Here is a 54,901-nt window from a genome sequence, read left to right on the forward strand (position 1 = left end):
CCGGGCAAAACCATTCCTCCCGGCTGTCTTGCGTTCGGCCGGCCCGCAAAGGTTATCCGCCGGCTGACAGAAGAAGACATACGGGACATGGAAAGAATCAGAACGGAATATGTTGAAAAAGGCCGATACTATAAAACACTGCAAGAGAAATAAAAATAGATCAGCTTTGTTTTACTACTGTACCATTTTTCAAAATATTATTTAAGTAAAAACCATTTGCATTCTCCCGATTGTCAGGAAACAGAAGCAAAATGTTCAGGAATTTGTTTTATTCTTCCCCCGCCGGCCCGATCCTATGAAAAAAAGAGCCCATGTCCCGGGCTCTTTTTTTACGCTTTTTCGGCGAATGTCTGTCCGTTTTCCAGACCTATGTCTTTTCTTTTATGGAAACCTTTCCCGTAATAGGCGGCTAATAATATGCCGAACCAGACAGGCCCGATGATGACGGCCACCCGGGTCTCTGCATTAAAAGCCATCAGCACAACGACAAAAGCGAGAAATGCCAGCGAGATATATGAGGAAAAGGGGTATAAAGGCATTTTATATTTGAGTTTTTTCCGTTGTTCCGGCTGTAAGCTTTTCCGGTATTTCATTTGGGAAAGCAAAATAATCGACCATGTCCAAATCGCTCCGAACGTCGCAATGCTCGTCACCCACGTAAACACTTTCGCCGGCACCACGTAGTTCAGCAGAACGCCGATGCATAACGCGCCCGCTGAAACCAATACCGCTTTTCCTGGCACACCGCCTTTTGTGACCGTACCGTATGCTTTAGGCGCTTCATTTTGCTCCGCCAGATTGAACAGCATACGCCCCGTGCTGAAGATCCCGCTGTTGCAGGAAGAAAGAGCCGCCGTCAATACGACAAAATTAATGATTCCGGCTGCAGCGGGTATTCCGATTTTTTCAAATGTCAAAACAAACGGGCTTCCGCCTGAACCGATTTCCTGCCACGGATAAATTGACATAATGACAAACAAAGCTCCGACGTAAAAAATGAGAATGCGCCAAAAAACAGTATCTATGGCCCGCGCCAGTGATTTTTCCGGATTTTTGACCTCACCGGCTGTGACACCGATCAGCTCAATCCCGAGATAGGCAAACATGACCATTTGCAGCGACAGCAGCACCCCTTTAATCCCATTCGGGAAAAAGCCGCCGTGGCTCCATAAATTGCTGATTCCGAGCGCAACGCCTCCGTTTCCGAGACCGAATACGATCATCACCAGACCGATCGCGATCATTGACAGAATCGCCAAGACTTTAATGAGCGCAAACCAGAATTCAAGCTCACCGTACGCTTTGACCGCCAGAAAGTTGACAGCCGTCATAATGACGAGTGCACAAAGCGCCCAGATCCATGACGGCACGTCAGGGAACCAGTAGCCCATATAAATGCCGACCGCGGTGATTTCCGCCATGCAGGTAACAACCCATAAAAACCAATAATTCCAGCCTGTTAAAAACCCGGCAAGCGGACCGAGATAATCTCTGGCATACCGGCTGAATGAGCCGGCTACAGGCTTTTGAATCGCCATTTCCCCTAATGCCCGCATAATAAAAAACATAATCAGTCCGCTGCAGGCGTAAGCGGCTAAAATCCCCGGCCCGGCAAGCTTTATGGCAGAAGCCGACCCGAGAAACAGCCCGACTCCTATCGCGGCGCCCAACGACATAAGCGAGATATGCCGCTCTTCCAAGCCGCGGTGAAGCGTTTTTTCTTTGTTTTGCATAACTCTCCCTCCCCCTGATTTTGACAAAGAAACAACAAACCGAGACGAAATAGCCAGAAAACTCTTTCCGGAATCTACCCGATTAGTCCTATTATAACCTTTTTCTGAATATTGCGTAATACTTTGTCGAAAACAGAGCGGAATAGACGGTTTACAAAAAACAATAGAAAAAAGGCTTTCGATAACTCGAAAGCCTTTTGGATTAAACGAAAATGACTTCTTTCGGCTGATGATTCAGCTCTTCCGGCACCAGTCTTTTTTCGACATTGATGCTGTGCCAGATCATGAAGATCAGCACGGTCCAGATTTTGCGGCTGTTGTCCGCTCTGTCGGCACAATGATCTTCCAGAAGCTGAAGGACATAATCCTTTTCAATATAAGCGTCTGTTTCACTTTCGCGAATGATGTTGCGAACCCATTCGTTCATTTCATTTTTCAGCCAGTGGCGGATCGGCACAGGGAAGCCGAGTTTTTTGCGGTTAAGCACATGATCAGGCACTACCCCTTCAGCAGCTTTGCGCAGAAGGTATTTCGTCGTGCCGTTTTTCGTTTTCAATTCATCCGGAATTTTTGAAGCTACGTCAAACACGACTTTATCAAGGAATGGCACGCGCAGTTCCAATGAGTTGGCCATCGTCATTTTGTCAGCCTTTAACAGGATGTCGCCGCGCATCCACGTATGGATGTCAACATACTGCATTTTATTAATGTCGCTGTATGAACGGCTTTCCGTAAAGTACGGCTTCGTGACATCACGGTATGAAAGCTCTGGATTGTAATGTTTGAGCAGCTGTTTTTTCACGGGCTCTTCAAAAATCTTCGCATTACCGATATAGCGCTCCTCAAGCGGTGTGCAGCCGCGGACTAAGAGGCTTTTCCCTCTCATTCCTTCAGGCATGACGGACGCCACATGAAGAAGCATTTTTTTCAGACCGGACGGAATGCGTTCAAACGGTTTAAGCGAAAGCGGTTCGCGGTAAATATTGTACCCGCCGAACAGCTCGTCCGCGCCTTCCCCGGATAACGCGACCGTTACATGTTTTTTCGCTTCTTTCGCGACAAAGTACAAAGGAATCGCCGCCGGATCTGCAAGCGGGTCATCAAAGTGCCAGACGATTTTCGGAAGCTCGTTCATATACTCCTCGGGAGAAATGACTTTGCTGATGTTTTCAATCCCGAGCGCGGCAGCCGTTTCCTTCGCTACGTCAACCTCACTGAAGCCCTGCTGCTCAAAACCGACGGAAAATGTTTTAAGGCTCGGGTGAAATTCTTTCGCAACTGAGACGATAAAAGAAGAGTCGATACCGCCGGATAGAAACGAACCGACAGGCACGTCACTTCTCATGTGAACTTTGACAGAGTCAAAGATTGCGTCTCTGACTTCTTTCACCAATTTATCTTCATCAGACTGAACAGGCTTAAAGTTCGCTTTGAAATATGTTTTAAACGCGATGTCGCCTTCCGGACGGATCGTAAACTGGCTGCCCGGCTCGACTTTTTTCACTTCAGCGTCAAGCGTGCTCGGTTCAGGAACGAATTGGAAAGACATATATTGCTGTAAAGAAGCTGTATCAAGATCAATGCCGTTTTGAGCGGCCATTAAACTTTTTCTTTCAGATGCAAAATATACTTTGTCCCCGATGGTTGTGTAATACAGCGGTTTAATGCCGAACGGGTCTCTCGCGCCGTACATGACGCGGTCAGCTTTGTTCCAGATTAAAAACGCAAACATTCCGCGAAGCTTTGAAGCAGCTTCTTCTTTATAATGACGGTATGTCGCAAGGAGCACTTCGGTATCGGAATCTGTATTGAAAGTGTAGCCTTTCGCTTCAAGCTCTTCTCTCAATTCAATGTAATTATAGATTTCGCCGTTAAAAATGATCCAATATTTTTCGTCTTCATATGATAAAGGCTGTCCGCCGTTTTCTACGTCAATAATACTGAGCCGTCTGAAGCCGAATCCGACGTGCTCGTCATGATAATACCCATCGCTGTCAGGACCGCGGTGAACGATCATTTGGTTCATTTGTTTGATTAGCTCTTCTTGATCTGCGGTTTGAGTTAATGGATGCTTATTAAAAACACCGACAAATCCACACATAGTATAGCCTCCATAAGTGTAATTTTCTAATTGGACCCCCTTTTTATAGACGCTTTGTTACGCCATTGGTTTCACGCTATGTAAAAAATAAGCATGGCAGCATCTACAAAAAGGGAAAGCCGCTTAAGTAAGCGGCTATAAAATTATTCTCCTAGTGCTTCTTTGCGAAGCGCATCCGCCTTGTCAGTACGCTCCCAAGGAAGATCCACATCATGACGTCCGAAGTGGCCGTAAGCAGCTGTCTGCTTATAGATCGGGCGGCGCAGATCAAGCATTTTAATAATGCCGGCAGGTCTCAGGTCGAAGTTATTCCGTACGACTTCGATCAGTTTTTCTTCAGAAGCTTTTCCTGTATCAAATGTATTGATGGAAATAGAAACAGGCTGTGCCACGCCGATTGCGTATGCAAGCTGCACTTCACAAGAATCAGCAAGACCTGCTGCCACGATGTTTTTCGCTACGTATCTCGCAGCGTATGCCGCAGAACGGTCTACCTTCGTCGCATCCTTACCAGAGAATGCGCCGCCGCCGTGGCGTGCATATCCGCCGTATGTGTCAACGATGATTTTACGGCCGGTCAGACCCGCATCACCTTGAGGTCCGCCGATTACGAAACGTCCCGTAGGGTTGATGAAGTATTTTGTCTCTTCATCGATCAGTTCCTCAGGCACGACTGGGTTAATGACATGCTCTTTCAGATTGCGCTGAATCTGCTCAAGCGTAATTTCCGGGTGGTGCTGAGTCGAAATGACGATCGCGTCGATGCGGACCGGCTTGTTGTTTTCATCATATTCAACGGTAACTTGCGTTTTGCCGTCAGGGCGAAGGTACGGAAGAATGTCTTCTTTGCGGACTTCGCTCAAACGGCGGGCTAATTTATGCGCCAAAGAGATCGGAAGCGGCATAAGCTCTTTCGTTTCGTTACACGCATAACCGAACATCAGGCCTTGGTCTCCCGCTCCGATTGCTTCGATTTCAGCATCGCTCATTGTGCCTTCACGCGCTTCAAGAGCCTGATCGACACCCATTGCGATATCCGCAGACTGTTCATCAATTGATGTTAAAACAGCGCAAGTCTCCGCATCAAATCCATATTTGGCGCGTGTGTAGCCGATTTCTTTAATCGTTTCACGGACTGTTTTCGGAATGTCAACGTATGTTGATGTAGTAATCTCTCCGCTTACCAGCACAAGTCCTGTCGTTACAGATGTTTCGCAGGCCACGCGCGCGTTCGGGTCATTTTTTAAAATCTCATCTAAGATACTGTCAGAAATTTGGTCACAGATTTTGTCCGGATGACCCTCAGTAACAGATTCAGATGTAAATAGTCGACGGTTTTTACTCATTCACTTTTCCTCCTGAAAAAAGATCTTTTGCAAGACCTTCTCATATGATACGGAACTCGCTCCCTCTTAATACAATGTCATACTATATCAGAGAATGTTAATTGGCATATTTTATGAAATAAAAAAACCTTTTCCACTCGAGGAAAGGGTTTGGTCTGTGTGCCTTTCACTCTTATCGCTCAAGGAAAATATTAAACCTTGCATCAGGTTAGCACCTTGGTTTCCCACAGTGTTTTCACCTGCTTTTTTACAGAGAAACCGGTTGCTGGGCTTCATCGGGCCTGTCCCTCCGCCAGCTCGGGATAAGAGTATCCGCTCAATGAAATATCTTATCGTAAAAGGGCGGAAAGTGTCAATATGAATTAAAGCGATTACGCGCCTTTATTTCGGGAAGCAATGGAAAAACACAAACAAAAAACCTCAAATAGTATAGACTATTTTCAGATATATGTTATACTAATTCCACATTCAGCGAAATACAAATAAACCGGCAAAGGAAGGTTTTTATGAAATTAGTTGATTTAACCGCAGATCTTCAAGCATTACTTGCAAGTCCGAATGTGCATCATAATTTATCGGCTCCAAAACTTACCGAAAAAGTGATCAGCCGAAATGAAGGAACGCTGACATCAACGGGCGCCGTACGCGCCACCACCGGCGCATATACAGGCCGGTCACCTAAAGATAAATTTATCGTCCGTGAACAAAGCACAGAAAATCAAATTGATTGGGGCGCGGTGAATCAGCCCATTTCTGAAGAGGCGTTTGAAAAGTTGTACGCCAAAGTCGTCAGCTACTTAAAACAGCGGGATGAACTGTTTGTTTTTGAAGGGTTCGCGGGAGCGGATGAAAAATACAGACTGCCGATTACGGTCGTAAATGAATTTGCGTGGCACAATTTATTCGCGCGCCAGCTGTTTATCAGACCGGAGACGGATGAAAGAGATCCGCAAGCGCAGCCTTTCACCATTCTCTCGGCTCCGCATTTTAAAGCAGATCCGGAGACGGACGGCACGCATTCGGAAACATTTATCATTGTCTCTTTCGAAAAGCGCGTCATTTTAATCGGCGGCACCGAATACGCCGGAGAAATGAAAAAATCAATATTCTCCATTATGAACTTCCTGCTTCCGCAGCAGGATATACTGCCGATGCACTGCTCAGCCAATGTCGGTGAAAAAGGCGATGTCGCCCTGTTTTTCGGCCTTTCCGGCACAGGGAAAACGACGCTTTCAGCCGATGCGGACCGCAAACTGATCGGCGATGACGAGCACGGCTGGTCAGATTCCGGCGTTTTCAACATTGAAGGCGGATGTTACGCTAAATGTATCAATCTGAGCGAGGAAAAAGAACCGCAGATTTTTCGTGCGATCCGCTTCGGGTCTGTTCTTGAGAATGTCGTGCTTGATGAAAAAACGGGTGAAGCGGATTACGACAATTCCTTCTACACGGAAAACACAAGAGCCGCATATCCGATTGAGATGATCGGCAATATCGTGCAGCCGAGCATTGCCGGCCATCCGCAGGCGATCGTCTTTTTAACGGCGGACGCATTCGGCGTGCTTCCTCCGATCAGCAAACTGACGAAGGAACAGGCGATGTATCATTTCTTAAGCGGGTACACCAGTAAACTCGCGGGAACCGAACGCGGCGTGACATCTCCGCAAACGACTTTCTCGACGTGCTTCGGTTCACCGTTCCTTCCGCTTCCGGCGCATGTATATGCCGAAATGCTCGGGCATAAAATCGACGAACACGGCGTTCAAGTCTTCCTGGTCAACACAGGCTGGACCGGCGGAGGGTACGGAGTCGGAGAAAGGATGAAACTTTCGTATACAAGAGCGATGGTCAAGGCTGCTATTGAAGGCAGACTGAACCAGACTGACATGACGGCAGACAGCATTTTCGGCCTGCGCAGTCCCGTTCATGTTCCGGGCGTTCCGGATGAAGTTCTTCAGCCTGAAAACACGTGGAGCGATAAACAAGCATACAACGAAAAAGCGCTGTTTTTAGCCAATGAGTTTAAAGAAAACTTTAAAAAGTTTTCCCATGCAGACTCGATTGCCAAAGCCGGCGGACCTCTCGTGTAATCAAAAAAGCCAAGGGCGTTTATGCCCTCGGCTTTTGTTTTTTCAGTTTGTCGAATGAAGCGACGTGAGTCTGTATGTAATGCTTGTCCGGCCGTTCGCCCATTCGAGCTTTTGGACCTCGCCGGTGCCGGATTTCTCGCCGGTTTTCGTTTTGCGCACGTCCATCGGAATATCAAGAGGATAGACGCGGTAGCCCTCTTTCTCCAATAAAAAGATATTTTCCTCTATCCGTTTTTCATTGCCTTTTGTCACAATCATGGTATTAAATTCAACAGGCATTCCCAAAATGAAAATCCCCTTTCATTCTCTTATTCTTTATTATCATATCATAAATCAGGCATCTTACCGTGTCTTCATCCATTCCGCCAGCCGCCGGACAATGCGTCTGTTTTCCTGCGGCGGAAAATAATGCGTAAAACCGCTGTAATACCAAGTTTCCACCGGTTTCCCCGCCTCTTTCAGCTTGTCCTCGATCATTCGGGCGTGTTCGATCGAAACATTCTCATCATTCTCTCCATGGATGAGCAGCACAGGGGCCTGAATGCGGTCTGCTTTTTCAAACGGCGAACGCCAGCTGTATTCATCCGGCACCTTTTTCGGCGTGCCTCCGATCACCCGCTTCATCATCCGCCGCATATCCTTCCGCTCTTCATAAGTAAGCACCATATCGCTCACACCGCCCCATGATACGAGCGAAGCCGCTTGATGCCCCATTTCAATCGCGGTCAAAAGCCCCATGATTCCGCCCCGGGAAAATCCGAAAATATGCACCCGCCCTTCTCTGACGTTCGGATGCTCCCGAAGCAGGCGGAAAGCGGAAAACGCGTCCTCTCTGTCCTCTCCCGCAAAATCTTCATTTCCCTCGCCGCCCTGGTTGCCTCTGTAATAGGGCGCAAACACGACAAAGCCTTGGGAAGCGAATTGAACGATTCTTCCGGGGCGTACCATGCCGACATTTTTTATGCCGCCGCGCAAATATAAAAAACCGTCATATGTTCCCGGCGCCGCAGGCTCGGCAAGAAGCCCCTTTACCTTCAGCCCTTCTGACTCATAGCATACCTCAAAGAGGCGGATATGCGGACTCGGAGACGGGAACCTTTTCTTTTCTACCAGCAAAACAATGGCCTCCTTATATCATCAGTTTTTTTATTCTTTCCCAACGTGAATATGGGCACTCACACATTTTTTATACCCATCATACGATATGTAAAGCAGAAAAGGTTATTTAACGCTTAAAACAAGGAGGTTACACCGTGAACAAATGGCTCAAAACGGGCTGCGTTTTTGTCATATGCGCCTTTTTCCTGCTCATTCTTCCGGCTTGCAGACAGGAAGAAAGTCTGACAAAGGTAAAGGTGGCGGAAGTCACACACTCCATCTTCTATACGCCTCTGTATGTCGCTGAAGCAAAAGGTTTCTTTAAAAAAGAAGGGCTCCAAGTGTCACTTCAAACAACATGGGGCGGAGACAAAACAATGACATCGCTTTTGTCAAACGGGTCAGACATCGCGCTGATCGGTTCTGAAACATCCATTTACGTGGAGGCGCAGGGAGCAAAAGATCCGGTCATCAACTTCGCGCAGCTGACACAGACGGACGGCACATTTCTCGTGTCACGGAAGGATGAGAAATCATTCAAATGGAGCGATTTAAAAGGAAAAACATTTCTCGGCCAGCGAAAAGGCGGCATGCCCCAAATGGCCGGTGAGTACGTCCTGAAAAAGAATCACATAGAGCCGAAAAAAGACATTAACCTCGTTCAAAACATTGATTTCGCCAATATTTCCAACGCATTCGCATCCGGAACGGGTGATTATGTGCAGCTGTTTGAACCGACGGCATCCCAATTTGAAAAAGAAGGCATCGGCCATATCGTCGCATCCTTCGGAGAAGCTTCCGGCCAAATGCCATACACAACCTTTATGGCAAAAGAAAGTTATTTGAAAACCAATGAAAAGACGGCGGAAAAATTCACCCGCGCCATCTATCGCGCCCAGCAATGGGTGGAAAGCCATCCGGCCAAAGACATCGCAAAAACGATTCAGAAGGAATTTGCCGATACCGATCCGGCCATTATCGAAACATCAATAGAGCGATATAAAAAACAAAAGTCATTCTCTGCAGACCCAGTTCTGCAAAAGGATGAATGGGAACAGCTTCAATCTATTATGGATGAAGCCGGAGAGCTCCCGAAACACATTCCGTACAGCAAACTCGTCAACACAAAAATCGCCAAAAAAGTCACCTCAGAACAATAGGAGGAACATGAATGTCTTTTTTACATGTGGATCATGTAACACATACTTATTTCTCGCTGAAAGAAAAGACAACCGCCGTGAAAGATATACATTTTCAGATTGAAAAAGGGGATTTCATCTCCTTTCTCGGACCGAGCGGATGCGGAAAAACAACACTCCTGTCCATTCTGGCCGGCCTTATTACTCCTGCGCAAGGCCGGGTGCTGATTGAAGGAAGCGTGCCGAACCATAAAGAACACCAAATCGGTTATATGCTTCAGCAGGATTATTTATTTCCTTGGAAATCAATTGAGGAAAACGTGCTGCTCGGTTTACACATTTCAAAAACATTAACAGAAGAAAAAAGAGCTGAAGTTCTCAGCCTTCTGCCTAAGCTCGGATTAATCGGCGTTGAAAAGAAATACCCGAAAGAGCTGTCAGGCGGGATGCGGCAGCGGGCGGCACTTGCCAGAACTCTTGCACCGGACCCGGGACTGCTGCTCCTTGATGAACCGTTTTCCGCGCTGGACTTTCAAACGAAGCTTTCTTTGGAAAACCTTGTCTTCAGAACATTAAAGGATTTTCAAAAAACCGCCGTGCTCGTCACCCACGATATCGGTGAAGCCATCGCCATGAGCGATACGATCTATTTATTTTCGAATCAGCCGGGCACCATCCACCAAATATTCACCGTGCCTAAGGAGCTCGCGGCTTTAGATCCGTTTGACGCGCGTCAGGATCCAGCCTTTCAGCCGCTGTTTCAAACCATATGGAAGGAGCTGAATTCCCTTGAAAAACAGCAGCGGCACGATTGAACAGCTTCATCAGCAGTTTAAGAAAAGACACCAAAAAGAAAAGCTCCGGATCCGTGCGTATCAGGCCGCCATTTTTATCGTATTTTTTGCCGGATGGGAAATATCGAGCAGGGCGGGCTGGATCGATCCGTTAATCTTCAGCTCACCCTCCGCCGTTTGCAGGCTTTTAGTTGAAAAGATTGCGGACGGATCCCTTGCGGCGCACATCGGCGTAACCTTAGGAGAAACCGTTCTCGGCTTTTTGTTCGGCACGCTCCTCGGCACATGCCTCGCCGCTCTGTTATGGTGGTCAAACAGGCTCGCCCGGGTTTTAGACCCGTACCTCGTCATTTTAAACGCGATGCCGAAGGTCGCACTCGGACCGATTCTCATCGTGGCACTCGGACCGAATTTCACAAGCATTGTCGCCATGGGAGCAGTCATCAGTGTCATTATCACGACAATCGTCGTCTTTACGGCTTTTCAGGAAGTGGATGAAAACTATATTAAGGTGATGAAAACCTTCGGAGCGAAAAGAAGCATCATGTTTAAAGAAGTCATTCTGCCGGCGTGCGCCCCCGCGATTATTTCCGCGCTTAAAGTGAACGTCGGTTTATCCTGGGTCGGTGTGATCGTCGGCGAGTTTCTCGTTTCCGAAAAAGGTCTGGGCTACATGATCATTTACGGATTCCAGGTCTTCAATTTCACTCTTGTATTCTTAAGCCTTCTGATCATCGCGATTTTTGCGACATTGATGTATCAGGGAGTCGAACTGTTAGAAAGAAAATGGACGAAAGGAAAAATTTAAAAAAGACCCGTGCGTAAACGCCGGGTCTCCGTTTTTTATGATTGAAATACGCCGTCCTCTTTCAGCTTTTTCAGACTGATCGGAAGCACCGAATCTTTCATAATGAAACTGAATTTTTTATTTCGGGGGAGATTCTCCGGCAGTTCGCTGAACAGCACCGGCCCCTTTGTTTCAAAATAGTCAGCCTGTTTTTCAAGCTTTTCAATATCGGCAAAATAAATATTCTTCACGATTACCTTTTCCCTGCCGAGAACTTTATACTGTCCGACGTACTTCAGATGTCTTACCGCGGCGCCGGTTTCTTCTTTCACCTCGCGCAAGGCCGCTTCCTCCGCACATTCCATCGGCTCCACTTTTCCGCCCGGAAATTCAAACCCCCGGTCTTCGTGCTCAGTCAAAAGCCACTTATCTCCATATCGGCATATGACCCACACGTGCTTCGGGCTGTCTGAAAAAGGCTGGTGTTCAAAGGAGAGCTGAACAGTGTTCTGATAATAGTCTTTAAACTCGTACATGTTTATCCCTCTAATCCGTTCCTTCATATCTTCCATACATCATACCACAGTTGCGTTTGTTCGGAAGCCCTTTATCAAAAATTCAGAGGAAAACCATCATACCCGCTAGTATAGCCTCCTTTGAAGCAAATGTTACGGTTTGCGCTTGAATTTATTTTTCAAAGTATCCAATAGGTCGACAAGCACCTGCGGAACCGGTATGCCCAGCGAGCTTGCCGTAATCACGATCTGAACCGATTCGTATAAGATATAAAACATGATAGCCAAATTACGGATGGCGCCTTCGGTATGAAGCAGCTGGTCAAAAAAATGGCAAACTGAGACTAATGCCAGGGTCACGATTTTTTTGACCAGCCGCGCAAAAAGCTTTCTTGCGCTCAGCTGCTGCAAAAGAGATTCTTTTAAGCTTGTACTGATAAACTCAATCGCCATGACCGATAGCAAAATCAGAAACGAATACTGAAAACCTCCGAAGAAAAACCCCGCTGCCGACACGATCACTGCAAAAAACGAAAAGATGCCAAAGTCTTTGCCCACTTGATCCAACATCCTTTCACAGAAACGGCCTTACATTATTCTATGAAAAGTGAATGGAACGGACTGGATTTTTCAGAAAAATGGACAACACCTCTCTTCGGCAGCCAAATAAAAGACCGAGTGCTTTATAGCCCCGGTCCTCCCTTGTTGATTATCCCAAATACGCTTTCAGCATCCAGTTATGTTTTTCGATATTCTGGTGAATGGCAAGCAGCATATCACCGGTCGTTTCGTCTCCTACCTCATCTGCGAGATCCATGCCGCTTTTCAGCTCTTCCGCAATGACAGTGAAATCATCATAAATGTTCTGTACCATTTGTTCTGCGCTCTCATTGCCTTCCGCTTCTTTTACAGACGCTGTCTTCAATGATTCCGTCATTGTGCCGATCGGCTTGCCGTTTAATGCCAGCAGACGTTCTGCCAGATCATCAATATATGTAGCCGTTTCGTTATACAGCTCCTCGAACTTTTCATGCAATGTGAAAAAGTCCTTCCCTTTGACGTACCAATGATAGTTATGTAATTTCACATACATGACCGTCCAGTTTGCAACTTGCTTATTGACTGCGTCCAATAGTTTTTCTGACATGCCTATCTTCCTCCTTTGGTTTACTATTGATATACCCTATATATCGTGTGTTAAAACATAAATTTTTAGCCCTTGGTTTTACGGATGGAAAATATGTTATGATTTGTTAAAAAGGAGGGGTTTCATGGTGCTTCTTCTGAGCTTCGGCTTTCTTATCGTGCTCGCCGTGCTGCTTTTATCCATCTGGTCGACTGTAAGAGCTTATAATGTAAAACATACGATTGACCCGCCGGAGGACGCATCAAAAGGCTTGACGAATAAAAAAAATCCTTAATGATGATGCGTCTGTTCCTCATGGCCGGAGGAATCATCGGCAGCTTCAGCATCCCCGACACGCACTTTTACAGTCGGCATATTATGCTGCTGATTTGCCGTTACGTGGGATTGAACGGTATACACACCCTCTTCATCAAATTCAGTCCGCAGGTGATACGCCCCTTTTTCCTCCTTGGCCTTGCTTGTTTTGCTGCTGCCTTTTTTTCCTTCTTTCCATACTTCAAACATGACTTCATCCGCATCCGTGACACGCTTGCCGCCGTAAAAAACCTCCGCCTTGTATTCCGTTTTTTCATGCGGTGCTGCCGTTTCCGGTCCTGTAAGCTTGACCTCAAGCGCTTTAGGCTCTTCATCCGCGGAGGTTTTGTCCGAATTGCCCCCGCAGGAAGATAATAGAAATACCATACCGCACATACCTGCCAATACAGCCCGTTTCATCCCATCACTCCTTCATGTTTGCTTCTATTTTAACAAACGCTTACACATAAGGTGTGACATTTTTTAGAAATATGTAAAAAAGCCTTTTTGCATGTCAGCAAAAAGGCCTGTTTTTTATCCGAACACTTTCAGCAAATCTTCTTTATCCTGTGACAGCCAGAAACGCATCAGACGTTTCGCGCCTTCTAAATCATGAAGTTTCGCCTGGCCGCACTGTTTTTCGTTGGCCGCCGGAATCTCCGTAATATCGATGGCCTCTTTCAGCGTAGCGTCAAGCAGGTCTACAATTTCTTCCGCTGTCGGCTCGCCGCTGACAACAAGATAATAGCCTGTCTGGCAGCCCATCGGTGAGATATCTATGATGTCGAAGTGATCGTATTTCTCAGAATGTGTGCGAATCGTAAACGCAAGCAAGTGCTCAAGCGTATGAATCGTATCCGGCTTCATCGCCTGTTTGTTCGGCTGGCAGAAGCGAATGTCAAACTTATTCACGACGCCGTCTGTTCCGACTTTATGCACTCCGCAATGTCTTACATACGGAGCCACAACCGCATTATGGTCAAGCTCAAAACTTTCTACTGAAGGCATAATGGCACTCCCTTTTTTTCAGAATATGCATCCATTATAACACAGTTTTCCGATAAGAATTGTGGCGGAAGCTTTTCAATCTGAAATTTTTTTTCTATACTAGCATCAGAAAGGTGGTTTTTTGATGAAAACCATAATGATTGCGTTCATCCGCGGATACCAGAAGTTCATCTCTCCGCTGACGCCGCCGTCATGCCGCTTTTATCCGACCTGTTCGCAGTACGGAATCGAAGCCGTCAAGACTCACGGCGCATTAAAAGGCGGATGGCTGACACTGAAGCGGATTTTAAAGTGCCACCCTTTTCATCCGGGCGGTGTTGATCCCGTACCGGACAAGAAAGAAAAACATTAGTCCATATGCTGGTAACCGTCGATCACCAGATCAAGTTTACCGGTTTCAGGATCAATCACCAGACCGTGCACCGGCACATTGTCAGGGAATAGCGGATGGTGTTTAATGACGTTTACGCTGTCTGTAACACTCGCTTCTACTGAATCAAAGCTTTTCAGCCATTGATCAAGATCAACTCCTGAGTGCTTCAGCATGTCAATCCGCTCTTTCGGAATACCGCGGTCGATAATTTTATCGAGCATATCCTCGCTGTTGATTTTGCTCATGCCGCAATCATGGTGGCCGATAACGCAGACTTCATCGGCGTTTAATTCGTATACGGCCACTAAAAGGCTGCGCATGATACTTCCGAACGGGTGGGCGACAAGCGCGCCGGCACTTTTAATAATTTTCACATCGCCGTTTCGCATATTCATCGCATGCGGAAGCAATTCTACAAGACGTGTGTCCATACAAGACAAAATCGCCATTTTTTTATCCGGGAATTTAGATGTTTGGTATTTTTCATAATCTTTGTTTTTAGTGAACTGCTCATTAAATTGCATGATATCGTTTAGAAGACTCATCTTGGTGTTTCCTTTCTGCTTTTTTATTCACAATATAACATAAGACGGGTCATTTCGTCACTCCCCGCACGAGATGACAAAGTGCTCAATAAATAAGACAAACCCCATTGGGCTTGTCTTATTTTCCCATATTGTATTTTTTGTTGAACTGTTCGACTCTCCCGCCTTTTTCGTTGAACTTTTGGCGGCCTGTATAAAACGGATGCGTATCTGAGCTGACTTCCACTTTAATCAGCGGGTATGTTTTTCCGTCTTCCCACTCTGCCGTTTCCGCTGACGTTTTCGTAGAATGGCTTAAAAAGCGATAGCCGCTGTTCACATCTTGAAAAATCACTTGATGGTTATCCGGATGAATATCTTTTTTCATGCTGATCTCCCTTTCTCAAATCGTAATAATTACGTTTTATTTTAAACCTTAAATAACCGCTTGTCAATCATATATGCCCTGATCCCTTGATTTCTAAACCCTGCACATATATGGAATCGGAAGAATAATCTAATCGCTTCAGCAAATAATATAACCACATTACATAAAACGGTAATTTAGAAAGGCGGTTTATGATCGTGGATGATTTAGTATTAGCCAGAAGCCTGTTCGGGACAACCATGGGCTTTCATATTATTTTTGCGACGCTTGGTGTCGGCTTGCCTCTGATGATTTTAATGGCTGAATTGATTTATCAAAAAACAAAAGATCCGCATTATGCCATTATGGCGAAAAGGTGGACGAAGGCGCAGGCTGTTCTGCTCGGCGTGGCGATACCGACCGGAACGATCGCGGGTACACAGCTTGCCCTTTTGTGGCCCGGATTTATGGAAGTCATCGGCAGGGTGATGTCCCTCCCGTTTCAGATTGAAATTTATGCATTCTTTATCGAAGCGCTGTTTATGTCCATTTATGTCTACGCCGCTGACCGGCTGACTCCGGCGATGCGCATCATTGCCGTAATTTTCGTTTTGATCGGCGCCGCGGCATCCGCCGTCTTAATCACAAATGTTCACGCATTTGAAGGAACGCCGGCCGGCTTTAAAATTTTAAACGGCAAAATCACTGACGTCGAACCTTGGGCAGCGTTTTTTAATCCAAGCTTTTTCACCACCGCGGGCCATGTCGTACTGACGGCTTTCATGACCGGGGCATTTATCGTTGCGTCAGTTGCGGCTTATAAAATGCTGAGAACGAGAAAACAGGAGCAGGTATACCGCTTTCACCGAAAAGCGCTGCTGCTCGCCTTAACGATCGGCGGAATCTTTTCCATTCTTGCCTCTTTAAACGGTCACGAGTCAGCCCAGCTTCTTTACGAATACCAGCCTGAGAAGCTTGCGGGCGCAGAAGGGCTCTTTGAAACTAGATCACACGCTCCGCTTGCGATCGGGGGTTTTACTGATGCAAAAGAAGAAAAAGTAAAATGGGCGATAGAGGTGCCGTGGGCTTTAAGCTTTTTGGCCGCAAACAGCTTTGATACCGTCGTCAAAGGATTGAACGCGTTTCCGAAAGACGAGTGGCCGCCTTTATTCATCCATACACTGTTTAACGGAATGGTCGGCATCGGAATGCTGCTCATTTTGTACTCAATCATCGGCATCGTGTGGAGAAAAATTTTAAAGAAAGACAGCTTTCCGACTTGGCTTTTGATTTTATTTTTAACCGCAGGACCGCTCAGTCTGATCGGAATTGAATTCGGGTGGATATTCGCTTGTACGGGGCGGCAGCCATGGGTGATTTACCATCTCTTGAAAACGTCAGATGTCGTCACGACAACCGGTTCAATCGGTTTGCTGTTCATCCTGTTTACGGTCGTTTACGCCATTTTGGCAGCCGCAGTCATTTATGTGCTGCTTTATTATTTCCGCAAACATCCCGTTGAGGAGGATGTAAAAGCGGCGGAATCCTAACAATAGAAAGGGCTGAATTGAAATGGACATTACCATGGATGCTCTCATTGCGATATCAATCGTATGGGGCTTCGTGTTTATCTACGCGGTCATGGCAACGATGGACTTCGGAGCCGGCTTTTGGTCTATGATTTATTTAAATAAAGAACAAACAAAGGCGACAAACATCGCCAACCGTTATTTGTCCCCGACATGGGAAGTGACCAACGTCTTTATCGTCGCAATCGTTGTCGCCCTATTCAGCTTCTTTCCAGGGGCAACCTTCGTGCTGGGAACCGTTTTATTGATCCCGGGGAGTATTATTTTGCTGCTTTTAGCCATCCGCAGCGGCTTTCTCGTCTTCTCCAATACGGCGAAGGAAAGAAAAATCATGAGATATATCTCCGGAATTTCGGGCTTCATTATTCCCGCTGTGCTGATTTTGGTCCTTCCGGTCACACACGGAGGATTTATTGATAAGACGGGCGGCGTGTATCACCTGAATTTGGCAAATGTCTTTACAAGCCTTAATGCGTATGCGTTTATCGGCTTTGCCATTTTAAGCACTTTATTTTTATCTTCACTGCTTCTGGCCGATTTTTCAAATGTTGCGGAAGAGGAGCATGCGTACCGCATCTACAGACGGAGCTCTTTACTAACAGGGCCGCTGTCGCTTCTTTTTGCCTTCTTCATTATGCTGACATTACGCTCTGAAGCCGGCTGGCTGTATACGGGGATGATGAAAGACAAGACATGGCTCATTCTGTCTGTCATTACATTCATCATTGCCGGCGTGGCTCTGTTTTTGCCGAATAAACGCTTCGGCCGCAACCTCGGCAAACCAAGAATCGCCATGATCGCCATTGCGCTTCAATACTTTCTGGCAAGCTATGCATACGGACGGGCGCATCTTCCTTATATGATTTATCCGGATATTACGGTCATGTCAGGATTTACGGAGCCGGCAACCTTCAGGGCGCTGTTTATGACGTATATCGTCGCTTTCATCATTTTGTTTCCCGGGTTTTATTTCTTCTGGAAGCTCTTTATGAAAGACAGACGTTATATCCGCCAGGAGGAATAACAGAAATCAGGGCGGCTCATACTAATGGCGTACCTTTTATCTTGGAGGGGAGCCAGCATGGACCAAAAAATTCTGTGTGAAGTCAATAACTGTTCATATTGGGGCAGAGGAAACAAATGCACGGCCGACGCTATTTATGTGGTCAGCCATACAGGCGAAACCGCTGAAAAAAGTGAAGAAACGGATTGCAAAACCTTTAAACCGCATGATTTATAAAAGAAAAGAGCTGTTTTATACAGCTCTTTTTCATTTCCGCGCCGCAAGCCTTTTTGAAATCAGCCCCTGAGCCGGAGAAAATCGCGCGGATGAGAAGCATGGCAGAAAGGCGGTTCGTCGGCAAATATAGGCTGCAGGCGGTACAATCAGTATCGCATTCATGACAAGCACAGAATTTTTTTCAAGATGTACATCTTGGCCCAAGCCAGAAAGCAACACCTGCGCGCTGTTTGAAGAATAAAAAAATCATCGCATTCGCCTATTAAAAAAACCGGCTGATACAGCCGGTTCAAACTGGGGAAGGGGTGATGATGAACAGTTTCAATATAACAGCAGCATACAGGCAGCTCAACTCGCTGAAATGTCTTTTTATCAGTTGTTTGTCGTAAAAACGTCCATTTGGGTGACGTATTTTCTCATTATTTCCTGATTGACTTCGACACCCAGTCCGGGACCGTCCGGAACAGAGATGAATCCCTCTTCGATACGGATATCAGGAGTGACAATATCCTCCTCCCAGTATCGGTCTGATGAGGAAATGTCACCCGGTATCGTAAATTGCGGCAGCGAAGCGAGCGCGACTGTCTGCGCTCTCGAAATGCCGGTTTCAAACATTCCGCCGCACCAAACCGGCATGTGATGCTCTCTGCATAAGTCATGTATTTTTAAAGCCTCTGTCAGGCCTCCTACACGCGCCGGTTTTATGTTAATGATTTTACAGCTCCCAAGCTCAATCGCCCGCCTCGCGTCATCATATGAGCATATGCTTTCATCGAGGCATACCGCGGTTCTCAAGTGTTTCTGCAGGTGGCGGTGATCGACAATATCATCTGCCTGAAGCGGCTGTTCTATCATCATGAGCTGGAATTCATCCAACTCTTTCAGCCTGCTGATGTCTTTCAGTTCATATGCCGAGTTGGCATCCGCCATCAGCGGTACGTTCGGAAAACGGCTGCGGATGGCTCTGACCAGATCAACGTCATGGCCGGGCTGAATTTTTATTTTTATACGTTGATAACCTTCTTTTACGTATTGCTCAATTTCCCGAAGCATCTCATCAGCCGAAGCCAGCCCCACCGCCACGCCGGCGGGCACTTTATCTCTTTTGCCCCCTAAGGCTTCTGCGAGAGATATCCCCTTTTTCTTGGCATATAGATCCCACACGGCTGATTCAAGCCCCGCTTTTGCCATGCGGTTTCCTTTGAAACGCGCGAGACTGTCAGGCACTTCTGACGGATGGAAAAACTCGCGGCCTACGATATTCGGGATAAAAAAATCTCTCAGCATATGCGCGCATGTCTGAATCGTTTCTTCTGTATACCACGGAGAAGAAAACGCCGATACCTCCCCCCAGCCGGTTCTCCCGGTTTCATCGATCGCTTCCACGATCAAAAATTTACGGTCCTGCAGCGTTTCAATACTTGTTTTAAACGGTTTTTTCAGCCTCATACTTACATGATAAAGGGTGATTTTTTCAATCTTAATCATGACAATTCTCCTTTACGAAGCTCATTCAGCCGATGCCTCATCAGTTTATTGGACGCGTTCCGCGGGAGCCCGTCAACCTCGAAAAAAGCAGCCGGTATTTTATATTTTGCAAGCCGCTCACGGCAAAAGGCGGTCAGCTCCTCAGAACTGACAGAAGAAGTCAGCACGAGAAAAGCATGCGGCACTTTCCCCCACTTCGGATCTTCGGCTCCCGAAACACCGGCCTCCGCTACAGCCGGATGGGCAAGCAGCGCCGCTTCCACTTCTGCCGGGTAGATGTTTTCTCCGCCTGAAATAATGAGGTCCGACCGCCTGTCCAGCACGTATAAAAACCCTTCATCATCCAAATAGCCAAGATCGCCCGTTTTAAACCATCCATTATGAAAAGCGGCCTGGTTTGCGTCATCACGATGGTAATACCCTTTCATTACATTCGGGCCTTTCACCGTAATTTCACCGTGTTCAAACGGCGCACAAGGGTTTCCGTCTTTTTCAATTCTAATTTCGCATGAAAACAGCGGTTTACCGGCCGAGCCGAGCTTGTCCATACTGAATTCCGGAGAAAGCGTGACAATCTGTGAGCAGGTTTCAGTCAAGCCGTAAGATTGGAATACCGGAAATTGTTTCCTGCGGCATTCTTCAAGGAGCGGCAGCGGTGCCGGACCCCCGCCAAGCAAAATGCAGCGCAGTGATTCAGGACATTGTTCAGTTTCCGCAAGCAGGCCCGAAAGCATGGTCTGCACCGCTGAAATGATCGTGACCTGATGGGAGCTGATGCTGTCAAGCACATCGGTGACAGAAAATTTTTGATGAAGCACGACAGGCATGCCGTAAATGACCGACTTAAACAACGCAGACAGACCGCTGATATGAAACAGCGGCAGCGCAATAAGCCAGCGGTCCCGCTCCGTGACCCCCAGATTCAGCGCAGACGATACAGCGCTGGAATAATGATTACCGAAAGTCTGCTGCACCCCCTTCGGCCTTCCCGTTGTTCCTGATGTATACATAAGAGTCGCCGTATCATCAAGCGTTACATAAGCTTCAGGTTCCATGTCTTCAGCGGCTTTGGCCTGCAGCTCGTCCACATCCGCGGTGGCGACCGCAGATTCATATTCTTCGCGGCAAAAACCGTCCTCCGTCAATAAAAGCTTAGCCTGTGAATCTTCGAGCTGAAACATCCGTTCCTGTTTTGAGAGCTTCGTATTCAACAGCACAGCTTCCGCCCCTAATAAGAAGCAGGCGTGAACGGCATAAACCATTTCCGGTCTGTTAGAAAGCAAAATCGCAGCGCGGTCTCCTTTTTTAAGCGAGCAGTATTTGGACAGCCGCGCGGCCATTTGCCTAGAAGCATGATATAATTCTCTGAATGTCATCTGTTTGTTTTCAAATATGAGAGCGATTCTCTCTGGTGTCAGCTGAGCCCTTTGAATGAGCCAATTCGGCTGTTCTGTCAGCATGTTATCATCTCCGAGGTAAAAGTACTTTTTTTGAAAAGAAAACAGCTTGGACCAGAGCGGCTCAAGCTGTTTCGTAGTGTCATCTGATCACGGAAAACGAGGGAACTGACCGAAATCGGGACTGCGTTTCTCTTTAAAGGAATCGCGGCCTTCTTTCGCTTCGTCAGTCGTGTAATAAAGAAGCGTTGCATCTCCTGCAAATTGCTGAATTCCGGCGAGGCCGTCTGTATCTGCGTTAAATGCCGCTTTAAGGAAACGAAGGGCTGTAGGGCTTTTCTCAAGCATTTCTTCACACCATTTAATTGTTTCCTCTTCAAGTTTCTCTAATGGGACAACCGTATTGACAAGCCCCATGTCGAGCGCTTCCTGCGCGTTGTATTGACGGCACAGGTACCAGATTTCACGGGCTTTCTTATGTCCGACGATACGCGCCAGGTAACCTGAGCCGTAACCGGCATCAAAGCTTCCCACTTTCGGTCCGGTTTGGCCGAAAATCGCGTTATCGGCCGCAATCGTTAAATCACAGACGATATGAAGCACATGGCCTCCGCCGATGGCATAGCCTGATACCATCGCTACGACCGGTTTAGGAATAACGCGGATCAAACGCTGAAGATCAAGCACATTCAGACGCGGGATCTGATCGTCTCCGACATATCCGCCGTGACCGCGGACTTTTTGGTCTCCGCCTGAACAGAATGCTTTATCTCCCGCTCCCGCAAGAACGATGACACCAATATTGGAATCATCACGCGCACGAGCAAACGCGTCAATCATTTCTGATACCGTCTTAGGAGTAAATGCGTTATGTACCTCCGGGCGGTTAATTGTTATTTTTGCAATACCGTTATACGTCTCGTACAGGATTTCATCGTACTGACGTTCACTTTTCCATTCTGCAGCCATTGATATGACCTCCTTCATTTTTGCCTGAGTCCGGCCGAAAAGCTATTTTCTTTATGCTTTACAAGCCGTATAAAAACTCACTTACTATCTTACCAAAAATTCGCGGCTGTTCCACATGTACCGTGTGCCCCGCCTGTTTGACAACCTCTATTTTACTTGATGGGAGCAGGTTATGCACCTTTTGATTAATAGCGCAAAACTTTTCATCCCATTCACCGCATATGAGCAGGACGGGCGCTTTGATGCGGTGTAATGCCTCCCACCAGGAAGGCTGTGAGCCCGTCCCCATTCCGAGCAGGCTGCCTGCAAGTCCGGACGGATTATTTTTCAGCCTGCCGGCACGGATGGACGCCTTTACGCTGTCCGGCAGAGAAAGCTGCGTGGCAAACAACGGAATGCCCTCCCAATAATCGACAAACGATGTTATACCTTCCCGCAATATAAAATCAGCAAGCTTCCGGTCTGACTGAATCCGCTTTTTGCGTTCCTGAAGCGTGCTGAGGCCCGGGGTTGTACTTTCCAAAACAAGCGCTGACACCCGATGCGGAAATGCCTGTGCAAAGGAATACGCAAGTCTTCCCCCCATAGAATAACCAATAAGTTTCACTTTGTGAAGTTTTAATTGATCAAAAACGGCGGCAAGGTCCGCAACCTGCCGGCTCGCACTGTACCTTGCCGCTTGCACAGGCGCGTCTGTCTCCCCGTGACCCAGGCAGTCAATCATCACCATTCGTTCGCCGGGAAACATGCCGCGTAAAAACATCCATGATTCTTTTCTGCCCGTAAATCCATGCAGACAAACAATAGCTTCAGATGATTCGTGTCCGCTATCAGCAGCACGATAGCATACGCCATCGGCCGTTTTAACTGTTACAGTTTCCATTCTTTTTTCACTTCCCGCACTGCGGCCTGCAGCAGATCGCGATGGAATTGAACTCTTGATGTCCGATCTGTTTTCAGCTCGATTATATGAAGTCCGGGCTTGTCCGCCTGCGGCTGATACGCATCCTTAAATGCCTCCCATGTCTCAGGGCAAGTATACGTCCCGCCGTACAGTGCGGCGGCATGCCGGAAATCAAGACCCGTCGGCGTACCGAACAGTTCTTCAAAATGAGTCTTATCAGATGCCTGCGGCAAAAACGAGAAAATCCCGCCGCCATCATTGTTTATTAAAATAACCGTAAGCGGAATTCCAAGTTTTTTAGCCGCTAACAGCCCGTTTAAATCATGGTAAAACGATAAATCTCCAATGACAAGCGTGACAGGAGCTTTTGTACCCTCACACAGTCCCATAGCCGAGGAGACAACTCCGTCAATTCCGTTAGCGCCGCGGTTGGCATAGACACGGAAGGAGCGATCTTGTTTTTCAAAGAACGTATCCACGTCGCGAATCGGCATGCTGTTTCCGACAAAAATCGAACTGCCTTCAGGGACAAGGTGCTGAAGCTGACGATATACATTTCCTTCAAATGATAAATCATCCATGCTTGCGTCCTGTAAATGACTCCGGAACCGGTCATTGACAAACTGCCATTTCTCAAACCATCCGGACGGCCGCTTTCCGGTTTCAGCTGAACGGACCGCTTCCAAAAACACAGACGGATGGCAATGAATCATATGCGCGCCGGCCTGGGTGGGATCTCTCCATCCTCCGTCTTCATCGACGATAAACTGCTCAATGGCAGGATCATCTCTGAGCCATAAAAAGAGCGGTTTGGAAACCGGCATCGGGCCGAAGCGGATCACAGCGTCCGGGCGAAGCGCCTCTTTTATTTCTTCATCTTTTAAAAACGAGTCATAAGCATCAATAATCAGCGTCTTATCATGCTCCCCGTTTCGGAGGTTTGAAAGCGGGTCAGCTAAAATCGGAAACTGAAGCATCTCGGCAAGCGCGATGATTTGCTGCTTTTCTGCTTCACCGTGAATTTCGCCGCAGACGATCATACCTCTTTCGGTCCCCGCAAGACGCTCTGTAATATGACAGAGAGAACCTTGATCAGCTGACTGAATCCCTGTTGTGACTGAGACGTGCCGCCCCTTTCTCATTCTTTCAAAAGGTCCGGCTGATAAATCCGGCATCAAAGGCTCTCTGAGCGGCACATTGATATGGACTGGCCCCATCGGGCGCTTCCCGGCTTCACTCACGGCTCTGCCGGCCAATGTTCTGATATAGCTCAGCATTTGAGGATTTTCTTCAGGCAGAGCCGAGTCTGTGAAAAACTTAACAAAGTTACCGAACAGAAAATGCTGGTTAATCGCCTGAGGCGCCCCCACTTCCCTCAATTCATGGGGCCGATCTGCAGTCAGGACAATAAGCGGCACTCTTGAATAATGAGCTTCAATCACGGCCGGATAGAAGTTAGCCGCTGCCGTTCCTGATGTACAAATCAGCATGACCGGACGCTGGCGGGCTTTTGCAAGACCGAGTGCGAAAAAACCTGCGGATCGTTCATCAATCTGTATATGGACTTGAATATCCGGGTGGGCCGCCGCCAAAACCGCCAAGGGAGTTGACCTCGACCCCGGGCAAACAACTGCGTCGGTGACACCCGATAAAGCGAATTCATCAATAAAGCTTCCGATATAATGTGTAATCGGGTTTGTCAAAGCCTTTCACCTCCTAAAGCAGAGATCATCGGCTTTAGTTTAATTTGTGTTTCTTCATATTCTGATTGCGGATCTGAATCTTCAACAATGCCGCAGCCTGCGAAAAGCCGCGCATTTTTGCCTTCAATCAGCCCTGATCGGATAGCCACGACAAATTCTCCGTTTTCCCTGCCGTCCATCCAGCCGATCGGAGCCGCATACCATCCGCGTGTCATCGGTTCAATGTCAGCGATAACTTCAACAGCTTTCTGCTGGGGAGCTCCGCCCAATGCCGGTGTGGGATGCAGCTTTTCAATTAAATCAAACAGCGAAGCGGACGTTTTAAGATGGCCTGTGATCGGTGTATATAGATGCTGAACACTTTTTGTTTTATATAATTGCGGACCTGCAGGCTTTTTCACATCGCTGCAGCTCGACAAGAAAGAATCGTGTATCATCTGAACCACAAAATCATGTTCCGCGAGATTTTTTTCGTCATGCAGCAGCTCTTTGCCGAGACGGTCATCTTCTTGTTGATTTTCTCCGCGCTTAATTGAACCTGCCAGACAGGTGGACATAACGTCTTTGCCGGATTTTTTGATCAGCCGTTCCGGTGAAGCGCCGACAAAGCATTTATCTCCCTGCTCAATCGCAAAAACATAGCTTGTCGTTTGGTCCGTCAAAAGCTTGCGGACAACGCTCTCCGCCGGAATAGGCCCATCATATGACAAAACGACTTCCCTTGCCAGCACGACTTTATCATATTGATTTGCTTTCATATCATTTGTTGCTGTTTTAATGGCTTCAAGCCAGTTTTCCACATCAAGTTCTTCCGCTTTTGTTAAAACAGGATATTCTTCATACTCGATTGAAGAAACTGAAAAAGCTTCCGAAAAAGATTTCAGACGTTTCAGCGTATCTTCTGCCAGATTACCGTCTGCCGCCCATTGATTGACGGTTAAATAATCACCATCTGCCGTCTTTGTCAGCATGAGTGAGGGGATAAAGAACAGTCCTTCTTCGAACCCGTTCCATTCGTCTCCTCTCTCTTCAGCGGGATTAAATGAAAAACCGCCGAATAAGACAGGGCCGACCGCGGTATGCGCCGCCTCTTCTTCTTCATGAATATGAAAAGCCGTCTTTTTAAAGCGCTCCCATTGTTCAAAAACGTCGTGATAACGCTTTCCATTTTTTTCATTCGATTGGAACAGCGCTTCTGTGCCAAGACCGACTATTGTTAATTCACTACCGGGTTCTGACCAAAAAAATCGTTTGCCTTTATATTTTTTTGCTCCGTCTTTGAAAAATGATAGAGGGTCTAAAGACGCAATACGTCTTGAATAGCTCAATAAGACAGCATGGTTGACTTGTTTGGCTTTATGTAATGCATGATCTGCTTCCTCTCGGAACGTATGCTGCACCGTTGTCACCATGAGACATTCCTCCATAATCCGTTAAATGCTTTTAATACAATACACCTGTGATGACTTTGTGTCAAACACACAGATGTGAGCACGACAAAATGCCTGCATTTCTTATTATAAACCTTTTTGCGCAAATGAATAAAGAAACAAACTTGAATTTTCTTTCCCCACTCTCGGCAATCACTGTATCCTTTTACTTCCTCATGGGAAAATGACTATTTTTATCCACCATTTTTCTGCGCAAAAGCGTTCATACTAACAGTAAGCATCACATAGAAACGAGGGATTGATGTGCTTACAAACGAACAGATCACACACTTAAAAAAAGAATTGGAAGAAGCCAGACATGATATTTTAAGCCGCTTTAAAGAAAATGATCAATTTCAGTTAGCTGATGAATTCCCGTATCAGTCATCCGGCGAATTGTCTTCCTATGACAATCATCCCGGCGATCAGGCGACCGAATTATATGAGCGGGAAAAAGACCTGGCTCTGCTCGACCATGAACGGGAGCACCTTCGCGATATTGATTACTCTCTGAAACAAATTGAAAACGGCACATACGGCACATGTGAAGTCAGCGGCAAGGACATTCCTTATGACAGACTCGAAGCTCTGCCGACGGCTACGACATTGGCGGAATATTCCTCGCAGGATGCCGTTTCCAAAGACAGGCCGATTGAAGAGGAAACACCGTTCGGACAGTTTGAATTTGATGATGATGAATCAATCCGGGCGACTTACGATAGTGAAGATGCTTATCAGGATGTTGAGGAATACGGAAACTCAGAAACGCCTCAGGATTTAGAGGATCCTCCGCTCAGCTATGGGGATATGACAATGAACTCAGAAGAAAACATCGGCTATGCTGAGGATTATGAAAACTTTATCGCGACAGATATTACCGGAAAAAACATTTCCGTGTATCCAAGCAAAGCACACGAAAAATATGAACAGGAACTGGACGAAGAAGGAATTATGACGACCTTTGGCGATCTTCATGCTGATTAAAACCCCGGCCTGCCGGGGTTTTTGAATACAAATAAATGGTTTGCTGCATTTTTACACTGAAAACTCATACACTTAATGATGCATGAACCTTTTAAAAGGGTTTAATATTTCCAAAAAAGGGAACTAACGTATTGACATTGAATGACGGAGGGAACAAATGAAAAAGAAGTATATCGGTGCGATTATTGTATTTATCATTACATATGTCTTGTTTTCTTTAGCGGGGGTTCTCTTTCCCATCGACCGTGAATGGTATGACGCACTGCAAAAACCTGACTGGACGCCGAGCGGATCAGTGATCGGCATCATATGGGCGGTTTTGTTTGCGCTTATTTCGCTCTCAGCAGCCATGATATACGCAAAGTTTTCATGTAAAGAATCCAAAGCTTTTTGGGTGATGCTTCTCATCAATTATATCGTGAATCAAGGATTCAGCTATTTTCAATTCACACAGAAAAATTTGCTTGCTGCATCTATCGATTGCCTGCTTGTGGCGGTGACAACACTCATTCTGTTGCTCATTGCCGGTAAATACAGTAAAGCTTCAGCCTGGCTTCTGGTCCCTTATTTATTATGGAGCGCTTTTGCCACATACCTGTCTTTTACCATTTACACTATGAACGCATAATAAAAAACCTTGCATATTATGCAAGGTTTTTTAATGACCCGTACGGGATTCGAACCCGTGTTACCGCCGTGAAAGGGCGGTGTCTTAACCGCTTGACCAACGGGCCTTATGGCGGAGAAGGAGGGATTTGAACCCTCGCGCCGCTTACACGACCTACACCCTTAGCAGGGGCGCCTCTTCAGCCACTTGAGTACTTCTCCGTATGGCTCCACAGGCAGGATTCGAACCTGCGACCGATCGGTTAACAGCCGATAGCTCTACCACTGAGCTACTGTGGAAAAATCATCATGGTGGGCCTGAGTGGACTCGAACCACCGACCTCACGCTTATCAGGCGTGCGCTCTAACCAGCTGAGCTACAGGCCCATGACAATATAAAAATGGAGCGGGTGATGGGAATCGAACCCACGACATCAGCTTGGAAGGCTGAGGTTTTACCACTAAACTACACCCGCATGTTGTATGGGGCGATTGATGGGAATCGAACCCACGAGTGCCAGAGCCACAATCTGGTGCGTTAACCACTTCGCCACAACCGCCAAAACAATATTAAATTAAATGGTGGCTCGGGACGGAATCGAACCGCCGACACACGGATTTTCAGTCCGTTGCTCTACCAACTGAGCTACCGAGCCTTTTTTATAAATGGCGGTCCGGACGGGACTCGAACCCGCGACCTCCTGCGTGACAGGCAGGCATTCTAACCAACTGAACTACCGGACCATTTTTTGGTTGCGGGGGCAGGATTTGAACCTGCGACCTTCGGGTTATGAGCCCGACGAGCTACCGAACTGCTCCACCCCGCGATGATAATTAAATTAGATATGGCGGAGGAAGAGGGATTCGAACCCCCGCGGGCTTTGACACCCCTGTCGGTTTTCAAGACCGATCCCTTCAGCCAGACTTGGGTATTCCTCCGTATAAGTGGTGGACCTTGTAGGACTCGAACCTACGACCGGACGGTTATGAGCCGTCTGCTCTAACCAACTGAGCTAAAGGTCCAATGGTAGCGGCGGAGGGGATCGAACCCCCGACCTCACGGGTATGAACCGTACGCTCTAGCCAGCTGAGCTACACCGCCAAAAAACAATTAAAATCAAGTGGAGCCTAGCGGGATCGAACCGCTGACCTCCTGCGTGCAAAGCAGGCGCTCTCCCAGCTGAGCTAAGGCCCCAAAATGGTCGGGAAGACAGGATTCGAACCTGCGACCCCATGGTCCCAAACCATGTGCTCTACCAAGCTGAGCTACTTCCCGTTTTTCAAAAGTATGTATGGCGCGCCCGAGAGGAGTCGAACCCCTAACCTTTTGATCCGTAGTCAAACGCTCTATCCAATTGAGCTACGGGCGCAACAATAAGTGCCGAGGGCCGGACTTGAACCGGCACGGTAGTCACCTACCGCAGGATTTTAAGTCCTGTGTGTCTGCCAATTCCACCACCCCGGCATGGATGGTATAGTATAGTTGGAGCGGAAGACGGGATTCGAACCCGCGACCCCCACCTTGGCAAGGTGATGTTCTACCACTGAACTACTTCCGCGTTTGGCAATGCGGATGAAGGGACTTGAACCCCCACGTCTGTAAAGACACTAGAGCCTGATTCTAGCGCGTCTGCCAATTCCGCCACATCCGCAAGAAAAACATGGTGAGCCATGAAGGACTCGAACCTTCGACCCTCTGATTAAAAGTCAGATGCTCTACCAACTGAGCTAATGGCTCTTATTACAAGAGACTTATATAGTATAACATATAAAGGTGGTGCCGGCAAGAGGACTTGAACCCCCAACCTACTGATTACAAGTCAGTTGCTCTACCAATTGAGCTACACCGGCTTAATACGCCAACTTATGTATGATAGGAATGGTGGAGGATGACGGGCTCGAACCGCCGACCCTCTGCTTGTAAGGCAGATGCTCTCCCAGCTGAGCTAATCCTCCATATATTACACTTGCGTGTAATGGCTTGGCGGCGTCCTACTCTCACAGGGGGAAACCCCCGACTACCATCGGCGCTGAAGAGCTTAACTTCCGTGTTCGGCATGGGAACGGGTGTGACCTCTTCGCTATCGCCACCAAACCATTGAGAGTGTTCTCTCAAAACTAGATAACAGTAAGCATACATTCAAATTGATTAAGTCCTCGATCGATTAGTATCTGTCAGCTCCATGTGTCGCCACACTTCCACCTCAGACCTATCAACCTGATCATCTTTCAGGGATCTTACTTCCTTGCGGAATGGGAAATCTCATCTTGAGGGGGGCTTCATGCTTAGATGCTTTCAGCACTTATCCCGTCCGCACATAGCTACCCAGCGATGCCCTTGGCAGAACAACTGGTACACCAGCGGTGCGTCCATCCCGGTCCTCTCGTACTAAGGACAGCTCCTCTCAAATTTCCTGCGCCCGCGACGGATAGGGACCGAACTGTCTCACGACGTTCTGAACCCAGCTCGCGTACCGCTTTAATGGGCGAACAGCCCAACCCTTGGGACCGACTACAGCCCCAGGATGCGATGAGCCGACATCGAGGTGCCAAACCTCCCCGTCGATGTGGACTCTTGGGGGAGATAAGCCTGTTATCCCCGGGGTAGCTTTTATCCGTTGAGCGATGGCCCTTCCATGCGGAACCACCGGATCACTAAGCCCGACTTTCGTCCCTGCTCGACTTGTAGGTCTCGCAGTCAAGCTCCCTTGTGCCTTTACACTCTGCGAATGATTTCCAACCATTCTGAGGGAACCTTTGGGCGCCTCCGTTACCTTTTAGGAGGCGACCGCCCCAGTCAAACTGCCCACCTGACACTGTCTCCCCGCCCGATAAGGGCGGCGGGTTAGAAGGTCAATACAGCCAGGGTAGTATCCCACCGATGCCTCCACCGAAGCTGGCGCTCCGGTTTCCAAGGCTCCTACCTATCCTGTACAAGCTGTACCAACATTCAATATCAGGCTGCAGTAAAGCTCCACGGGGTCTTTCCGTCCTGTCGCGGGTAACCTGCATCTTCACAGGTACTATAATTTCACCGAGTCTCTCGTTGAGACAGTGCCCAGATCGTTGCGCCTTTCGTGCGGGTCGGAACTTACCCGACAAGGAATTTCGCTACCTTAGGACCGTTATAGTTACGGCCGCCGTTTACTGGGGCTTCAATTCGCACCTTCGCTTACGCTAAGCGCTCCTCTTAACCTTCCAGCACCGGGCAGGCGTCAGCCCCTATACTTCGCCTTACGGCTTCGCAGAGACCTGTGTTTTTGCTAAACAGTCGCCTGGGCCTATTCACTGCGGCTCTCTCGGGCTTGCACCCTAACAGAGCACCCCTTCTCCCGAAGTTACGGGGTCATTTTGCCGAGTTCCTTAACGAGAGTTCTCTCGATCACCTTAGGATTCTCTCCTCGCCTACCTGTGTCGGTTTGCGGTACGGGCACCTCTCACCTCGCTAGAGGCTTTTCTTGGCAGTGTGGAATCAGGAACTTCGCTACTATAATTCGCTCGCCATCACAGCTCAGCCTTCACGGGAAACGGATTTGCCTATTTCCCAGCCTAACTGCTTGGACGCGGATATCCAATACCGCGCTTACCCTATCCTCCTGCGTCCCCCCATTGCTCAAATGGTGAGGAGGTGGTACAGGAATATCAACCTGTTATCCATCGCCTACGCCTTTCGGCCTCGGCTTAGGTCCCGACTAACCCTGAGCGGACGAGCCTTCCTCAGGAAACCTTAGGCATTCGGTGGAGGGGATTCTCACCCCTCTTTCGCTACTCATACCGGCATTCTCACTTCTAAGCGCTCCACAAGTCCTTCCGGTCTTGCTTCACAGCCCTTAGAACGCTCTCCTACCACTGTTCGAAGAACAGTCCGCAGCTTCGGTGATACGTTTAGCCCCGGTACATTTTCGGCGCAGAGTCACTCGACCAGTGAGCTATTACGCACTCTTTAAATGGTGGCTGCTTCTAAGCCAACATCCTGGTTGTCTAAGCAACTCCACATCCTTTTCCACTTAACGTATACTTTGGGACCTTAGCTGGCGGTCTGGGCTGTTTCCCTTTCGACTACGGATCTTATCACTCGCAGTCTGACTCCCAAGGATAAGTCATCGGCATTCGGAGTTTGACTGAATTCGGTAACCCGGTAGGGGCCCCTAGTCCAATCAGTGCTCTACCTCCGAGACTCTTACCTTGAGGCTAGCCCTAAAGCTATTTCGGAGAGAACCAGCTATCTCCAGGTTCGATTGGCATTTCACCCCTACCCACACCTCATCCCCGCACTTTTCAACGTGCGTGGGTTCGGGCCTCCATTCAGTGTTACCTGAACTTCACCCTGGACATGGGTAGATCACCTGGTTTCGGGTCTACGACCACGTACTCAATTCGCCCTATTCAGACTCGCTTTCGCTGCGGCTCCGCATCTTCTGCTTAACCTTGCACGGGATCGTAACTCGCCGGTTCATTCTACAAAAGGCACGCCATCACCCGTTAACGGGCTCTGACTACTTGTAGGCACACGGTTTCAGGATCTCTTTCACTCCCCTTCCGGGGTGCTTTTCACCTTTCCCTCACGGTACTGGTTCACTATCGGTCACTAGGGAGTATTTAGCCTTGGGAGATGGTCCTCCCGGATTCCGACGGAATTTCACGTGTTCCGCCGTACTCAGGATCCACTCAGGAGAGAACGAAGTTTTGACTACAGGGCTGTTACCTCCTATGGCGGGCCTTTCCAGACCTCTTCATCTACCTCGTTCCTTTGTAACTCCGTACAGAGTGTCCTACAACCCCAAGAGGCAAGCCTCTTGGTTTGGGCTGGTCCCGTTTCGCTCGCCGCTACTCAGGGAATCGCATTTGCTTTCTCTTCCTCCGGGTACTTAGATGTTTCAGTTCCCCGGGTCTGCCTTCTCATATCCTATGTATTCAGATATGGATACCACTCCATTACGAGTGGTGGGTTTCCCCATTCGGAAATCTCCGGATCAAAGCTTGCTTACAGCTCCCCGAAGCATATCGGTGTTCGTCCCGTCCTTCATCGGCTCCTAGTGCCAAGGCATCCACCGTGCGCCCTTTCTAACTTAACCGTTAAAAAGAATCACTACGTGATATCTTGCATTACTAATTGAATGTGAATTACTTCTGTTATCTAGTTTTCAAAGAACAACATCTCGAAGAATCGAATGATCCTTCAAAACTAAACAAGACAGGGAACGTTCTGTTTATAAGACCCAAGGTCTTATATTCCGTTAAAATCCTTAGAAAGGAGGTGATCCAGCCGCACCTTCCGATACGGCTACCTTGTTACGACTTCACCCCAATCATCTGTCCCACCTTCGGCGGCTGGCTCCTAAAAGGTTACCTCACCGACTTCGGGTGTTACAAACTCTCGTGGTGTGACGGGCGGTGTGTACAAGGCCCGGGAACGTATTCACCGCGGCATGCTGATCCGCGATTACTAGCGATTCCAGCTTCACGCAGTCGAGTTGCAGACTGCGATCCGAACTGAGAACAGATTTGTGGGATTGGCTTAACCTCGCGGTTTCGCTGCCCTTTGTTCTGTCCATTGTAGCACGTGTGTAGCCCAGGTCATAAGGGGCATGATGATTTGACGTCATCCCCACCTTCCTCCGGTTTGTCACCGGCAGTCACCTTAGAGTGCCCAACTGAATGCTGGCAACTAAGATCAAGGGTTGCGCTCGTTGCGGGACTTAACCCAACATCTCACGACACGAGCTGACGACAACCATGCACCACCTGTCACTCTGCCCCCGAAGGGGACGTCCTATCTCTAGGATTGCCAGAGGATGTCAAGACCTGGTAAGGTTCTTCGCGTTGCTTCGAATTAAACCACATGCTCCACCGCTTGTGCGGGCCCCCGTCAATTCCTTTGAGTTTCAGTCTTGCGACCGTACTCCCCAGGCGGAGTGCTTAATGCGTTAGCTGCAGCACTAAGGGGCGGAAACCCCCTAACACTTAGCACTCATCGTTTACGGCGTGGACTACCAGGGTATCTAATCCTGTTCGCTCCCCACGCTTTCGCTCCTCAGCGTCAGTTACAGACCAGAGAGTCGCCTTCGCCACTGGTGTTCCTCCACATCTCTACGCATTTCACCGCTACACGTGGAATTCCACTCTCCTCTTCTGCACTCAAGTTCCCCAGTTTCCAATGACCCTCCCCGGTTGAGCCGGGGGCTTTCACATCAGACTTAAGAAACCGCCTGCGAGCCCTTTACGCCCAATAATTCCGGACAACGCTTGCCACCTACGTATTACCGCGGCTGCTGGCACGTAGTTAGCCGTGGCTTTCTGGTTAGGTACCGTCAAGGTGCCGCCCTATTTGAACGGCACTTGTTCTTCCCTAACAACAGAGCTTTACGATCCGAAAACCTTCATCACTCACGCGGCGTTGCTCCGTCAGACTTTCGTCCATTGCGGAAGATTCCCTACTGCTGCCTCCCGTAGGAGTCTGGGCCGTGTCTCAGTCCCAGTGTGGCCGATCACCCTCTCAGGTCGGCTACGCATCGTTGCCTTGGTGAGCCGTTACCTCACCAACTAGCTAATGCGCCGCGGGTCCATCTGTAAGTGGTAGCCGAAGCCACCTTTTATGTCTGAACCATGCGGTTCAGACAACCATCCGGTATTAGCCCCGGTTTCCCGGAGTTATCCCAGTCTTACAGGCAGGTTACCCACGTGTTACTCACCCGTCCGCCGCTAACATCAGGGAGCAAGCTCCCATCTGTCCGCTCGACTTGCATGTATTAGGCACGCCGCCAGCGTTCGTCCTGAGCCAGGATCAAACTCTCCGATAAAGTAGTTTGACTGACTACGCACATCACTGTGCGATTTATTTAAAACTTTGAATTAACAGGTACGTTTTGTCTTGTTTAGTTTTCAAAGATCATTACCGCTTGTTGAAGCAGCTTTATTATCTTACCACTCAGCTTCTTTTATGTCAACAACTTTTTTTGAGCTGTTTCCGAAGCTTTTCGTTGTTGTCTGCTGTTCATCAGCGACGTTTAATAATATAACACCCTTTTGAAAATATGACAATAGTTTTTTTAAAAAAATCATTAATTATTTTCTTTCATACTTATTTCAGTTTCTCTTCTATAGAAAGATAAGCTGTCTTGTGGTTTGGCATATTTTCTTGTATAGTAAGATTGAACTAAATACTTGATGACCACAAGGGGAGCATTAAAGCTGAGAGTGAACATTTTGTTCTGACCCTTTGAACCTGTTAGTTAACGCTGGCGTAGGGATGTGGCAAAGCCAAATGATTTGCAGTTTATGCAAGCAGCGCGCGGACCTTTTCCCATCCTTCCCCGCGCTGCTTTTTTGTTTATCCTTGTTACGGTTGTCTGACCAGGGGGAAAACTATGAATCATTCAACACGGCTTGTGCGCTTAATTGAAATAGCGATTATGACCGGGGCGGCTGTCATTCTGGACATTGTCTCAGGTATGTTTCTCCGGATGCCCCAAGGCGGTTCGGTCTCTATTATGATGATTCCGATTTTTTTGATTTCATTCCGCTGGGGAGTGAAAGCCGGGCTTACGACAGGCTTTTTGACAGGGATTGTCCAGATCGCCATCGGCAATTTGTTTTTGCAGCACCCGGTGCAGCTATTTCTTGATTACATCGCGGCATTTGCAGTCCTCGGTTTCAGCGGCTTGTTTGCTTCCGGTGTACGGGAATCGGCATTGAATAAAAAAAGAGGCGCTTTAACGATGTATGTTATAGGCGGTGTTTTCATCGGCAGTGTGCTGCGCTATGCGGCGCATGTGGTCTCCGGAGCTGTCTTTTTCGGAAGCTATGCTCCGAAGGGCACGCCGGTATGGATTTATTCGTCCGTCTATAACGCGACTTATATGATTCCTTCTTTTATCCTTTCGGCCATTGTCCTTATCTTATTATTCATGACTGCGCCGCGGCTTCTTGAAGCTAAGCGGACAAACTGAAACAGCAGGCGGTTTACGCCTGCTGTTTTTTTATTCCGGGCTGTGCCGTTCGTTTGAATCACTCAGTTCTTTTGTAAGTTCATTTATACTTTGTTTTATGTTTCCTTTACCTGAAAAATTCTCAATAAGCTCTTTTACATTGATTCCGGAAGATGCTTTTAAGCTTTCCTGAAGACCGGCCATTAAATTGGTTGCGTAGCCTGTGACTTTATTGGCCCCGCTGTTTTCACCGCTTCCTCCCGTATCAACGACGGTTATTTTATCAATGTTGGAAAGAGGCGCTGAGACTTGCTTCGCATATTCAGGCAGCATTTTCACAATCATATCAAGGATTGCAGCCTGCCCGTATTTTTCGAATGCTTCGGCGATTTTTTCTTTAGCTTCCGCTTCTGCGAGACCTTTCAGGCGGATGACTTCCGCTTCGGTTTCTCCTCTCGCCTTTTCAGCCTCCGCTTTAGCAAGACCGTCAATTCTCACGCGTTCCGCTTCCGCCTTGGCCATCGCTTCGATACTGTACTGCTCGGCATCCGCTTCTGCGAGCTGCTTCGCTTTTGCGGCTTCGGCCGCTTGTTCCACCGAGTAACGGTCGGCATCGGCTTTTTTCTTCACTTCAGAGTCATATTGGCGCTCACGGCGCAGAATTTCTTTTTCCTCCAATTCAATCTGCTTTTGCCGCTCAATAATTTTAATTTGCATTTCCTGCTCTGTCACCTGCTGGCGGGCTTTTGCTGTTTCAAGATCATATGCCTGGCCGGCATTGGCTTTTGCTGTATCCTGCTCTCTTCTGTATTCCGCCATTTTCAGCTGATTGATTTTTTCCGCTTCAGCTATTTCCGTCGCCCGCTCCAGCTCTGATTTTTTTGCGTCTTTATCAGCGGCCGCACGTTTAATCCTCGTCTCTTTATCCGCTTCTGCCGTGGCAATGTCCGCATCCCGCTTGACTTGGGCGATTCTCGGCTTACCTAATGATTCAAGATAGCCGTGTTTATCGCGGACGTCTTTAATCGTAAAAGAAACGATCACGAGCCCCATTTTAGCAAGATCCTGAGACGCGACCCGCTGGACTTCCTGAGAAAACTTTTCCCTGTTTTTATAAATCTCTTCAACGGTCATGGAGCCGAGGATGGAGCGCAGATGGCCTTCCAGCACCTCCCGCGCCTCCTGCTCACGGTCGTCCTTGGATTTCCCCAAAAATTGTTCAGCTGCTGTTGCGATTTCACTGATAGAGCCTCCGATTTTAATAATGGCGGTTCCGTCGGCCATTACCGGCACGCCTTGTTCTGTATAGACTTCAGGTGTAGAGACATCAAGTTTGCTTGACAGTAAACTGAGAGGTTCTGCCTGCTGGAATACCGGGAGCACGAACGTTCCCCCGCCCCGGACGATTTTCAGACGATTTCCGCCTTCATCAATGTGGACGTTCTTATTTCCCAAATAACTTCCGGTCACGATAAGGGCTTCGTCCGGCCCCGCTGTCCGGTACTTCGTAATAAATACAGCAATAAGTGCGATGAGTAAAAAGAATACGATTCCGATAACGATGATAATCGGCATAGTCATAACAGTTCCCCCTTAGATATCAGATTGGTTCATGCGGCGTCACAAAAAGCACTCCGTCTTTCACGTCAATCACTAATACGGCAGTTCCGTACTTGATCTGTTCTTGATCAAAGCTGACGGCTGATTTAGAAATGGCGCCCCCTATTCCCTCTATGATCACTTCTCCATAGCCGTCTTTCGGGACGGAAGTAATGACCCTGCCGACTCTGCCCTTTAAATCTGTCTCCCGATATGCGAGCGATTCTTCCGCTGATGAAAGCGGGACAAGGACGAAGAAGTGAAGCAGGCTGACCAAAAGAACCGAAAGAGCAAATGAAAGTAACGCAATGACAGAACTTGATAGCGGAGCGGCGATTTCGCCGATATAACCTGAGGCTGAAAAGATTGTTAAAAAAGACAGAATCAATGCAGGGTTTAAAAATGAAACAGGAATGGCTTCCGAGAGGCCGTGAAACACATCTTGAAAAAACAGAATCAAAAGCGTGAGACTTCCCGAAATAATCAATGTGTAAAGATAGACCGTTTCAAGCGGCAGATGAAATATGTCCATCTTCTATCCTCCTTTCGGCTGAGGTGTCGGAGTGTTACTTTATATACGGATGTAAAGGTAAATGGTTTCAATTTTCTGATAAGGAAGGCTGATTACATGATTATCCAATCCGGATATGATATGTTTACTCTAAAGGAGGAGATAGGATGAGCATTTTTAATGAAGCCAGACAGCAGATCTGGGAAGAACTGAAAGGACTCTCTGATGAGGAATTCAACCGAAAGCCCGCGGCTGATGAGTGGAGCGTGCGGGAAGTCCTTGACCATTTAAAGAAAATTGACGAAACAGCGCAGACCCTTTTATCAAAGCAGGCAAAAGACGCACCGTTAAAAGAAATAGAAGAAAAACCGATGGAGTTTATAGAGGACAGAACAGATAAACGGCCGGCGCCGTCACACCTCGAACCTGAGCAAAACCGATTATCAGTCATTGAAGCAAAACAAGAATTAGATACGGCAAGACAGCAGCTGACCGCAGTTATTTCATCATTAAACGAGGAAGACTTTGAACGTGTGCTTCCGCATCCTGTTTTTCAAGAACTGACGATCCGCCAGTGGATTGATTTTATCGGCCATCATGAAAAGCGTCACATTAATCAAATAAAAGAAATCAAACAAAAAATCGAAAAGGTCTGAGTCAGACCTTCTCGATTTTTTTCTTGGCGCGTTTCGGTTCATAAGAATGGATGGTGACCGCATCGCCCGTGCATATGTCACCCGGGCGTTCAACAATACAGACAATTCCTCTTCTGCCCATCGCGTGCCTCACAAACGCCGCGGCGAGTTTTGGCTGATTCGGATAAAAGGATTGAATGACTTCTCCCGGCTGAATGCACGGATCATTTTCTCCCTCGCACAACAGAGACGCACCGCTTGGAAATATCATTCTGCTTCCTTCTTTAAGCGGCGTCAGTGCAGAAAAACCGCTGATTGCGATGTTAGCGCCGAGCCATTCGGGAAAGATATGAGAAATCCCCATCTTCTCCGCAATGTCATCACATTCCTCCATGGACACGATTGAAATCTGTCTCCGGTTAAAAATTTCTGTTCCTCTTTCATACATCGGCTCACGCGCGCCGGCCTTTTTTGTCAGTCCGAAATGCAGGTCACCGGGAAACCCGCCGTATTCCGCACGAAGCTTGTCCATCTTTTTGGTAACAAATTGTTCGGTATCCGCTATATATACGCCTTCCGTCTTTGCTGTTATGCGTTTCCACATCAGCCGCCACCGCCTTTTTCTTGACATTATCCTTAAAAAACCCCGCTCTGTAAAGGAGCGGGGTTCATTTATTATACCGTTTTCGGCGTTAAGTCAAAGCAGCGTTTGTAAATCCAGTTGTATGCTTTCTCATTCAAATCTCTTGGATTCCCGAAAGTTTGCGGATCTTTCATGGCTTCTTTTGATAAACGTTCAATCATGTCCGGAGACACACCTTGTTCTTCTAAACTCGGCACCTCTAAATCTTTTACAAGATCATACATCCAGTTGACGGACGCTTTTGCCGCTTCTTCGGTTGTCATGTTGCTTGTATCGATTCCGAATGCTTTGGCGATGCGGGCGAATTTTTCCGGATAGCCTTTCCAGTTGTATTCCATTACCGGCCCCATCATAGCTGCGACGCATTGTCCGTGAGCGACAGGGATGATGCCGCCGAGCGTCTGGCTCATCGCATGCGCCGCGCCTGCTGATTCACTGCCGTATGAAAGGCCGGCAAGCATCGCCGCCTGCGCCATGCCGTATCTTGCTTCCAAATCCTCTCCGTCCGCAAACGAGCGCTTAATATAATGCGCCGCATATTCAATGGCCATTAAAGCGACGGCATCAGTGATCGGCTGGGCGAATTTCATCGTATAGCACTCGATGGCGTGCGCAAGTGCGTCAATACCTGTCATGGCCGTCACATGCGGAGGCATGGACGTGTGCAGCTCAGGGTCAATGACCGTTAAATGCGCGGCGATAAGCGGTCCGCCCGTATTGAATTTAAATTCTCTTTCCTCATCTGTAATGACCGCCCATTGTGTGACCTCTGAACCTGTTCCCGCAGTCGTCGGGATCGTTGTCAGCGGAGGAATACGGTTTTCCAGCGGCTTTTTGCCTTCCGCGGCTTCATAATCAAGCACGCTTCCTTCGTGTGTCGCTTCTACCCCGATCGCTTTCGCCGTATCCATGGAGCTTCCGCCGCCGACAGCCACAAGACCGTTGCAGTTTTCTTTTTTATACAGTTCTGATCCTTCGTTTACAAGACGTACAGGCGGGTTCGGCTCCACTTTGTTAAACAGGACGACTTCGATGCCCGCTTCCTGTAAAGATTCAATGACCGGGTTTGCCACTCCCGCGTTATAAATTCCCGGGTCTGTTACGAGCAGCGCTTTTGTGACGCCAAGCGCTCTGACTTCACTTCCCGCGTGCTGAATCGCGCCGATTCCGTGTTTAATGACTGTCGGGATTTCGAATGTATGGAATTTATGCATGCTTTCTACTTTCATATTTAATGTCATATTGTATCTCCTCCTCGTTATGCTTGAAACCAGTTCACAGCCGCAGGTTTCGTGTTGCGGTAAATATGTTTGATTTCCGTGTATTCTTCCAGACCGGTTTTGCCGAGTTCGCGGCCGAAGCCCGATTGTTTGTACCCGCCCCATGGCGCTTGCGCGAAATACGGGTGGAAATCATTGATCCATACCGTTCCCATCCGCAGTTTGGCGGCTACGCGTTCGCATTTTTCAATATCCTTTGACCATACCGCTCCGGCCAGCCCGTAAATGGTATCGTTGGCAAGTCTGATCACTTCTTCTTCAGAAGAAAATGACTCAACTGTTAAAACGGGGCCGAAGATCTCCTCTTGGACTATCCGCATATCAGACTTGCAGTTTGAGAAAATAGTAGGTTCATAGAAGAAACCGTTTTGAAGGGCGGGATCATCAGGACGTTTGCCGCCTGTTTCCAGTTTTGCCCCTTCTTCGATGCCGATTTCTACGTATTTTTCGACTTTAGCCCGATGCTCGGCGGAAATCAGCGGACCGCTTTCCGTATCTTCATGAAAACCGTTTCCTAATTTTATGCGTTTCGTGCGCTTGATCAGCTCGGCTAAAAATTCATCATGAATGGCTTCGTCCACCAAAAGACGGGACCCTGCCGAACATACTTGGCCGGCATGGAAAAACACGGCGTTCAGCGCTTGATCTGCAGCTGTTTCGAGATCTGCATCTTGGAATACGATATTCGGATTTTTGCCGCCAAGCTCCAGAGCAATCTTTTTCACATTGCCGCTTGCCGCCTGCATGATTTTTTTGCCTGTTTCAATTCCGCCCGTAAAAGAGACCAAATCGACATCGAGGTTTCTCGCCAGCTCGTCGCCGACAGAGGCGCCCGGCCCCAGCACAAGATTGGCAACCCCTTTCGGAATACCGGCTTCTTCTATTAATTGAAAGACTTTAATGGTTGTCAGCGGAGTAATCTCGCTCGGCTTTAAAACGATCGTGTTTCCGGCCGCAAGAGCGGGAGCGATTTTCCAGCTCGCCTGAAGGAGCGGATAGTTCCACGGCGTAATTTGTCCGCATACGCCAATGGGCTCTCTGACGATTTTACTTACGGAATCGGGAATCGGAGATGAAATGACCTCGCCTCCGTCTTTATCCGCCAAACCGGCATAATATTGAAATACATTTGCGATATCATCCATATCGGCTTTACTTTCTTCAATCGTTTTTCCTGTATCGAGCGATTCCAGCTCAGCTAATTCGTTCAGATCGCGTCTGATTAATTCCGCAATTTTCAGAACAAATTGTCCGCGCTCGAGCCCGGAAAGCACCGGCCACTCCCCTTCATCAAATGCTTTTCTGGCTGCGGCGATGGCTTTCACCGCATCATCCCGGTCTCCTTCGCATACCGTTGCAATTTCTTCTTGATTAAATGGATTAATGATACGGCGCGTCTGTTTTTTTTCTGCACTGATCCATTCGCCGCCGATATAAAGCGTTTTGCTCATAAGAGTCCTCCTTACCGAAAAGTAAGTTTGTTAAATAAAAATTTAATGTTTTTAACAATATTAATTTAACACATGTTTTTTTGCCTGTCAAAACCCGGTCAGTCCGTTTAGATTTTGACATTTTGTCATGATTCGTTAAGATTAAGAACATAAAGAAATGACTTAACAAATTTAAACTTCAAGAGGAAAAGAGGGACAGTATGGATGAGAATCCAGAATTCGCAGCTATAGAACAAGCCAGGGATCTTGTCATTGATTCCATTGCAGAGACGATGGATCTTTACGGAATCACACGGAGTGTCGGGATTTTATACGGAACAATGTATATGAGGGATGAAATGACGCTTGACGAAATGCGTGAGGAACTGCAGATGAGCAAACCGAGTATGAGCACAGGCGTCAAAAAGCTGCAGGATTTAAATGTGGTCAAAAAAACCTTTCACCGCGGCACACGGAAGCATACGTTTGTAGCGGAAAAAGATTTCTTTACGTTTTTCACGAATTTCTTCCCGCCGAAATGGGATCGTGAAGTTCAGGTGAATTTGTCCGCCATTGAACAGGCCCAGGCGGATTTGCAGTCCGTTTTGCTGGCCGAGAAAGGCAACGCGGAATTACAGGAAGAAGCGCGGCAGTTATATGATCAGCTTGAAAGCTCGAAAGCTTATTATCATTGGCTGAAGCGTCTCGCTGACTCGGTTCAGAGCGGGGAAATTTTTAAATTTATTCCGATAGAAACGGACGAAAGAAACGCCTGAATCAAAATCAGGCGTTTTTTGTCGTGATTTGATTATTTTTGAGAAAATATAGGAACATAACCCCATTTACTTCCATTAAAATTGATGGTAAATTTTTATAGGTATGGTCGTTCTTTTTTAAGAACAATCAGCAAATTTTTTTTAGGGGGATTTATGAAAATGAAACAGAAATTTTTCTCAACTGTCATGGCAAGTTTATTCGGCCTGGTTTTGCTTCTTTCTCTGCCGACAGCGTCATTCGCCGCTGAGTCAGGCTCAACCGTTCACGAGCCGGAAATGTCCACGAAAGCGACTGCTACCTTATTTGCAAAATATACAGGTGCCAGCCAGCAGGAATGGTCATTTTCTGATATCGAATTGACGTACCGTCCGAACACGATCCTGAGCTTAGGCGTTATGGAATTTACCCTTCCTAGCGGATTTGCGGCTACAACAAAAGATACAGTCAACGGACACGCTTTGCGTGAAAGACAGATTCTGAATAACGGCAAAACAGTCAGACTTCCGTTAAACATTGATTTGCTCGGCGCAGCGGAATTTAAGCTTTCTCTTAATAACAAAACATTGCCTGCTGCAGGTACATATAAGTTCCGTGCAGAAAATAAATCATTAAGCATCGGCTCTAAATTCTATGCTGAGGACACAATTGTTGTTCAAAAACGCAGCACACCGCCGACACAGCCTTGCAACTGCAAATAATTGCGAAAAAAAGACCGGCACAAGCCCATCGCTTGTCAGCCGGTCTTTTTTTGTGCTGTTTTCTTTCTTCCGGCTCTCGCATTGACAAACCCTTGAAACAGGAGTACATTCTTGTTTGTTGTATTTGGAGTGACGAAAACAGTTTCTTAAGGAGTTATGAGGATTGGGAAAAATCAAAAATAAACAATTTGCCGTCATCGGACTCGGCCGTTTCGGCGGAAGCATCTGTAAAGAGCTTTTTAAAATGGGGCATGAGGTGCTTGCGGTCGATATCAGCGAAGAGCGGGTCAACGCATACTCCTCTTATGCCACGCATGCTGTGCGGGCAAATTCAACGGAAGAAAGCGAGCTTCAGTCGCTCGGCATCAGAAATTTTGAATATGTCATCGTAGCAATCGGCGCCAACATTCAGGCAAGCACGCTGACGACGCTGTTATTGAAGGAGCTGAACATTCCTAATATTTGGGTGAAAGCGCAAAACTATTATCATCACAAAGTGCTTGAAAAGATCGGTGCTGATCGTATTATCCATCCCGAAAAGGATATGGGCGTGCGGATTGCGCAAAGCCTTTCGGATGAAAACGTCTTAAATTATATTGATTTGTCAGATGAATACAGCATTGTGGAGCTTTCAGCCACGAAAAAGCTGCATTTAAAATCCATTCTTGATCTCGGCGTCCGGGCCAGATTCGGCTGCACCATTCTCGCCTTGAAACATAATGGAGACATTCAGCTGTCTCCTTCTCCGGAGACTGTCATTCATGAATGTGACTGCCTTGTGCTGATGGGGCATAAACGTGATATTAAAAGGTTTGAAACTGAAGGAATGTAAAAAAGCCGGCGGGCTGCCGGCTTTTTTTGATGCTTATGTTTCTTCACTTAACTGGACGGCGGTTTGGTCAACCCAGCCGATCAGCTCATCTTTCACTTGAATTTGGTACCAGACGGATTCTCCGTTTTGTTTTTCAGATACGACTTTAATATGCTCGCCGGTAAACTTTTGCGCCGATGCCAGTTTAATAGAATGCCGCTCTTTTGACGGCTTGGACCACACGTCTTCAATGGCGTGGTCTTTGATGGCGCCTTTCATATCAACTGCTTTAAGAGAGGCATTGATTTTGTCATATTCATTCAGGTTATAGGTTTCTATGACATCTTTAATTTTTTCAGCATAGCCGGGGTCTGTGGCGTAGCCGGATTTTTGAAGGGCAGCCGCCGCAGTTTTATAATTGTCCGCTTCAATGACAGGCTTATACTTCTTTTTATTCCAAGACGTTCCGTTGACAAATAATTTGGCATGGTCATCCATTGATTCAAAAAACGTGCTGTATTTACGGAATTTTGCCCGAATCGTTTTTCGTTTTCCTTTTTCAAATTCATCCGTTTTCATCGTGACGTGTTTTCCTTTATAATCACCTTTTACACCGAACAGGTTGCGCGCTTTCCCCGCAAGCTCACTGTTCCCCCAGTCCGATTCGAGAATGGCCTGTGCGAGGGTGATGCTCGGAAGGACATGATATTTCTCATATAAAATTTGAGCATGCCCGGAAAGGCTGTCAATAAAGACCTGCTGCTCGTCCACCTCTTCAGGCGGTTTTTCTTCCGTCACTATGAATTTCGAAAACACCATTGATACCAGAAATAATCCGAATATAAGAGATACAGCAAAAAGGCACCCAAGCACCCTTTTGGTCTTTGCTTTCTTTTTCATATCAACCTTCCTTTAATTCCGGAATCACTAGATTTATAATTTTACTGGTCATTGATGAAAATTTCAATAAAATAGGGAAAAAGACGGAGAAAGAACACATTGTGCAAACAAAAAAGACTCCTCTTTGAGGAGTCTTTTTTGTTATGCCATGCTCAGCTGAGGGCCGAACAATTCATATTGAACGGAATCAGAGTCAAACCCGAGTGCAAGAATCATGTCTTTCATTTGCGTCATAAACTGCGCTGATCCGCACAAGTAAAATTCAGCATCTTGATTCAGATGAAGCTGCTCCAAGAAGGTTTGATCAATTCTGCCGCTGTAAAAAGGCTTGTCTCCTGAGCGGTCTTGTTCTGCCGGTTCACTGTATACATAAATGACGTTAATATTCGGATGATTCTTCGCAGCTTGTTCAGCCTCTTTGCGGAACGCGGCGTACTCTCCGTTTTTCGCGGCATGAATAAAAGTAACGGAACGCTCCGGCTGTTTTTCGGCGGCTGTTTTCAGCATGCTCATCATCGGCGTGATTCCGGAACCGGCACTGATAAGAACAACCGGTTTTTCGGCAGAAGACAGCTTGAAATCCCCGGCGGGTGCGCTGACTTCAAGTTTATCTCCCTCTTGAACTTCATTGTGGAGATGAGAAGAAACCGCTCCGTCCTTTTTCACAGAAATCCGATATGCCCCTTTTTGAGAAGCATCAGACAGGCTGTACTGGCGAATGTGCGTATAAGGAGAATCCGCAATCCGCACTTTAATGCTGATATATTGTCCCGCTTCAAATCCAGGAAGCGAAGAGCCGTCACTCGGTTTGATATAAAATGATGTGATATCTTTGCTTTCTTTCGTTTTCTGTATAACCGTAAATTCTTTATACCCCTGCCATCCGGCTTCATTGTACATGTCTTTTTCAATGCCGATGAAAGCCTCCGCAATAATACCGTAAGCTTTTTCCCATACCTGCATAATCTCAGGAGTTGCGGCATCCTGCAGCACATCCTTAATTGCCAGAAGCAGATACTTTCCGACAATCGGATAATGTTCCGGTTTTACACCGATGCTTGTGTGTTTATGGCCGATCTGTCTGACCGCCGGAATGATTTGTTCTAATTGATCAATATTCGCCGCAGCCGCAATGACTGCATTTGCCAATGCTGCGCGCTGAGTCTGTTTCTTTTGGTTCGTTTGGTTAAACATATTTAACAGTTCGGGATGATCTTGAAACATCAGGTTATAAAAGCGTCCGGTGATGTTTTCTCCATGTGTTTTCAATACGGGTACTGTGCTTTTGATGATGTCTATTGTTCTCTCATCCAGCATGTTAATCCTCAACCCTTCTAAAGATGTATTTTCAATATATCTTTATAGTAAGAGATATTTTGAATAAAAGATATATTTAAAATGAATCTTTAAAAAAGTCGTCACAATATTGTGTTGGATTTGGAATTTATGGATTTTACCTCCTTTTTTTATCACCCGGTGAAACAGGGACACATATATTTGGGAATATACGTTTAAAGATGAAAGCGGGGGAGTGCATGGTTTCCGATATCGATTACACGTCTCCGAATACACAGTTCACTTATAATGTGAATGAGAGCCGTTTTTTTACGAAAGATGCTCGGAACTTTATCAATGTATTGGGGATTAAACAGTTAAACACGCTTGAAAATATTTCATTATTAGATATCTTTCTGAGCAAAACAAATGTGATTGAACCGCATACCCATCAAAATGCCGCTGAATTGGTGTACTGTATTTTGGGTTCCGCGGTGGTGTCGATGCTGAATCCGTTCACCCAGAAAATACGGAATTATCCGATTTCTTCAGGACAAGTGGCGAATGTTCCGCAGGGGTGGTGGCATTATGAAGTCGCCACTTCAGACAGAACCCACCTTTTGGCCATATTTGACGCCCCTTCGCCTGAAGTGATATACGGCTCGGATATTCTCCGTCTGACGCCGCCTGAGATCATGGCGCATACGTACTGTCTGAATGAGCATGAGTGGGAAAAAGCCGTTTCCCCGATCCGGCAATCAACTGTGATAGGTCCCGATAAATACTGCGGACAGACTGAAAACACGGGTATTCATGATATGAATAAGCCTTATCAGCCAAATACGCATTATCCGAATGATCCGTATCGGCATTATGATACGCCGTTATATTGGGGATATTAAACGGAGAGCCAGAGCGGCATCGACAGAAAGAGCCCCTCATTGGAGAGGGGCTCTTGATCATTACGGTCCGGTTCCGCAGCTTACTTTGTACTCGCCTTCGGACGATTTTTTTGAATAACATACGTGCGGCGTCTGTCCGGTATCATCTTTCCAATTGAACCAATTTACATAATAAAGGTTCCCGGCCTCTCCGCCGCCTTCTTCTTTTCGAAGAATCGCAAAGTAGCTTTGATACGGATATCCTTTTTTATAAATGTCATGCCTGATGGCTCCTTTTTCTGAAGCAGACGTGAAGACGACGGGAGAAAGAGCCGGGAGCGCTGTTAAAAGAAGTGCCAGTGCCGCTGACAGAGATAATATAAGATAGATTTTCTTTTTCATTTTCTCTCTTTCCTTTATTTTGAATTGTTAGAAATGAAGCAGAACATAGAGGCTGCCGCAGAAGATGAAAAAACAAAAAAACCCTTATTTATAGAATAAGGGTTTAAAGGTATGGAGCCAAGGGGGCTCGAACCCCTGACCTCTACGCTGCCAGCGTTATCCCTGCATACTTTCTGATATTCTGACGTACCCTACAAACGTTGATTTAACAGGCTTTATAGTCTTTTTAATCCTTTTTAGTCCTTTGGCATAATCCGTTATAATCAGGATTTTTTAAAAATTTTGTTGCCATTTTTGTTGCCATTTTTTATTTAGCCGGTTCTTCATAAATGACTGTATAGACTGTTTGAACATAACCTGTCACACCTTTTGAATCAGATAATTTAATATCAATGATTTTCATGTTTCGTTTATGTAAGTCTTCAAGCGTGCCATTTAACTTGTCTTTCTCAACATCAGCAACCACTTGTATAAGTCCTTGCTCTTGCTCTTTTTCATTAGAGTCTTTATCACTTTTTTTCACTAAGGATGGTTCTCCACAAGCAGATAATAAACCGATAGATAAAAGTCCCACAATTAGCATTCTCTTCAATCCAATCACCCCCAATGGCATTATACTATAATCAACATACCTTCACCTTGAGGGTATGTAAAAGAAATCGTTAAATCCAACTTTGGATTAAAGCATTGACCTAAATCAATTTAAGTTAGGTTCGGAAGTATGTTCCGAACCTTTAACGCCCCCAAAAATGGATCGGTTGGCTCTGACACGTACAATATACGTTTTAGCTTTGACCTGCACTAACTATTAGTTCGTTCAGGTGATCGGAACATTATTCCTGTCAGGCCTGGTAAACAGTTAACACATAAAAAAAGACCCCCAAAAGGGAGTCTAGTTCTTAGTAAATCTCATCTAAAAGTTTCTCACTTAAATCCTTAAATTTCCCTTCATCTTTCAGAGCATTAAGGAGCGCAATCACTTTCTTTTCTTTAATTCCAAGAACTTTAGATAAGATATCACGCACTTCTGCAAAATCAGGAACTTTCTCATTATGTAATTCCTGACTTAAAATGCCTTCAACCTCTTTTCGATATTGTTCTGGTGGCTGAGGACTATTTAGAATACGATCATTTAAGACTGATAAAACATATTCCAATTCTCTTCTTTTCTCACTATAAATATTATGTTGAATTAACCAATTGGAATAAGGGTATCTTGGATCATCCAGTTTTGCATGACTGAGTTTTAGGATTTGCCATTTAAGCTCTTCAATTTCTTGTTCAAGAAGCTCAACTTTTTCTTCTAATGGATTAGTCATTTATAGCCCTCCTGTGAATTATAGAAGTATCCAAAGTACCCCTTCAACAGCTTCAGCTATCACTAACGCATCTCCTGAATCTAATTCTAAATCATTTACGAGATAGTTATAGAGTTTCTTTCTTACAGTATCAACAGCTAAATCAGGTATTTTCGCAATGTAATCAAGCTCGTCCGCAATATCATCAGCATGCTTTCTAAATGCTTTTGCTGCACCTTCATCTAACCAACCAATAATCTTTGAAACTACCCATGAACCACCACGAATTCCTTTAGCTAAGCCTCTTACTGCCGCAGAAACAATTTTACCTTTAATACCTTGAGTAGTGAATTCTCCACTAACCTCTTGATTTTTCACCTTAACACTTTCTTGTAGTGGAGTTGTGTGAGCGTATGTATTAGCAATAGTTACATTTTGCTTCACTGACTCTTCTTTTTTAATTTCTTTTGCGCTCGCAAATGGTGCAAAAAGTGAAACTGAAAGGGCTACTGAGGATAAAGCCAATATACTTTTTTTGAACATACTTCACAATCCTTCTTTCTCTTTATTTTTTTGAAACTATTATCAATATTATCAAAAATTTGTAAAATTAAGGATAGTGTTTTTCTCACCTTTTTGTTCCCCTCATTTATGCCCATGTTCTTTGTCAGGTCATTGTTACCCAGCCAACGAGGTCTTAAAGGTCGTTGTTTAAGGGTTATTCTCCACTTCTGGGGAAACAATGGTTCAGGCTAAACTCTCTGTCCGTTCGCAACATCTTGAGAAACACGTTTCATTTAAGTATATAGATAATAACCATATATACTTAACCAAAGGGTTAAGGGTCTGATTCATTATGAACTACACCTTGCCAGGTTCACAACGAACCTCACAAACGCTCCTTGTACTCATTCAGCAGCGTTCTTCTTTTCGCTTGGTTGTAGATCATATCGTACCGTATTCTCGCCTGTCTTCGTTGGGATATTGTTAACCTCTTATCTCCCATCATCTTGTGATACATTTCTAAGTCCTCATGCTCCTTCTTGGTTACAGTCACTTTCAATCGCTTTAACCTCCATTCATCGTCAAAACTTTTGTTATTTGTCTTGACTTTTCTTTTGATTTTTCGCTTGATTGGTTGAGACTGTGGACAACGGCTGGCAAGTTGTCTGCCTGAATTTGCTTGTAAAAAAAATAAACAAACTCAGGCAGGCGACTGAAACTTGATTGTATATCAACTTGTGGTATCCGTGTGTTCACCCTATTTGCCGTTGGTTATTCCCCAAACAAGCCTACTGTGTCAAGTGTCCCTAACAGGTTCTCAAAGCTCAAATTTGAGCCCTGATACTTATGGCTTGTCCTGCATCGTCAGAAACGATACACCCTTCCTTCGTCAGCACTTAATGGCAGCTTTCGCCTTTCAGATGCATGTGTAAATAGGGAAACACAGAAGGCATCCTATCCTCATTTTTTGCGTCGGCTGAGTCACTACCCTGTCAAGTTTTACGTGTGTTAGCGCATTCCACGGCAGTCTCTTCCGTTGCCACTTGTGGCGATGGCGCCATATTGGAGCCTTCGAAAAAAGGCATCACTAAAGACAACACCTTAATTCAGGAGCATAGACTGACTGTATTCAGTTTTAAGGGGCTCGCAAAACGCTACCCCCTTGATAATAATCCGATTGTAGTAATACAGGGTCTGCAGAGGACAGGGAATGCCGCTCCCCATCCTCACTGTCTATTCAATCGTCTGCTTTCCACACCGTGAAGATATCGACATACTCACTCTTACAGAAAGCAAGCTCACTGACTTCAGATACCATACATTCAATCACATCAACGGTAGGACATTTCTTGATAATCCACTCTATGATTGAATAAAGATGATCTTTGTAATTGCATGTAAACCTTTCTTTTAGCAATTTATTTCGCCTATCATATGCTTTAAATTCATAAGTGGTATATGTGTTTTTCATTTCAGTTATCCCCTTGATTAAATTGTTATGTTTAAATACAATGGGAGTGTACTAACCCATCAGATTAGGAGAGTGTGCCAGCACTCTTCCTAATCACCCAAACCACGCTATACACAATATGCTTAAAGCTGGTACAGCTACGATTAATCCCCCAAATACAACCTGACAGAAACGTTCATTATGTAAATCTGTTTTATTCATCTTCATCTACTTCTTCTGCATATGAATCTTCATCTATGTAAAACACATTGTTTGTGACAGTTGGGATAACTGTTTTACCTCCCCCCATATCCAACATGATATGAGGGAAATCAACGCCCATTTCTCCTGTCTGTTCTAACGCTTCAATTGCATCTTGTTCATCCTTCGCATCAAGTTCAACACAAACAGGTATTCTAATTTCAGTGAAGATTTTGAAACGCTTTTTAGGTTTCCCATCGTCGTATGTTTCAATGAAGTTGTTTTCTTCTTCGAACATCTTCCCTCTGAAGTAATTGAAATGATTCGTCATTTCCTCGATACGCTGTTCGTTTGTGATTGCCCCTAAGCTTGCTACGTTAGTTCCTACAGTGTGACGGTTAATTTGCATTGTCGTTATCCCCTTTAGTAAGTTTTGTTTTTATCAAGAATCTGATAGCCTTCCAGTGTAACAAGCTCCCTATTGTCAATGAGAGCATCCCATAATCGTGTACTGAGCAACTTATCAATTACTGCATTGGTTAAGCTTCTGAGGTTTTTGTATTTGATGTCTTCGGCCAAGAATACTGAATGGATGCTGTCGTATTTCCCATCCTTCCTTTTAAGGACTTGATACAGATGTACTTGACCATCTTCGCCAGAAATGGCGAATTGCTTGTAAAACAACATTGCTGGTAAGTCACCCAAATCACTTCTACGAATGGTTATTCGCTTCAATTCAAGACCTCCTCATTTTGTAAAACTCATATTGTTTTACTTGTTGAGTAATACTATACATTCGTTTTTCTCTATAGTCAACAAAAAGTTTTACTTAGTGAGTAAAAAAGTTTATAATAAAAGTAACAATAAAACTGGAGGAGTATTATGAAACAATCAGGCAAGACCATGAGAGATTTCAATTTTGTTCCAACACTGAAAAAGACACTTAAAGAACTTGACGGCCTTACAAGAAATGCTCTTGCGGTTGAAGCTAAAGTAAGACCTGCTACAATAAATGATATTGCTGCAGGAAATTCGAAACAGATTAACATGGAAACTTTGAATGCAATAATTGAAACGCTCAATACAATTTCAAAAGAAAAAGGGCTCGACAAAAAGTATTCTGTCTCAGATATTTTTGAACATAGTGAGTTCCTTAAGGAGTCTTAAGCAAAAGTATTGCTTTTATTTTTTTAAATTCGTTAAACAAAACCATTGAAATATTCAATTGTCCATAATGTGGACAATCAAAAGTATTGCGATTGCTGTTATACTGTATGGAGAGGTGAACGGGATGGAAAACAACATGCTTCAAGCGATATTAGATGAGATTAAAAACGTTAATAACAAGGTTGATGGCATAGCTTCTGAGTTGAATTCCTTTAAAGAAGATACAAAGAAGGAGTTTGAACAAATTAATCAGAAGTTAGATCGAATTGAGGAAAATGAACCTGAGGAAATCATGTCGATGCTCAAACTGATCAATAAGAACATTGAACGTGACCACCGATACAATGACAAAAAGTTTTCTGAAATTGAAAGACGTATCCATGATCTTGAAGAGAGATTGAATAACTGAGCATAAGGGGATGGGATAACATGAGTATCAGTAAGATTAGAAGCCTTTTTTATAAGTCTGCTCGTGTTTTAGGGGACGTACAAGCAGCCAAGAATGGTACATTAGGTAAACGTGTAGCAAGACGTGCAGCAGGAAGAGCAACAAATAAATTACTTAGAAGTATATTCAAATAAAAAAGACCCCTTCACATTGTTTGTGAGGGGTTTATTTATTGTGTGGTCTATGCTTAGAATTAGCTTCAAGCTCCTTTTTCAAGACCTCTACATCCTGTCTTAAAAACAAGGCTGACCTTCCAATTTTCTTAACCGGTGTTATTCTTTCTGTGTTAATCAATGCACTCATTCGTTGCTTATTAACGTTCAATATCTCAGCAACTTCAGTAGTGCTAAGGACTTCGTTTTTGATGAAGTCCTCAACTTCCTTGCGACTCTTTAGGTGATATTCCATGTTATTTTCTCCTTAAAATCATGTCTTTGATGATGGCATAGATCGTTAACAAAACCACAATAGCCATTACTGCAGTTGTAAATGAGTTTGTCCAAAATGAGCGTAAGCCAATTGCTGCAACAGACAATAAAATTAATGAAAAGATGAACTTTTGATTTTTCTTCATTTTTTATGCTAGACTGATTATAATGATATTGAGAAGCGAGTTAGTGGCTCGCTTCCCTTATCTCTGGTTAGTCCTTCTTATTTTTCTTCTCGCTATCGTTTGATTGTTGCGCAATCCATCCGATAGAGACGACGTAGAAGATAATTTGAAGGACTTTTATCATATTGTCTAGCATTTCCTCACCTCCTTATACATTTATTATAACATAACTATGTACTTGAGTCTATAGTTTATAAGAAGTTTTTTCAAATAAATAAAACAATTCCCTCGAAAAATTTCGAGGAAACTATTTATTTACTTAAACCATTTTTCCATACTGACCAGACACATAACGACGTTTACCGCTATGAATGATCTCCCAGTATCCTCTAGAGTTGTTTGAACCTCTAACAGACCCAGCGATATCAATTGTCTTACCGAGACCAATTGTACCTACGTTCTTAGCTTTAATACGGTCAGGTTTGTCCATGATAATTGCAGCGTTTGATACGCCAACAATTTTGATCTTACCAACCGATTTGATGCCTGAGTTAGTGTTTTTAGAAGGTACAGAAGATGCTTTCTTTCCAAATGTATCAGTACCATACCCTTTATAATTGAATTGAAGGTGTGGCTGATCTACAAACCCTGTCCAATCTCCACCCCATTCAAAACCAATTGATTTGGCATAAGCAATAAATTTCTTAATATCAGATGCACCATAACCATTCCATTTAGTATCAGATTTAGAATAACCACCAGTTGGTACAAAGTCTAATGCTTGTCCTACAAGGTGGTATGATTTCATTGTCTGTGAAGCACCTTTACGAACATTCTCACGTTGCTGTGCTTCTGAACGAATTGTTTCATAGATAAGTACGCCAATTTTGTTTTTCTCAGCGTAATCCATCAACTTTTTAGCAGCTGCTTTTGTGTTATCGCCAAGTTTGTTGATATTGTCCATGTTCCGTTTGTAATAATACATTGTCATATTAAATTCCTCCGTTTTAATTAAATTTAAAAGCCCGCCGATTACTCAGCAGACTTTTCGTTTTGACTTTCATCTTCAATTACTTGTAACTTGTCTTTAATGAATCCAGGGACTTTAACTCCCATTTGTGCAAGGTTCTCTACAATAGATAACCCCTCATTGGCTATGTAAAATAAAACAGTTCCAAACACCAAAACGCCATTTAAATTGCAAATTTGATCTATAATATTGGCCAAGATGACAACAACAAAGCTCATGAACTTCCGCACGTATCCAAACCAAGCGTTTCTTGATCTTAATGTCTTGTCTTAAACAGCCTTAACTACTCCCGTAAACACATCAATAAAGCTTAGAAGTAGCAGTAAATCAAGATATTTTACACCCCCAAACAAATAAGCTTTTGCAATTTCCAAAGTCTCAATATTCAACACCAATTCAATTCCTTTCATTTAGTTATCACCCCCTTTTAGGGCAAAATAAAAACACCTATTTGCTTACAGGTGTGGTTTCCGTCGGAGGTGAACTTTCAATATATTCATCCCCCGTTATTTCCTTGTACTGTTCAGGCGTAATCTTCCCAAATTTAACCGCATCTTTGACCTGTTCTTTCGTCCAATAACCGTCACCGTTGTTGTACCATCCTTTAATGCTTTTGTACCAATCCATTTTAAGAACCTCCTGTCATTACTTCGTAAGCTAATTGAGCATTTTCCTTTTTAAGCTGTTCACATTTTGCTTGAACAATCATTAATTCATAAGCTAATCCAGAATCCTGAGATACTAAATCTGACAATTCAATTGTTGTTTCTTCCATATGTCACACTCCTTTATAATACTGGAACTGTTGCATTAACAGATATCTTGCTAATATTAGCCTCACTGTTTACTGTCCC

General features: G+C 45.9%; 58 protein-coding genes, 21 tRNA genes, 3 rRNA genes, 1 pseudogene and 2 riboswitches (2 of these 85 cut by a window edge). Of the genes and pseudogenes, 21 read left to right on the forward strand and 62 right to left on the reverse strand.

All coding sequences use genetic code 11. The annotated features are described in order from the left end of the window. Positions 1-153, forward strand: the 3' end of a protein-coding gene (locus tag JNUCC21_RS15765) for a gamma carbonic anhydrase family protein (RefSeq protein ID WP_025285156.1). 363 nt of this gene lie to the left of the window's left edge; the window shows 153 of its 516 coding nt (coding positions 364-516); the start codon falls outside the window, past its left edge; the stop codon is at positions 151-153. Between the two features lie 176 nt (positions 154-329). On the opposite strand, the gene alaP is transcribed toward JNUCC21_RS15765, so the two are convergent. From alaP to metK, 3 genes are all read right to left on the reverse strand, one after another. Further along, on the reverse strand, positions 330-1,733 hold the full coding sequence (gene alaP / locus JNUCC21_RS15770) for an alanine permease AlaP (RefSeq protein WP_007408827.1): 1,404 nt from the start codon (positions 1,731-1,733) through the stop codon (positions 330-332). 202 nt (positions 1,734-1,935) lie between these two features. Then, entirely contained in the window at positions 1,936-3,834 is a 1,899-nt protein-coding gene (asnB, locus tag JNUCC21_RS15775; protein WP_003152255.1) for an asparagine synthase (glutamine-hydrolyzing), read from the reverse strand. A gap of 143 nt (positions 3,835-3,977) precedes the next feature. Next, on the reverse strand, positions 3,978-5,180 hold the full coding sequence (metK, locus tag JNUCC21_RS15780) for a methionine adenosyltransferase (RefSeq protein WP_003152253.1): 1,203 nt from the start codon (positions 5,178-5,180) through the stop codon (positions 3,978-3,980). Positions 5,181-5,349: 169 nt separating this feature from the next. After that, a riboswitch (SAM riboswitch) is annotated at positions 5,350-5,489 on the reverse strand. 197 nt (positions 5,490-5,686) lie between these two features. On the opposite strand from metK, the gene pckA reads away from it, so the two are divergent. After that, positions 5,687-7,270: a phosphoenolpyruvate carboxykinase (ATP) gene (gene pckA / locus JNUCC21_RS15785; RefSeq protein WP_007613256.1), complete on the forward strand. Its 1,584-nt coding sequence runs from the start codon at positions 5,687-5,689 to the stop codon at positions 7,268-7,270. A gap of 42 nt (positions 7,271-7,312) precedes the next feature. On the opposite strand, the gene JNUCC21_RS15790 is transcribed toward pckA, so the two are convergent. Together JNUCC21_RS15790 and JNUCC21_RS15795 are read right to left on the reverse strand one after the other, a co-directional pair. Further along, a complete protein-coding gene (locus tag JNUCC21_RS15790; RefSeq protein WP_003152249.1) occupies positions 7,313-7,555 on the reverse strand; it encodes a DUF2584 domain-containing protein in 243 nt (80 codons plus the stop codon). A gap of 57 nt (positions 7,556-7,612) precedes the next feature. Continuing rightward, complete coding sequence (locus JNUCC21_RS15795) at positions 7,613-8,386, reverse strand: S9 family peptidase (protein ID WP_072589485.1); 774 nt, start codon at positions 8,384-8,386, stop codon at positions 7,613-7,615. 137 nt (positions 8,387-8,523) lie between these two features. Between JNUCC21_RS15795 and JNUCC21_RS15800 the strand changes: the two genes are divergently transcribed. The 3 genes from JNUCC21_RS15800 to JNUCC21_RS15810 are packed head-to-tail and all read left to right on the forward strand — an operon-like array spanning position 8,524 to position 11,109. After that, a complete protein-coding gene (locus tag JNUCC21_RS15800) occupies positions 8,524-9,528 on the forward strand; it encodes an ABC transporter substrate-binding protein (RefSeq protein ID WP_007408830.1) in 1,005 nt (334 codons plus the stop codon). Positions 9,529-9,539: 11 nt separating this feature from the next. Next, on the forward strand, positions 9,540-10,322 hold the full coding sequence (locus JNUCC21_RS15805; RefSeq protein ID WP_003152246.1) for an ABC transporter ATP-binding protein: 783 nt from the start codon (positions 9,540-9,542) through the stop codon (positions 10,320-10,322). After that, a complete protein-coding gene (locus JNUCC21_RS15810) occupies positions 10,297-11,109 on the forward strand; it encodes an ABC transporter permease (protein ID WP_012118258.1) in 813 nt (270 codons plus the stop codon). The genes JNUCC21_RS15805 and JNUCC21_RS15810 overlap by 26 nt, the downstream gene beginning before the upstream one ends. Positions 11,110-11,144: 35 nt before the next feature. Here the strand turns inward: JNUCC21_RS15810 and ytkD are convergent, their stop codons facing one another. The 3 genes from ytkD to JNUCC21_RS15825 form a co-directional block, all read right to left on the reverse strand. After that, on the reverse strand, positions 11,145-11,624 hold the full coding sequence (ytkD, locus tag JNUCC21_RS15815) for an RNA deprotection pyrophosphohydrolase (RefSeq protein WP_003152244.1): 480 nt from the start codon (positions 11,622-11,624) through the stop codon (positions 11,145-11,147). A gap of 132 nt (positions 11,625-11,756) precedes the next feature. Further along, positions 11,757-12,161 (reverse strand): holin family protein, encoded by a 405-nt coding sequence (locus JNUCC21_RS15820; RefSeq protein WP_007408834.1) that lies wholly within the window; start codon positions 12,159-12,161, stop codon positions 11,757-11,759. 151 nt (positions 12,162-12,312) lie between these two features. Next, a complete protein-coding gene (locus JNUCC21_RS15825; protein WP_007408835.1) occupies positions 12,313-12,750 on the reverse strand; it encodes a Dps family protein in 438 nt (145 codons plus the stop codon). 124 nt (positions 12,751-12,874) lie between these two features. Between JNUCC21_RS15825 and ytzI the strand changes: the two genes are divergently transcribed. Beyond that, positions 12,875-13,024, forward strand: a complete 150-nt coding sequence (ytzI, locus tag JNUCC21_RS15830) for a YtzI protein (protein WP_072589487.1) — start codon at positions 12,875-12,877, stop codon at positions 13,022-13,024. Here ytzI and JNUCC21_RS15835 read toward each other — a convergent pair. Together JNUCC21_RS15835 and JNUCC21_RS15840 are read right to left on the reverse strand one after the other, a co-directional pair. Continuing rightward, positions 13,021-13,464 (reverse strand): FixH family protein, encoded by a 444-nt coding sequence (locus JNUCC21_RS15835; protein ID WP_015240434.1) that lies wholly within the window; start codon positions 13,462-13,464, stop codon positions 13,021-13,023. The two genes, ytzI and JNUCC21_RS15835, sit on opposite strands and share 4 nt — an antisense overlap. 114 nt (positions 13,465-13,578) lie before the next feature. Further along, a complete protein-coding gene (locus JNUCC21_RS15840) occupies positions 13,579-14,052 on the reverse strand; it encodes an S-ribosylhomocysteine lyase (RefSeq protein WP_003152237.1) in 474 nt (157 codons plus the stop codon). A gap of 124 nt (positions 14,053-14,176) precedes the next feature. Here JNUCC21_RS15840 and yidD point away from each other — a divergent pair, with 124 nt between their 5' ends. Further along, on the forward strand, positions 14,177-14,404 hold the full coding sequence (gene yidD, locus JNUCC21_RS15845) for a membrane protein insertion efficiency factor YidD (RefSeq protein ID WP_060562192.1): 228 nt from the start codon (positions 14,177-14,179) through the stop codon (positions 14,402-14,404). Here the strand turns inward: yidD and JNUCC21_RS15850 are convergent. Beyond that, positions 14,401-14,970 carry a carbonic anhydrase gene (locus JNUCC21_RS15850; protein WP_003152233.1) on the reverse strand — a complete coding sequence of 190 codons (570 nt, stop codon included), beginning with the start codon at positions 14,968-14,970 and terminating at the stop codon, positions 14,401-14,403. The two genes, yidD and JNUCC21_RS15850, sit on opposite strands and share 4 nt — an antisense overlap. Positions 14,971-15,088: 118 nt before the next feature. Further along, positions 15,089-15,337 carry a type B 50S ribosomal protein L31 gene (locus tag JNUCC21_RS15855; protein ID WP_007408839.1) on the reverse strand — a complete coding sequence of 83 codons (249 nt, stop codon included), beginning with the start codon at positions 15,335-15,337 and terminating at the stop codon, positions 15,089-15,091. A gap of 197 nt (positions 15,338-15,534) precedes the next feature. Between JNUCC21_RS15855 and JNUCC21_RS15860 the strand changes: the two genes are divergently transcribed. From JNUCC21_RS15860 to JNUCC21_RS15870, 3 genes are read left to right on the forward strand one after another with little or no spacing between them, the layout of a single operon-like run. Then, positions 15,535-16,866 carry a cytochrome ubiquinol oxidase subunit I gene (locus JNUCC21_RS15860; protein ID WP_015418060.1) on the forward strand — a complete coding sequence of 444 codons (1,332 nt, stop codon included), beginning with the start codon at positions 15,535-15,537 and terminating at the stop codon, positions 16,864-16,866. Positions 16,867-16,888: 22 nt separating this feature from the next. Continuing rightward, positions 16,889-17,929: a cytochrome d ubiquinol oxidase subunit II gene (locus JNUCC21_RS15865; RefSeq protein ID WP_072589488.1), complete on the forward strand. Its 1,041-nt coding sequence runs from the start codon at positions 16,889-16,891 to the stop codon at positions 17,927-17,929. 57 nt (positions 17,930-17,986) lie between these two features. Then, complete coding sequence (locus JNUCC21_RS15870) at positions 17,987-18,145, forward strand: DUF1540 domain-containing protein (RefSeq protein WP_007408842.1); 159 nt, start codon at positions 17,987-17,989, stop codon at positions 18,143-18,145. Between the two features lie 372 nt (positions 18,146-18,517). On the opposite strand, the gene menC is transcribed toward JNUCC21_RS15870, so the two are convergent. The 6 genes from menC to JNUCC21_RS15900 all read right to left on the reverse strand — a co-directional run bounded on the left by menC (position 18,518) and on the right by JNUCC21_RS15900 (position 26,018). Next, positions 18,518-19,633, reverse strand: coding sequence for an o-succinylbenzoate synthase (menC, locus tag JNUCC21_RS15875; RefSeq protein ID WP_072589489.1), 1,116 nt, complete (start codon positions 19,631-19,633; stop codon positions 18,518-18,520). Then, positions 19,630-21,093 (reverse strand): o-succinylbenzoate--CoA ligase, encoded by a 1,464-nt coding sequence (locus JNUCC21_RS15880; protein WP_216061827.1) that lies wholly within the window; start codon positions 21,091-21,093, stop codon positions 19,630-19,632. The genes menC and JNUCC21_RS15880 overlap by 4 nt, the downstream gene beginning before the upstream one ends. An 87-nt stretch (positions 21,094-21,180) precedes the next feature. Further along, a complete protein-coding gene (menB, locus tag JNUCC21_RS15885; RefSeq protein WP_007408846.1) occupies positions 21,181-21,999 on the reverse strand; it encodes a 1,4-dihydroxy-2-naphthoyl-CoA synthase in 819 nt (272 codons plus the stop codon). A gap of 58 nt (positions 22,000-22,057) precedes the next feature. Beyond that, positions 22,058-22,882, reverse strand: a complete 825-nt coding sequence (gene menH / locus JNUCC21_RS15890) for a 2-succinyl-6-hydroxy-2,4-cyclohexadiene-1-carboxylate synthase (protein WP_151280763.1) — start codon at positions 22,880-22,882, stop codon at positions 22,058-22,060. Next, on the reverse strand, positions 22,870-24,606 hold the full coding sequence (gene menD, locus JNUCC21_RS15895; RefSeq protein ID WP_216061828.1) for a 2-succinyl-5-enolpyruvyl-6-hydroxy-3-cyclohexene-1-carboxylic-acid synthase: 1,737 nt from the start codon (positions 24,604-24,606) through the stop codon (positions 22,870-22,872). The genes menH and menD overlap by 13 nt, the downstream gene beginning before the upstream one ends. Further along, on the reverse strand, positions 24,603-26,018 hold the full coding sequence (locus JNUCC21_RS15900; RefSeq protein WP_369878312.1) for an isochorismate synthase MenF: 1,416 nt from the start codon (positions 26,016-26,018) through the stop codon (positions 24,603-24,605). The genes menD and JNUCC21_RS15900 overlap by 4 nt, the downstream gene beginning before the upstream one ends. 282 nt (positions 26,019-26,300) lie before the next feature. Here JNUCC21_RS15900 and JNUCC21_RS15905 point away from each other — a divergent pair, with 282 nt between their 5' ends. Both JNUCC21_RS15905 and JNUCC21_RS15910 read left to right on the forward strand, forming a co-directional pair. Beyond that, positions 26,301-27,020: a TraR/DksA C4-type zinc finger protein gene (locus JNUCC21_RS15905; RefSeq protein ID WP_007408850.1), complete on the forward strand. Its 720-nt coding sequence runs from the start codon at positions 26,301-26,303 to the stop codon at positions 27,018-27,020. A gap of 157 nt (positions 27,021-27,177) precedes the next feature. Next, entirely contained in the window at positions 27,178-27,648 is a 471-nt protein-coding gene (locus tag JNUCC21_RS15910; protein ID WP_015240443.1) for a TspO/MBR family protein, read from the forward strand. A gap of 34 nt (positions 27,649-27,682) precedes the next feature. On the opposite strand, the gene JNUCC21_RS15915 is transcribed toward JNUCC21_RS15910, so the two are convergent. The 24 genes from JNUCC21_RS15915 to JNUCC21_RS16030 form a co-directional block, all read right to left on the reverse strand. Then, positions 27,683-27,754 (reverse strand) — tRNA-Glu (locus JNUCC21_RS15915). A 3-nt stretch (positions 27,755-27,757) separates the two neighbouring features. Next, positions 27,758-27,848 (reverse strand) — tRNA-Ser (locus tag JNUCC21_RS15920). Positions 27,849-27,851: 3 nt separating this feature from the next. Further along, positions 27,852-27,926 (reverse strand) — tRNA-Asn (locus tag JNUCC21_RS15925). A gap of 10 nt (positions 27,927-27,936) precedes the next feature. Then, positions 27,937-28,013, reverse strand: a tRNA-Ile gene (locus JNUCC21_RS15930). A 15-nt stretch (positions 28,014-28,028) separates the two neighbouring features. Continuing rightward, a tRNA-Gly gene (locus JNUCC21_RS15935) sits at positions 28,029-28,102 on the reverse strand. Between the two features lie 8 nt (positions 28,103-28,110). Beyond that, positions 28,111-28,186: transfer RNA gene (locus tag JNUCC21_RS15940), tRNA-His, on the reverse strand. 20 nt (positions 28,187-28,206) lie between these two features. Beyond that, positions 28,207-28,282: transfer RNA gene (locus JNUCC21_RS15945), tRNA-Phe, on the reverse strand. An 11-nt stretch (positions 28,283-28,293) separates the two neighbouring features. Then, positions 28,294-28,370: transfer RNA gene (locus tag JNUCC21_RS15950), tRNA-Asp, on the reverse strand. Between the two features lie 6 nt (positions 28,371-28,376). Continuing rightward, a tRNA-Met gene (locus JNUCC21_RS15955) sits at positions 28,377-28,453 on the reverse strand. A 19-nt stretch (positions 28,454-28,472) separates the two neighbouring features. Further along, positions 28,473-28,565, reverse strand: a tRNA-Ser gene (locus JNUCC21_RS15960). A 7-nt stretch (positions 28,566-28,572) separates the two neighbouring features. Continuing rightward, a tRNA-Ile gene (locus JNUCC21_RS15965) sits at positions 28,573-28,649 on the reverse strand. A gap of 2 nt (positions 28,650-28,651) precedes the next feature. Beyond that, positions 28,652-28,728 (reverse strand) — tRNA-Met (locus JNUCC21_RS15970). A 20-nt stretch (positions 28,729-28,748) separates the two neighbouring features. After that, positions 28,749-28,821, reverse strand: a tRNA-Ala gene (locus JNUCC21_RS15975). A 4-nt stretch (positions 28,822-28,825) separates the two neighbouring features. Further along, positions 28,826-28,902 (reverse strand) — tRNA-Pro (locus JNUCC21_RS15980). Positions 28,903-28,919: 17 nt separating this feature from the next. Continuing rightward, positions 28,920-28,996: transfer RNA gene (locus JNUCC21_RS15985), tRNA-Arg, on the reverse strand. 9 nt (positions 28,997-29,005) lie between these two features. Further along, positions 29,006-29,091 (reverse strand) — tRNA-Leu (locus JNUCC21_RS15990). A gap of 19 nt (positions 29,092-29,110) precedes the next feature. Continuing rightward, a tRNA-Gly gene (locus tag JNUCC21_RS15995) sits at positions 29,111-29,185 on the reverse strand. 9 nt (positions 29,186-29,194) lie between these two features. After that, positions 29,195-29,278 (reverse strand) — tRNA-Leu (locus JNUCC21_RS16000). 10 nt (positions 29,279-29,288) lie between these two features. Next, positions 29,289-29,364, reverse strand: a tRNA-Lys gene (locus tag JNUCC21_RS16005). 37 nt (positions 29,365-29,401) lie between these two features. Then, positions 29,402-29,477 (reverse strand) — tRNA-Thr (locus JNUCC21_RS16010). A 29-nt stretch (positions 29,478-29,506) separates the two neighbouring features. Then, positions 29,507-29,582 (reverse strand) — tRNA-Val (locus JNUCC21_RS16015). Between the two features lie 23 nt (positions 29,583-29,605). Beyond that, positions 29,606-29,721, reverse strand: a 5S ribosomal RNA gene (gene rrf / locus JNUCC21_RS16020). A 50-nt stretch (positions 29,722-29,771) separates the two neighbouring features. After that, positions 29,772-32,701: ribosomal RNA gene (locus JNUCC21_RS16025) — 23S ribosomal RNA — on the reverse strand. A 175-nt stretch (positions 32,702-32,876) separates the two neighbouring features. After that, positions 32,877-34,426 (reverse strand): 16S ribosomal RNA (locus tag JNUCC21_RS16030). Together the 16S, 23S and 5S rRNA genes with 21 tRNA genes alongside form the textbook arrangement of a ribosomal RNA operon. 366 nt (positions 34,427-34,792) lie before the next feature. Beyond that, a riboswitch (TPP riboswitch) is annotated at positions 34,793-34,893 on the forward strand. 100 nt (positions 34,894-34,993) lie between these two features. On the opposite strand from JNUCC21_RS16030, the gene thiT reads away from it, so the two are divergent. Then, positions 34,994-35,575 (forward strand): energy-coupled thiamine transporter ThiT, encoded by a 582-nt coding sequence (gene thiT / locus JNUCC21_RS16035; RefSeq protein WP_012118271.1) that lies wholly within the window; start codon positions 34,994-34,996, stop codon positions 35,573-35,575. A 30-nt stretch (positions 35,576-35,605) separates the two neighbouring features. Here thiT and JNUCC21_RS16040 read toward each other — a convergent pair whose 3' ends face one another. Together JNUCC21_RS16040 and JNUCC21_RS16045 are read right to left on the reverse strand one after the other, a co-directional pair. Next, entirely contained in the window at positions 35,606-37,135 is a 1,530-nt protein-coding gene (locus tag JNUCC21_RS16040; protein ID WP_369878313.1) for a flotillin family protein, read from the reverse strand. Positions 37,136-37,154: 19 nt separating this feature from the next. Continuing rightward, positions 37,155-37,685, reverse strand: coding sequence for an NfeD family protein (locus JNUCC21_RS16045; protein WP_061581484.1), 531 nt, complete (start codon positions 37,683-37,685; stop codon positions 37,155-37,157). Positions 37,686-37,831: 146 nt separating this feature from the next. On the opposite strand from JNUCC21_RS16045, the gene JNUCC21_RS16050 reads away from it, so the two are divergent. Beyond that, positions 37,832-38,320, forward strand: a complete 489-nt coding sequence (locus tag JNUCC21_RS16050; RefSeq protein WP_047936062.1) for a DinB family protein — start codon at positions 37,832-37,834, stop codon at positions 38,318-38,320. Position 38,321: 1 nt separating this feature from the next. On the opposite strand, the gene JNUCC21_RS16055 is transcribed toward JNUCC21_RS16050, so the two are convergent. From JNUCC21_RS16055 to betB, 3 genes are all read right to left on the reverse strand, one after another. Further along, positions 38,322-38,903, reverse strand: coding sequence for an MOSC domain-containing protein (locus JNUCC21_RS16055; RefSeq protein ID WP_061581483.1), 582 nt, complete (start codon positions 38,901-38,903; stop codon positions 38,322-38,324). Positions 38,904-38,974: 71 nt separating this feature from the next. Next, on the reverse strand, positions 38,975-40,183 hold the full coding sequence (gene gbsB, locus JNUCC21_RS16060) for a choline dehydrogenase (protein ID WP_061581482.1): 1,209 nt from the start codon (positions 40,181-40,183) through the stop codon (positions 38,975-38,977). Between the two features lie 17 nt (positions 40,184-40,200). Continuing rightward, positions 40,201-41,673: a betaine-aldehyde dehydrogenase gene (gene betB, locus JNUCC21_RS16065; RefSeq protein ID WP_369878314.1), complete on the reverse strand. Its 1,473-nt coding sequence runs from the start codon at positions 41,671-41,673 to the stop codon at positions 40,201-40,203. Between the two features lie 200 nt (positions 41,674-41,873). Between betB and JNUCC21_RS16070 the strand changes: the two genes are divergently transcribed. The 3 genes from JNUCC21_RS16070 to JNUCC21_RS16080 all read left to right on the forward strand — a co-directional run bounded on the left by JNUCC21_RS16070 (position 41,874) and on the right by JNUCC21_RS16080 (position 43,959). Then, positions 41,874-42,428: a GbsR/MarR family transcriptional regulator gene (locus JNUCC21_RS16070; RefSeq protein ID WP_216061833.1), complete on the forward strand. Its 555-nt coding sequence runs from the start codon at positions 41,874-41,876 to the stop codon at positions 42,426-42,428. A gap of 159 nt (positions 42,429-42,587) precedes the next feature. After that, a complete protein-coding gene (gene bslA / locus JNUCC21_RS16075; protein WP_015240450.1) occupies positions 42,588-43,127 on the forward strand; it encodes a biofilm surface layer hydrophobin BslA in 540 nt (179 codons plus the stop codon). Between the two features lie 163 nt (positions 43,128-43,290). Further along, the gene (locus tag JNUCC21_RS16080; RefSeq protein ID WP_007613331.1) at positions 43,291-43,959 is read left to right on the forward strand and encodes a TrkA family potassium uptake protein; all 669 of its coding nucleotides are present in this window, start codon (positions 43,291-43,293) and stop codon (positions 43,957-43,959) included. Positions 43,960-43,992: 33 nt separating this feature from the next. Here the strand turns inward: JNUCC21_RS16080 and JNUCC21_RS16085 are convergent, their stop codons facing one another. Together JNUCC21_RS16085 and hmpA are read right to left on the reverse strand one after the other, a co-directional pair. Beyond that, positions 43,993-44,838: a glucosaminidase domain-containing protein gene (locus tag JNUCC21_RS16085; RefSeq protein WP_007613332.1), complete on the reverse strand. Its 846-nt coding sequence runs from the start codon at positions 44,836-44,838 to the stop codon at positions 43,993-43,995. A gap of 141 nt (positions 44,839-44,979) precedes the next feature. Beyond that, positions 44,980-46,155: an NO-inducible flavohemoprotein gene (gene hmpA, locus JNUCC21_RS16090; RefSeq protein ID WP_369878315.1), complete on the reverse strand. Its 1,176-nt coding sequence runs from the start codon at positions 46,153-46,155 to the stop codon at positions 44,980-44,982. A 218-nt stretch (positions 46,156-46,373) separates the two neighbouring features. On the opposite strand from hmpA, the gene JNUCC21_RS16095 reads away from it, so the two are divergent. Beyond that, on the forward strand, positions 46,374-47,015 hold the full coding sequence (locus JNUCC21_RS16095) for a cupin domain-containing protein (protein ID WP_369878316.1): 642 nt from the start codon (positions 46,374-46,376) through the stop codon (positions 47,013-47,015). A 60-nt stretch (positions 47,016-47,075) separates the two neighbouring features. Here JNUCC21_RS16095 and JNUCC21_RS16100 read toward each other — a convergent pair whose 3' ends face one another. From JNUCC21_RS16100 to JNUCC21_RS16130, 7 genes are all read right to left on the reverse strand, one after another. Further along, on the reverse strand, positions 47,076-47,396 hold the full coding sequence (locus tag JNUCC21_RS16100; protein ID WP_369878317.1) for a hypothetical protein: 321 nt from the start codon (positions 47,394-47,396) through the stop codon (positions 47,076-47,078). Positions 47,397-47,703: 307 nt separating this feature from the next. After that, on the reverse strand, positions 47,704-47,988 hold the full coding sequence (locus JNUCC21_RS16105; protein ID WP_369878318.1) for a hypothetical protein: 285 nt from the start codon (positions 47,986-47,988) through the stop codon (positions 47,704-47,706). Positions 47,989-48,295: 307 nt separating this feature from the next. After that, the gene (locus tag JNUCC21_RS16110; protein ID WP_113792211.1) at positions 48,296-48,715 is read right to left on the reverse strand and encodes a hypothetical protein; all 420 of its coding nucleotides are present in this window, start codon (positions 48,713-48,715) and stop codon (positions 48,296-48,298) included. Between the two features lie 18 nt (positions 48,716-48,733). Beyond that, a complete protein-coding gene (locus tag JNUCC21_RS16115) occupies positions 48,734-49,237 on the reverse strand; it encodes a hypothetical protein (RefSeq protein ID WP_113792210.1) in 504 nt (167 codons plus the stop codon). 346 nt (positions 49,238-49,583) lie between these two features. Continuing rightward, positions 49,584-49,757 carry a hypothetical protein gene (locus JNUCC21_RS16120; RefSeq protein ID WP_181826279.1) on the reverse strand — a complete coding sequence of 58 codons (174 nt, stop codon included), beginning with the start codon at positions 49,755-49,757 and terminating at the stop codon, positions 49,584-49,586. A 1,105-nt stretch (positions 49,758-50,862) separates the two neighbouring features. Beyond that, a complete protein-coding gene (locus JNUCC21_RS16125) occupies positions 50,863-51,258 on the reverse strand; it encodes a hypothetical protein (protein ID WP_369878319.1) in 396 nt (131 codons plus the stop codon). A gap of 14 nt (positions 51,259-51,272) precedes the next feature. Continuing rightward, positions 51,273-51,584 (reverse strand): hypothetical protein, encoded by a 312-nt coding sequence (locus tag JNUCC21_RS16130; RefSeq protein WP_031378851.1) that lies wholly within the window; start codon positions 51,582-51,584, stop codon positions 51,273-51,275. 147 nt (positions 51,585-51,731) lie between these two features. Here JNUCC21_RS16130 and JNUCC21_RS16135 point away from each other — a divergent pair, with 147 nt between their 5' ends. The 3 genes from JNUCC21_RS16135 to JNUCC21_RS16145 all read left to right on the forward strand — a co-directional run bounded on the left by JNUCC21_RS16135 (position 51,732) and on the right by JNUCC21_RS16145 (position 52,598). Beyond that, positions 51,732-52,016: a helix-turn-helix transcriptional regulator gene (locus JNUCC21_RS16135; protein ID WP_021494079.1), complete on the forward strand. Its 285-nt coding sequence runs from the start codon at positions 51,732-51,734 to the stop codon at positions 52,014-52,016. Between the two features lie 124 nt (positions 52,017-52,140). Beyond that, a complete protein-coding gene (locus tag JNUCC21_RS16140; RefSeq protein WP_021494080.1) occupies positions 52,141-52,425 on the forward strand; it encodes a hypothetical protein in 285 nt (94 codons plus the stop codon). A 20-nt stretch (positions 52,426-52,445) separates the two neighbouring features. Then, positions 52,446-52,598: a hypothetical protein gene (locus JNUCC21_RS16145; protein WP_171866157.1), complete on the forward strand. Its 153-nt coding sequence runs from the start codon at positions 52,446-52,448 to the stop codon at positions 52,596-52,598. Positions 52,599-52,629: 31 nt separating this feature from the next. Here the strand turns inward: JNUCC21_RS16145 and JNUCC21_RS16150 are convergent, their stop codons facing one another. The 6 genes and pseudogenes from JNUCC21_RS16150 to JNUCC21_RS16175 all read right to left on the reverse strand — a co-directional run. Next, complete coding sequence (locus JNUCC21_RS16150; RefSeq protein WP_369878320.1) at positions 52,630-52,872, reverse strand: helix-turn-helix domain-containing protein; 243 nt, start codon at positions 52,870-52,872, stop codon at positions 52,630-52,632. A gap of 464 nt (positions 52,873-53,336) precedes the next feature. Continuing rightward, complete coding sequence (locus tag JNUCC21_RS16155) at positions 53,337-54,002, reverse strand: M15 family metallopeptidase (protein ID WP_369878830.1); 666 nt, start codon at positions 54,000-54,002, stop codon at positions 53,337-53,339. Positions 54,003-54,049: 47 nt separating this feature from the next. Then, positions 54,050-54,457, reverse strand: a pseudogene (locus JNUCC21_RS16160) (holin family protein). Positions 54,458-54,494: 37 nt separating this feature from the next. After that, positions 54,495-54,674 (reverse strand): XkdX family protein, encoded by a 180-nt coding sequence (locus JNUCC21_RS16165; protein ID WP_060675123.1) that lies wholly within the window; start codon positions 54,672-54,674, stop codon positions 54,495-54,497. 1 nt (position 54,675) lies between these two features. Beyond that, positions 54,676-54,822 carry a hypothetical protein gene (locus tag JNUCC21_RS16170; RefSeq protein WP_155515271.1) on the reverse strand — a complete coding sequence of 49 codons (147 nt, stop codon included), beginning with the start codon at positions 54,820-54,822 and terminating at the stop codon, positions 54,676-54,678. Positions 54,823-54,835: 13 nt separating this feature from the next. Continuing rightward, positions 54,836-54,901: the 3' end of a BppU family phage baseplate upper protein gene (locus JNUCC21_RS16175; RefSeq protein WP_369878831.1), read on the reverse strand. The gene runs 1,443 nt beyond the window's last position; the window shows 66 of its 1,509 coding nt (coding positions 1,444-1,509); its start codon lies off the right edge, out of view; the stop codon is at positions 54,836-54,838.

This window comes from Bacillus sp. JNUCC-21, assembly GCF_041222765.1.
Classification (GTDB): Bacteria; Bacillota; Bacilli; order Bacillales; family Bacillaceae; genus Bacillus; species Bacillus velezensis.

Excerpts from the sequence above, each read along its gene's own strand:
- JNUCC21_RS15870 (WP_007408842.1), top strand. The coding sequence starts at position 17,987 with ATGGACCAAAAAATTCTGTGTGAAGTCAATAACTGTTCATATTGGGGC.
- JNUCC21_RS16085 (WP_007613332.1), bottom strand. The coding sequence starts at position 44,838 with ATGAAAAAGAAAGCAAAGACCAAAAGGGTGCTTGGGTGCCTTTTTGCT.
- JNUCC21_RS15865 (WP_072589488.1), top strand. The coding sequence starts at position 16,889 with ATGGACATTACCATGGATGCTCTCATTGCGATATCAATCGTATGGGGC.
- alaP (WP_007408827.1), bottom strand. The coding sequence starts at position 1,733 with ATGCAAAACAAAGAAAAAACGCTTCACCGCGGCTTGGAAGAGCGGCAT.
- JNUCC21_RS16050 (WP_047936062.1), top strand. The coding sequence starts at position 37,832 with ATGAGCATTTTTAATGAAGCCAGACAGCAGATCTGGGAAGAACTGAAA.
- JNUCC21_RS16165 (WP_060675123.1), bottom strand. The coding sequence starts at position 54,674 with ATGGATTGGTACAAAAGCATTAAAGGATGGTACAACAACGGTGACGGT.
- bslA (WP_015240450.1), top strand. The coding sequence starts at position 42,588 with ATGAAACAGAAATTTTTCTCAACTGTCATGGCAAGTTTATTCGGCCTG.
- hmpA (WP_369878315.1), bottom strand. The coding sequence starts at position 46,155 with ATGCTGGATGAGAGAACAATAGACATCATCAAAAGCACAGTACCCGTA.
- JNUCC21_RS15835 (WP_015240434.1), bottom strand. The coding sequence starts at position 13,464 with ATGAAACGGGCTGTATTGGCAGGTATGTGCGGTATGGTATTTCTATTA.
- JNUCC21_RS16155 (WP_369878830.1), bottom strand. The coding sequence starts at position 54,002 with ATGTATTATTACAAACGGAACATGGACAATATCAACAAACTTGGCGAT.
- JNUCC21_RS16140 (WP_021494080.1), top strand. The coding sequence starts at position 52,141 with ATGGAAAACAACATGCTTCAAGCGATATTAGATGAGATTAAAAACGTT.
- JNUCC21_RS15825 (WP_007408835.1), bottom strand. The coding sequence starts at position 12,750 with ATGTCAGAAAAACTATTGGACGCAGTCAATAAGCAAGTTGCAAACTGG.
- JNUCC21_RS16095 (WP_369878316.1), top strand. The coding sequence starts at position 46,374 with ATGGTTTCCGATATCGATTACACGTCTCCGAATACACAGTTCACTTAT.
- JNUCC21_RS16100 (WP_369878317.1), bottom strand. The coding sequence starts at position 47,396 with ATGAAAAAGAAAATCTATCTTATATTATCTCTGTCAGCGGCACTGGCA.
- JNUCC21_RS16110 (WP_113792211.1), bottom strand. The coding sequence starts at position 48,715 with ATGACTAATCCATTAGAAGAAAAAGTTGAGCTTCTTGAACAAGAAATT.
- JNUCC21_RS16145 (WP_171866157.1), top strand. The coding sequence starts at position 52,446 with ATGAGTATCAGTAAGATTAGAAGCCTTTTTTATAAGTCTGCTCGTGTT.
- JNUCC21_RS16125 (WP_369878319.1), bottom strand. The coding sequence starts at position 51,258 with ATGCAAATTAACCGTCACACTGTAGGAACTAACGTAGCAAGCTTAGGG.
- JNUCC21_RS16135 (WP_021494079.1), top strand. The coding sequence starts at position 51,732 with ATGAAACAATCAGGCAAGACCATGAGAGATTTCAATTTTGTTCCAACA.
- menC (WP_072589489.1), bottom strand. The coding sequence starts at position 19,633 with ATGATTAAGATTGAAAAAATCACCCTTTATCATGTAAGTATGAGGCTG.
- JNUCC21_RS15805 (WP_003152246.1), top strand. The coding sequence starts at position 9,540 with ATGTCTTTTTTACATGTGGATCATGTAACACATACTTATTTCTCGCTG.
- JNUCC21_RS16045 (WP_061581484.1), bottom strand. The coding sequence starts at position 37,685 with ATGGACATATTTCATCTGCCGCTTGAAACGGTCTATCTTTACACATTG.
- JNUCC21_RS15880 (WP_216061827.1), bottom strand. The coding sequence starts at position 21,093 with ATGCTGACAGAACAGCCGAATTGGCTCATTCAAAGGGCTCAGCTGACA.
- JNUCC21_RS16070 (WP_216061833.1), top strand. The coding sequence starts at position 41,874 with ATGGATGAGAATCCAGAATTCGCAGCTATAGAACAAGCCAGGGATCTT.
- JNUCC21_RS16040 (WP_369878313.1), bottom strand. The coding sequence starts at position 37,135 with ATGACTATGCCGATTATCATCGTTATCGGAATCGTATTCTTTTTACTC.
- JNUCC21_RS15855 (WP_007408839.1), bottom strand. The coding sequence starts at position 15,337 with ATGAAAAAAGATATTCATCCGGATAACCATCAAGTGATTTTTCAAGAT.
- ytkD (WP_003152244.1), bottom strand. The coding sequence starts at position 11,624 with ATGTACGAGTTTAAAGACTATTATCAGAACACTGTTCAGCTCTCCTTT.
- menB (WP_007408846.1), bottom strand. The coding sequence starts at position 21,999 with ATGGCTGCAGAATGGAAAAGTGAACGTCAGTACGATGAAATCCTGTAC.
- gbsB (WP_061581482.1), bottom strand. The coding sequence starts at position 40,183 with ATGACATTAAATATGAAAGTAGAAAGCATGCATAAATTCCATACATTC.
- JNUCC21_RS16150 (WP_369878320.1), bottom strand. The coding sequence starts at position 52,872 with ATGGAATATCACCTAAAGAGTCGCAAGGAAGTTGAGGACTTCATCAAA.
- JNUCC21_RS15840 (WP_003152237.1), bottom strand. The coding sequence starts at position 14,052 with ATGCCTTCAGTAGAAAGTTTTGAGCTTGACCATAATGCGGTTGTGGCT.
- betB (WP_369878314.1), bottom strand. The coding sequence starts at position 41,673 with ATGAGCAAAACGCTTTATATCGGCGGCGAATGGATCAGTGCAGAAAAA.
- JNUCC21_RS16115 (WP_113792210.1), bottom strand. The coding sequence starts at position 49,237 with ATGTTCAAAAAAAGTATATTGGCTTTATCCTCAGTAGCCCTTTCAGTT.
- JNUCC21_RS16055 (WP_061581483.1), bottom strand. The coding sequence starts at position 38,903 with ATGTGGAAACGCATAACAGCAAAGACGGAAGGCGTATATATAGCGGAT.
- pckA (WP_007613256.1), top strand. The coding sequence starts at position 5,687 with ATGAAATTAGTTGATTTAACCGCAGATCTTCAAGCATTACTTGCAAGT.
- asnB (WP_003152255.1), bottom strand. The coding sequence starts at position 3,834 with ATGTGTGGATTTGTCGGTGTTTTTAATAAGCATCCATTAACTCAAACC.
- menH (WP_151280763.1), bottom strand. The coding sequence starts at position 22,882 with ATGGAAACTGTAACAGTTAAAACGGCCGATGGCGTATGCTATCGTGCT.
- JNUCC21_RS16170 (WP_155515271.1), bottom strand. The coding sequence starts at position 54,822 with ATGGAAGAAACAACAATTGAATTGTCAGATTTAGTATCTCAGGATTCT.
- yidD (WP_060562192.1), top strand. The coding sequence starts at position 14,177 with ATGAAAACCATAATGATTGCGTTCATCCGCGGATACCAGAAGTTCATC.
- JNUCC21_RS15910 (WP_015240443.1), top strand. The coding sequence starts at position 27,178 with ATGAAAAAGAAGTATATCGGTGCGATTATTGTATTTATCATTACATAT.
- thiT (WP_012118271.1), top strand. The coding sequence starts at position 34,994 with ATGAATCATTCAACACGGCTTGTGCGCTTAATTGAAATAGCGATTATG.
- JNUCC21_RS15850 (WP_003152233.1), bottom strand. The coding sequence starts at position 14,970 with ATGAGTCTTCTAAACGATATCATGCAATTTAATGAGCAGTTCACTAAA.
- metK (WP_003152253.1), bottom strand. The coding sequence starts at position 5,180 with ATGAGTAAAAACCGTCGACTATTTACATCTGAATCTGTTACTGAGGGT.
- ytzI (WP_072589487.1), top strand. The coding sequence starts at position 12,875 with ATGGTGCTTCTTCTGAGCTTCGGCTTTCTTATCGTGCTCGCCGTGCTG.
- JNUCC21_RS15900 (WP_369878312.1), bottom strand. The coding sequence starts at position 26,018 with ATGGTGACAACGGTGCAGCATACGTTCCGAGAGGAAGCAGATCATGCA.